Annotated in this window: 62 protein-coding genes and 1 pseudogene (2 of these 63 cut by a window edge); 27 read left to right on the top strand and 36 right to left on the bottom strand. The window is 43.2% G+C overall.

All coding sequences use genetic code 11. The annotated features are described in order from the left end of the window. On the bottom strand, nt 1-389 hold the 5' portion of the coding sequence (locus H0S56_RS06750) for a nitroreductase family protein (protein ID WP_195725986.1). Its footprint begins 277 nt before the window's first position; the window shows 389 of its 666 coding nt (coding positions 1-389); its start codon is at nt 387-389; the stop codon falls past the left edge of the window. 177 nt (nt 390-566) lie between these two features. Next, complete coding sequence (ftsY, locus tag H0S56_RS06745; RefSeq protein WP_085064684.1) at nt 567-1,670, bottom strand: signal recognition particle-docking protein FtsY; 1,104 nt, start codon at nt 1,668-1,670, stop codon at nt 567-569. 178 nt (nt 1,671-1,848) lie between these two features. Here ftsY and H0S56_RS06740 point away from each other — a divergent pair, with 178 nt between their 5' ends. Together H0S56_RS06740 and H0S56_RS06735 are read left to right on the top strand one after the other, a co-directional pair. Beyond that, nucleotides 1,849-3,255, top strand: coding sequence for a M16 family metallopeptidase (locus H0S56_RS06740; RefSeq protein WP_195725985.1), 1,407 nt, complete (start codon nt 1,849-1,851; stop codon nt 3,253-3,255). Beyond that, complete coding sequence (locus H0S56_RS06735; RefSeq protein ID WP_195725984.1) at nt 3,255-4,829, top strand: M16 family metallopeptidase; 1,575 nt, start codon at nt 3,255-3,257, stop codon at nt 4,827-4,829. The genes H0S56_RS06740 and H0S56_RS06735 overlap by 1 nt, the downstream gene beginning before the upstream one ends. Here the strand turns inward: H0S56_RS06735 and H0S56_RS06730 are convergent. Both H0S56_RS06730 and H0S56_RS06725 read right to left on the bottom strand, forming a co-directional pair. Then, complete coding sequence (locus H0S56_RS06730; RefSeq protein WP_004278682.1) at nt 4,753-5,076, bottom strand: hypothetical protein; 324 nt, start codon at nt 5,074-5,076, stop codon at nt 4,753-4,755. The genes H0S56_RS06735 and H0S56_RS06730 overlap by 77 nt on opposite strands. Nucleotides 5,077-5,174: 98 nt before the next feature. Beyond that, complete coding sequence (locus H0S56_RS06725; RefSeq protein ID WP_004278683.1) at nt 5,175-5,534, bottom strand: hypothetical protein; 360 nt, start codon at nt 5,532-5,534, stop codon at nt 5,175-5,177. 224 nt (nt 5,535-5,758) lie between these two features. On the opposite strand from H0S56_RS06725, the gene H0S56_RS06720 reads away from it, so the two are divergent. From H0S56_RS06720 to H0S56_RS06710, 3 genes are all read left to right on the top strand, one after another. Further along, nucleotides 5,759-5,992 (top strand): SEL1-like repeat protein, encoded by a 234-nt coding sequence (locus tag H0S56_RS06720; RefSeq protein WP_004278686.1) that lies wholly within the window; start codon nt 5,759-5,761, stop codon nt 5,990-5,992. A 151-nt stretch (nt 5,993-6,143) separates the two neighbouring features. Continuing rightward, a complete protein-coding gene (locus H0S56_RS06715; RefSeq protein WP_004278687.1) occupies nt 6,144-6,524 on the top strand; it encodes a DUF2750 domain-containing protein in 381 nt (126 codons plus the stop codon). Nucleotides 6,525-6,628: 104 nt separating this feature from the next. Continuing rightward, complete coding sequence (locus tag H0S56_RS06710; protein ID WP_004278688.1) at nt 6,629-7,060, top strand: CBS domain-containing protein; 432 nt, start codon at nt 6,629-6,631, stop codon at nt 7,058-7,060. A 128-nt stretch (nt 7,061-7,188) separates the two neighbouring features. On the opposite strand, the gene trpB is transcribed toward H0S56_RS06710, so the two are convergent. From trpB to H0S56_RS06665, 9 genes are all read right to left on the bottom strand, one after another. Beyond that, on the bottom strand, nt 7,189-8,397 hold the full coding sequence (gene trpB, locus H0S56_RS06705; RefSeq protein WP_004278689.1) for a tryptophan synthase subunit beta: 1,209 nt from the start codon (nt 8,395-8,397) through the stop codon (nt 7,189-7,191). Between the two features lie 107 nt (nt 8,398-8,504). After that, nucleotides 8,505-9,692 (bottom strand): vWA domain-containing protein, encoded by a 1,188-nt coding sequence (locus H0S56_RS06700; protein WP_195725983.1) that lies wholly within the window; start codon nt 9,690-9,692, stop codon nt 8,505-8,507. Between the two features lie 13 nt (nt 9,693-9,705). Next, on the bottom strand, nt 9,706-10,557 hold the full coding sequence (locus tag H0S56_RS06695; RefSeq protein WP_195725982.1) for an AAA family ATPase: 852 nt from the start codon (nt 10,555-10,557) through the stop codon (nt 9,706-9,708). Nucleotides 10,558-10,577: 20 nt separating this feature from the next. Further along, nucleotides 10,578-10,961, bottom strand: coding sequence for a hypothetical protein (locus H0S56_RS06690; protein WP_195725981.1), 384 nt, complete (start codon nt 10,959-10,961; stop codon nt 10,578-10,580). A 21-nt stretch (nt 10,962-10,982) separates the two neighbouring features. Continuing rightward, on the bottom strand, nt 10,983-11,288 hold the full coding sequence (locus tag H0S56_RS06685; RefSeq protein WP_004278695.1) for a YcgL domain-containing protein: 306 nt from the start codon (nt 11,286-11,288) through the stop codon (nt 10,983-10,985). Between the two features lie 130 nt (nt 11,289-11,418). After that, complete coding sequence (locus H0S56_RS06680; protein ID WP_004278697.1) at nt 11,419-12,561, bottom strand: ribonuclease D; 1,143 nt, start codon at nt 12,559-12,561, stop codon at nt 11,419-11,421. A gap of 178 nt (nt 12,562-12,739) precedes the next feature. Continuing rightward, entirely contained in the window at nt 12,740-13,336 is a 597-nt protein-coding gene (gene recR, locus H0S56_RS06675) for a recombination mediator RecR (protein WP_005100074.1), read from the bottom strand. A 13-nt stretch (nt 13,337-13,349) separates the two neighbouring features. After that, a complete protein-coding gene (locus H0S56_RS06670; protein WP_004278699.1) occupies nt 13,350-13,679 on the bottom strand; it encodes a YbaB/EbfC family nucleoid-associated protein in 330 nt (109 codons plus the stop codon). Between the two features lie 28 nt (nt 13,680-13,707). Continuing rightward, nucleotides 13,708-14,895 (bottom strand): O-succinylhomoserine sulfhydrylase, encoded by a 1,188-nt coding sequence (locus H0S56_RS06665; protein ID WP_195725980.1) that lies wholly within the window; start codon nt 14,893-14,895, stop codon nt 13,708-13,710. A 142-nt stretch (nt 14,896-15,037) separates the two neighbouring features. Between H0S56_RS06665 and H0S56_RS06660 the strand changes: the two genes are divergently transcribed. The 10 genes from H0S56_RS06660 (at nt 15,038) to H0S56_RS06615 (ending at nt 23,055) form a co-directional block, all read left to right on the top strand. Further along, nucleotides 15,038-16,135: an alpha/beta fold hydrolase gene (locus tag H0S56_RS06660; RefSeq protein ID WP_195725979.1), complete on the top strand. Its 1,098-nt coding sequence runs from the start codon at nt 15,038-15,040 to the stop codon at nt 16,133-16,135. Nucleotides 16,136-16,195: 60 nt separating this feature from the next. Then, a complete protein-coding gene (locus H0S56_RS06655) occupies nt 16,196-17,068 on the top strand; it encodes an NAD(P)-dependent oxidoreductase (protein ID WP_195725978.1) in 873 nt (290 codons plus the stop codon). An 86-nt stretch (nt 17,069-17,154) separates the two neighbouring features. Beyond that, nucleotides 17,155-17,424, top strand: a complete 270-nt coding sequence (locus H0S56_RS06650; RefSeq protein ID WP_195725977.1) for a YARHG domain-containing protein — start codon at nt 17,155-17,157, stop codon at nt 17,422-17,424. Nucleotides 17,425-17,455: 31 nt separating this feature from the next. Then, nucleotides 17,456-17,869 carry an HIT family protein gene (locus tag H0S56_RS06645; RefSeq protein ID WP_195725976.1) on the top strand — a complete coding sequence of 138 codons (414 nt, stop codon included), beginning with the start codon at nt 17,456-17,458 and terminating at the stop codon, nt 17,867-17,869. 344 nt (nt 17,870-18,213) lie between these two features. Beyond that, nucleotides 18,214-19,266: a porin gene (locus tag H0S56_RS06640; RefSeq protein WP_184413070.1), complete on the top strand. Its 1,053-nt coding sequence runs from the start codon at nt 18,214-18,216 to the stop codon at nt 19,264-19,266. Between the two features lie 436 nt (nt 19,267-19,702). Continuing rightward, nucleotides 19,703-19,894: a cytochrome oxidase putative small subunit CydP gene (cydP, locus tag H0S56_RS06635; RefSeq protein WP_004645265.1), complete on the top strand. Its 192-nt coding sequence runs from the start codon at nt 19,703-19,705 to the stop codon at nt 19,892-19,894. After that, nucleotides 19,894-21,480, top strand: a complete 1,587-nt coding sequence (locus tag H0S56_RS06630; protein WP_195725975.1) for a cytochrome ubiquinol oxidase subunit I — start codon at nt 19,894-19,896, stop codon at nt 21,478-21,480. The genes cydP and H0S56_RS06630 overlap by 1 nt, the downstream gene beginning before the upstream one ends. After that, nucleotides 21,477-22,622, top strand: coding sequence for a cytochrome d ubiquinol oxidase subunit II (gene cydB / locus H0S56_RS06625; protein ID WP_148334885.1), 1,146 nt, complete (start codon nt 21,477-21,479; stop codon nt 22,620-22,622). Before H0S56_RS06630 ends, cydB begins: the two co-directional genes overlap by 4 nt. 25 nt (nt 22,623-22,647) lie before the next feature. After that, nucleotides 22,648-22,749, top strand: coding sequence for a cytochrome bd-I oxidase subunit CydX (gene cydX, locus H0S56_RS06620; protein WP_004278713.1), 102 nt, complete (start codon nt 22,648-22,650; stop codon nt 22,747-22,749). Nucleotides 22,750-22,752: 3 nt separating this feature from the next. Continuing rightward, nucleotides 22,753-23,055: a cyd operon YbgE family protein gene (locus tag H0S56_RS06615; RefSeq protein ID WP_004278714.1), complete on the top strand. Its 303-nt coding sequence runs from the start codon at nt 22,753-22,755 to the stop codon at nt 23,053-23,055. A gap of 152 nt (nt 23,056-23,207) precedes the next feature. Here the strand turns inward: H0S56_RS06615 and rodA are convergent, their stop codons facing one another. Continuing rightward, the gene (gene rodA / locus H0S56_RS06610) at nt 23,208-24,347 is read right to left on the bottom strand and encodes a rod shape-determining protein RodA (protein ID WP_004645269.1); all 1,140 of its coding nucleotides are present in this window, start codon (nt 24,345-24,347) and stop codon (nt 23,208-23,210) included. Nucleotides 24,348-24,517: 170 nt separating this feature from the next. On the opposite strand from rodA, the pseudogene H0S56_RS06605 reads away from it, so the two are divergent. Continuing rightward, nucleotides 24,518-25,283 (top strand): annotated as a pseudogene (locus H0S56_RS06605) (IS5-like element ISAba31 family transposase). A 36-nt stretch (nt 25,284-25,319) separates the two neighbouring features. Here the strand turns inward: H0S56_RS06605 and ispD are convergent. Genes ispD through H0S56_RS06580 form a run of 5 tightly spaced genes read right to left on the bottom strand, consistent with a single transcriptional unit; the run spans nt 25,320 to nt 30,281 of the window. Then, a complete protein-coding gene (gene ispD, locus H0S56_RS06600) occupies nt 25,320-26,033 on the bottom strand; it encodes a 2-C-methyl-D-erythritol 4-phosphate cytidylyltransferase (protein ID WP_195725974.1) in 714 nt (237 codons plus the stop codon). After that, complete coding sequence (locus tag H0S56_RS06595; protein WP_004645271.1) at nt 26,002-26,394, bottom strand: septum formation initiator family protein; 393 nt, start codon at nt 26,392-26,394, stop codon at nt 26,002-26,004. Before H0S56_RS06595 ends, ispD begins: the two co-directional genes overlap by 32 nt. Nucleotides 26,395-26,401: 7 nt before the next feature. After that, the gene (gene eno, locus H0S56_RS06590; protein WP_004278719.1) at nt 26,402-27,691 is read right to left on the bottom strand and encodes a phosphopyruvate hydratase; all 1,290 of its coding nucleotides are present in this window, start codon (nt 27,689-27,691) and stop codon (nt 26,402-26,404) included. A gap of 59 nt (nt 27,692-27,750) precedes the next feature. Then, nucleotides 27,751-28,608, bottom strand: coding sequence for a 3-deoxy-8-phosphooctulonate synthase (kdsA, locus tag H0S56_RS06585; RefSeq protein ID WP_004278721.1), 858 nt, complete (start codon nt 28,606-28,608; stop codon nt 27,751-27,753). A gap of 32 nt (nt 28,609-28,640) precedes the next feature. Continuing rightward, nucleotides 28,641-30,281: a CTP synthase gene (locus H0S56_RS06580; RefSeq protein ID WP_195725973.1), complete on the bottom strand. Its 1,641-nt coding sequence runs from the start codon at nt 30,279-30,281 to the stop codon at nt 28,641-28,643. A 228-nt stretch (nt 30,282-30,509) separates the two neighbouring features. Here H0S56_RS06580 and H0S56_RS06575 point away from each other — a divergent pair, with 228 nt between their 5' ends. After that, on the top strand, nt 30,510-30,929 hold the full coding sequence (locus H0S56_RS06575) for a hypothetical protein (RefSeq protein WP_227554938.1): 420 nt from the start codon (nt 30,510-30,512) through the stop codon (nt 30,927-30,929). A 56-nt stretch (nt 30,930-30,985) separates the two neighbouring features. On the opposite strand, the gene H0S56_RS06570 is transcribed toward H0S56_RS06575, so the two are convergent. The 3 genes from H0S56_RS06570 to H0S56_RS06560 form a co-directional block, all read right to left on the bottom strand. Continuing rightward, nucleotides 30,986-32,098 (bottom strand): YheT family hydrolase, encoded by a 1,113-nt coding sequence (locus tag H0S56_RS06570; RefSeq protein WP_195725971.1) that lies wholly within the window; start codon nt 32,096-32,098, stop codon nt 30,986-30,988. Between the two features lie 70 nt (nt 32,099-32,168). Next, entirely contained in the window at nt 32,169-32,579 is a 411-nt protein-coding gene (locus H0S56_RS06565) for a nuclear transport factor 2 family protein (RefSeq protein WP_195725970.1), read from the bottom strand. 186 nt (nt 32,580-32,765) lie between these two features. Next, nucleotides 32,766-34,790, bottom strand: a complete 2,025-nt coding sequence (locus tag H0S56_RS06560; protein WP_195725969.1) for an NADPH-dependent 2,4-dienoyl-CoA reductase — start codon at nt 34,788-34,790, stop codon at nt 32,766-32,768. A gap of 166 nt (nt 34,791-34,956) precedes the next feature. Here H0S56_RS06560 and H0S56_RS06555 point away from each other — a divergent pair, with 166 nt between their 5' ends. The 4 genes from H0S56_RS06555 to H0S56_RS06540 all read left to right on the top strand — a co-directional run bounded on the left by H0S56_RS06555 (nt 34,957) and on the right by H0S56_RS06540 (nt 38,160). Further along, complete coding sequence (locus H0S56_RS06555) at nt 34,957-35,499, top strand: PadR family transcriptional regulator (RefSeq protein ID WP_195725968.1); 543 nt, start codon at nt 34,957-34,959, stop codon at nt 35,497-35,499. A gap of 20 nt (nt 35,500-35,519) precedes the next feature. Further along, nucleotides 35,520-36,452 carry an alpha/beta fold hydrolase gene (locus H0S56_RS06550; RefSeq protein WP_085064890.1) on the top strand — a complete coding sequence of 311 codons (933 nt, stop codon included), beginning with the start codon at nt 35,520-35,522 and terminating at the stop codon, nt 36,450-36,452. Nucleotides 36,453-36,471: 19 nt separating this feature from the next. Then, entirely contained in the window at nt 36,472-37,176 is a 705-nt protein-coding gene (locus H0S56_RS06545) for an SIR2 family NAD-dependent protein deacylase (protein ID WP_195725967.1), read from the top strand. Between the two features lie 84 nt (nt 37,177-37,260). Further along, nucleotides 37,261-38,160 (top strand): LysR substrate-binding domain-containing protein, encoded by a 900-nt coding sequence (locus H0S56_RS06540; protein ID WP_195725966.1) that lies wholly within the window; start codon nt 37,261-37,263, stop codon nt 38,158-38,160. 249 nt (nt 38,161-38,409) lie between these two features. On the opposite strand, the gene map is transcribed toward H0S56_RS06540, so the two are convergent. After that, nucleotides 38,410-39,204 carry a type I methionyl aminopeptidase gene (map, locus tag H0S56_RS06535; protein WP_004645281.1) on the bottom strand — a complete coding sequence of 265 codons (795 nt, stop codon included), beginning with the start codon at nt 39,202-39,204 and terminating at the stop codon, nt 38,410-38,412. A gap of 350 nt (nt 39,205-39,554) precedes the next feature. Between map and brnQ the strand changes: the two genes are divergently transcribed. Beyond that, the gene (brnQ, locus tag H0S56_RS06530) at nt 39,555-40,841 is read left to right on the top strand and encodes a branched-chain amino acid transport system II carrier protein (RefSeq protein WP_148334894.1); all 1,287 of its coding nucleotides are present in this window, start codon (nt 39,555-39,557) and stop codon (nt 40,839-40,841) included. A gap of 586 nt (nt 40,842-41,427) precedes the next feature. Further along, nucleotides 41,428-41,646 carry a hypothetical protein gene (locus H0S56_RS06525; protein WP_004645284.1) on the top strand — a complete coding sequence of 73 codons (219 nt, stop codon included), beginning with the start codon at nt 41,428-41,430 and terminating at the stop codon, nt 41,644-41,646. A 113-nt stretch (nt 41,647-41,759) separates the two neighbouring features. On the opposite strand, the gene H0S56_RS06520 is transcribed toward H0S56_RS06525, so the two are convergent. Next, nucleotides 41,760-42,218, bottom strand: a complete 459-nt coding sequence (locus tag H0S56_RS06520) for a hypothetical protein (RefSeq protein ID WP_195725965.1) — start codon at nt 42,216-42,218, stop codon at nt 41,760-41,762. 118 nt (nt 42,219-42,336) lie between these two features. Between H0S56_RS06520 and H0S56_RS06515 the strand changes: the two genes are divergently transcribed. The 4 genes from H0S56_RS06515 to H0S56_RS06500 all read left to right on the top strand — a co-directional run bounded on the left by H0S56_RS06515 (nt 42,337) and on the right by H0S56_RS06500 (nt 46,084). Continuing rightward, entirely contained in the window at nt 42,337-43,200 is an 864-nt protein-coding gene (locus tag H0S56_RS06515) for an alpha/beta hydrolase family protein (protein ID WP_195725964.1), read from the top strand. A gap of 369 nt (nt 43,201-43,569) precedes the next feature. Beyond that, complete coding sequence (locus H0S56_RS06510; protein ID WP_195725963.1) at nt 43,570-43,986, top strand: right-handed parallel beta-helix repeat-containing protein; 417 nt, start codon at nt 43,570-43,572, stop codon at nt 43,984-43,986. Between the two features lie 248 nt (nt 43,987-44,234). Then, on the top strand, nt 44,235-44,792 hold the full coding sequence (locus H0S56_RS06505; protein WP_044112759.1) for a LexA family protein: 558 nt from the start codon (nt 44,235-44,237) through the stop codon (nt 44,790-44,792). Continuing rightward, nucleotides 44,789-46,084 carry a Y-family DNA polymerase gene (locus H0S56_RS06500; protein ID WP_195725962.1) on the top strand — a complete coding sequence of 432 codons (1,296 nt, stop codon included), beginning with the start codon at nt 44,789-44,791 and terminating at the stop codon, nt 46,082-46,084. Before H0S56_RS06505 ends, H0S56_RS06500 begins: the two co-directional genes overlap by 4 nt. Before the next feature lie 53 nt (nt 46,085-46,137). Here the strand turns inward: H0S56_RS06500 and H0S56_RS06495 are convergent, their stop codons facing one another. The 12 genes in view from H0S56_RS06495 to H0S56_RS06440 are tightly spaced (at most 54 nt apart) and all read right to left on the bottom strand, a layout consistent with a single transcriptional unit that may run on beyond the window. Beyond that, nucleotides 46,138-46,713, bottom strand: a complete 576-nt coding sequence (locus H0S56_RS06495; protein WP_184413084.1) for a lysozyme — start codon at nt 46,711-46,713, stop codon at nt 46,138-46,140. Next, nucleotides 46,713-46,931, bottom strand: a complete 219-nt coding sequence (locus H0S56_RS06490; protein ID WP_195725961.1) for a hypothetical protein — start codon at nt 46,929-46,931, stop codon at nt 46,713-46,715. The genes H0S56_RS06495 and H0S56_RS06490 overlap by 1 nt, the downstream gene beginning before the upstream one ends. After that, entirely contained in the window at nt 46,928-47,485 is a 558-nt protein-coding gene (locus tag H0S56_RS06485) for a coiled-coil domain-containing protein (protein WP_195725960.1), read from the bottom strand. The genes H0S56_RS06490 and H0S56_RS06485 overlap by 4 nt, the downstream gene beginning before the upstream one ends. 42 nt (nt 47,486-47,527) lie before the next feature. Further along, nucleotides 47,528-48,070, bottom strand: coding sequence for a DUF4376 domain-containing protein (locus H0S56_RS06480; protein ID WP_195725959.1), 543 nt, complete (start codon nt 48,068-48,070; stop codon nt 47,528-47,530). Beyond that, a complete protein-coding gene (locus tag H0S56_RS06475; RefSeq protein WP_195725958.1) occupies nt 48,067-51,879 on the bottom strand; it encodes a host specificity protein J in 3,813 nt (1,270 codons plus the stop codon). The genes H0S56_RS06480 and H0S56_RS06475 overlap by 4 nt, the downstream gene beginning before the upstream one ends. 54 nt (nt 51,880-51,933) lie before the next feature. Continuing rightward, complete coding sequence (locus H0S56_RS06470; RefSeq protein ID WP_195725957.1) at nt 51,934-52,521, bottom strand: tail assembly protein; 588 nt, start codon at nt 52,519-52,521, stop codon at nt 51,934-51,936. Then, on the bottom strand, nt 52,505-53,254 hold the full coding sequence (locus tag H0S56_RS06465; RefSeq protein ID WP_195725956.1) for a C40 family peptidase: 750 nt from the start codon (nt 53,252-53,254) through the stop codon (nt 52,505-52,507). Before H0S56_RS06465 ends, H0S56_RS06470 begins: the two co-directional genes overlap by 17 nt. Further along, nucleotides 53,254-53,943, bottom strand: coding sequence for a phage minor tail protein L (locus H0S56_RS06460; protein ID WP_195725955.1), 690 nt, complete (start codon nt 53,941-53,943; stop codon nt 53,254-53,256). The genes H0S56_RS06465 and H0S56_RS06460 overlap by 1 nt, the downstream gene beginning before the upstream one ends. Further along, nucleotides 53,927-54,817 (bottom strand): phage tail fiber protein, encoded by an 891-nt coding sequence (locus H0S56_RS06455; protein ID WP_195725954.1) that lies wholly within the window; start codon nt 54,815-54,817, stop codon nt 53,927-53,929. Before H0S56_RS06455 ends, H0S56_RS06460 begins: the two co-directional genes overlap by 17 nt. 52 nt (nt 54,818-54,869) lie before the next feature. After that, nucleotides 54,870-55,211, bottom strand: coding sequence for a phage tail protein (locus H0S56_RS06450; protein WP_195725953.1), 342 nt, complete (start codon nt 55,209-55,211; stop codon nt 54,870-54,872). 53 nt (nt 55,212-55,264) lie between these two features. Then, nucleotides 55,265-55,474 (bottom strand): hypothetical protein, encoded by a 210-nt coding sequence (locus H0S56_RS06445; protein ID WP_195725952.1) that lies wholly within the window; start codon nt 55,472-55,474, stop codon nt 55,265-55,267. Between the two features lie 2 nt (nt 55,475-55,476). Next, nucleotides 55,477-57,300, bottom strand: partial view of a phage tail tape measure protein gene (locus H0S56_RS06440; protein ID WP_195725951.1) — the 3' portion only. It continues 987 nt past the right edge of the window; the window shows 1,824 of its 2,811 coding nt (coding positions 988-2,811); its start codon lies off the right edge, out of view — the gene reads right to left on this strand; the stop codon is at nt 55,477-55,479.

The following is a 57,300-nucleotide window of genomic DNA, read 5'->3' as shown; positions in this document are numbered from 1 at the left end:
TCATAAAATAAAACCGTGCCATAGGCAGCAGCACATTGATTCAACTTGATTTCAATCCCTTCGTAAATATGTGCCGGCATATGCTGACGCTGTACCTGTTTCACAATTTCCCAGAATCGATAATGAGAGTCTGCAAATAACACCACAATGCGCGTAGTTTGAGAATCATAAGCCGAAGGACAACTCCGCACTGCTTCCTGAATGATTTCGCTAAGATAAGCCTGACTAGAATGTACCCGCTTACCGAGTTGATCGATACTACGGCGCTTTTTCAATTGATCGACAAAAGTCAGTTCTAAATCATCATTCAGTTTGTTTTTTCTTGAAAATTTAAAATCTTTGGTGAGATCACTTGTTAATACCTGACCAATTTTATTTAGCAATGCCATTTTCTACCCCACAAAAAACAAGCCAAATCAGCTTAGAAAATCCCCTACAATTATAAGGCCTTTATCAAGATGGGCAGATTTAGTGGTGGTTTTACTGTCGGTTTTTACAACACTCAAACCAGCCAAAAACAACAAACTCCGCACTTAGCGGAGTTTATGTGAAGCATTGCACATTATTTATTTTTCAGTTTCAAATAATGCAGCAACAAAAGATTTGGCAGAGAATGGACGCAGGTCATCAATTTTTTCACCCACACCAATAAAGCGAATCGGCACATGAGTACGACTGGCGATATTAAACAGTACCCCACCTTTGGCAGTACCATCAAGTTTGGTAATAGTTAAGCCCGTCAAGCCTACCGCCTCATCAAACATCTCGACCTGATTAATAGCATTCTGACCAGTACCGGCATCGACCACCAACATCACTTCATGAGGTGCAGTGGCATCAATTTTCTGCATTACACGTTTTACTTTAGTCAATTCCTGCATCAAATGACCTTTGTTATGCAAACGGCCCGCTGTGTCTGCAATCAATACATCCACACCTTTGGCACGCGCACTTTCAAAAGCATCGAAAATCACTGAAGCTGAGTCAGCACCATGACCCTGAGCAACAACCGCAATATTATTACGCTCACCCCAGATCTGGAGCTGTTCAGTTGCAGCCGCACGGAAAGTATCACCTGCTGCCAACATGACGGTCTTGCCTTCACCTTGCAAACGTTTTGCCAGCTTGCCAATGGTAGTCGTTTTACCGACACCATTTACACCAACCACCAGAATCACATAAGGCGATTTGTTTGGATCAATGTGCAGCGGTTTTACCCGTGGTGCTAATAAAGCCACCAGTTCTTCCTGAAGCGCTTTATAGAGTGAATGCGAGTAGATCAAATCACCACGTGCCGTACGTTCAGTCAGGTTAGCGATAATGGTCTTGGTTGCTTCCACGCCAATATCTGCCACCAGAAGCTGCTCTTCGACTTCTTCTAATAATTCATCATCAATTTCTTTACCACCGATCAGGATATTCACCATCCCATCGGCAAGGTTTTTACGGGTTTTGGTTAAACCCACTTTCATACGGCTAAAGAAGCCACCTTTCGCAGCAGAATCTTCATTTTCAGTTTCTGTGGTAACAGGTGCAGAAACTACAGCTGTTTCGCTTGGCGTTTCTACGATAGGCACATTGACCGCAGGTAAGCTCGGTAATGTGACATCATCATCTCCGATATCAGCATCAATCAAAAATTTGTTTTGCCCATTAGATTGCTGTTGCATGCCGAATCCTTGAAAAGCATTGCGTTAAAAACCCAGATTCTACCATAACTTGCCTGCTTTGCAGCTAGCAATGGAAATGCTGGACAAACATACCAAAAAGCTACAGCTCTCGGTTGCTTTCAAGCACACATTTATTAAAAATAACGCTAAATACAAATGCCTATTTTTGGGAGATCTAGTGTCCGCCACCTTTTTGACTGTCTCCTCTTTTTCCAGAATGATTAAACAAACACTTTATCCACTTGGTGCCTTATTGCTGGGATTAAGTATTAATCAGGCCCAAGCCCAGACTCGCAGTGAATTATCACGCACCACTTTTGAAACCACGTTAAGTAATGGATTAAAAGTCATTATTCGGGAAGACCATCGTGCGCCCATGGTGATGACCCAGATCTGGTACAAAGTCGGCAGCAGTGATGAATCTGGCAATATTCTGGGGGTCTCGCATGCACTTGAACACATGATGTTCAAAGGTACGCATAAAGTTCCAAATGACGAATTTACCCGTCTGAGCCGGATTTATGGCGGTAGCATCAACGCCGCCACCTTTACCAATTACACCAATTATTATCAGCTCTATCCTAAGGCCTATTTCCCTATGGCGCTGGAACTTGAATCTGACCGCATGAGCAATTTATTATTGCGGCAGCAGGACTTCGAGCCAGAAATTAAAGTCGTCATGGAAGAACGGCGCCAGCGTACCGATGACAATCCGCGGGCGCAAGCATTTGAACGGTTTAAATGGGTCAGTTATCCGACCAGTCATTATCGCCAGCCGGTGATTGGACACATGAAAACTCTGAATAATATTCAGTTGAATGATGTCAAAAAATGGTACCGGGATTGGTACAGTCCGAATAATGCCATTCTGGTGATTGTGGGGAATGTAGAATCTGAAGCTGCTTTGGCTCAGGTACAAAAATATTTTGCTGACATTCCCGCACGTCCAACACCGGCGCGCAATGACGTACTGGAGTTTGAGCGTTTGGGTTATCGCCATATGGAGATCAATAGCAATGTTCAGGTGCCCAATCTGTACATGACCTGGAATGTAAAATCCCTTGGCACTGCCAAAAACCCCCAAGATGCTTATGCCTTGACCATTATTCGCAGTCTTTTGGACAGTGGCATTTCTTCGCGCCTGCAAGACCGATTGGTACGTGATCGTAAAATTCTGACCTCTGTCAGCGTTTCTTATGATCCCTATAATCGCGGCGACAGCCTGTTTGGTATTTCTGCCTTACCTGCGCCGGGCATCTCTTTGCAAGAAGCACAACAAGCAATTCAGGATGAAGTGGATTTACTTAAAACTACAGCGATGACCCAACAGGAAGTGGATCGTATCAGTACCCGCTTTATTTCCAATTTGATCTATAGCCAGGATGATATTGCCGGACAAGCCAAAATGATTGGAAATCTAGAGGTCAATGGCTTGAGTTATCGCCTGATGGATGAATTACCGAAACACTTTGAAAGTGTCAGCGTTCAGGATATCCAGCGTGTCGCAAACGCCTATTTTGTACGTGAAAATCTCAGCACGCTTTATCTCTCTCCTGAACAAAACACCCAGCAACGGGGATTATAATGCTTCAACTTCGTTCATTTTTGCTTATTTCAATTTTAAGTCTTAGCTCGGCTACCCATGCAGAAAACTATCTGGATCCCCAGCCTAACCAAAATGATAATCCGAGTCAGTTACAGTCTATCCCTTTGCTGCAAAGCTTAAAAAATATTAATCAGCAACGGGATTTTCAGGCGCCTTATATTCATGACCTGAACAATCGCTATAAGGTACGTACACTGTTCGTTGAAACGCAGGATCTTCCCATGGTAGATATCCAGCTGACCTTTAATGCCGGTTCGGCTCGTGATCAGGAAATTACCAAAGGTCTATATGGCCTATCCAATATGGCAGCCAAGTTGATGCGTGAAGGAACCGACAAATATAGCGCCAATCAGGTGGCGGAAGTTTTTGACCAAACCGGAGCACAATTCAGCGTACAAGCCTATCGGGACATGTTTGTGGTCCGTCTGCGTACGCTTTCAGACCCGGAAAAACTGGAACCCGCATTGGGCATGCTGATGGAGGTTCTCAAGAATGCATCATTTAAACCATCCAGCATTAATCTGGCTTTAAGCAATACCCAAGTGGGACAAAAACAGCTGCAGGAAAATCCAAGCCGACTCATGGATATCCGTTTTTATCGTGCCCTATATGGTCAACACCCTTATGCAGAACCAATCACTGGTACCCAAGGCAGTACCAAGAAAATTAACGCAGAATTATTGAAAAAATTTCGTGATCAGTTTTTGGTGGCGCAAAATATGAATATTTCCATTACTGGAAAACTCAGCCCGAAACAGGCACTGGAACTGTCTGAACGCATTGCCGGTAATTTACCCCAAGGGCAAAAAGCAGTGCGATTGCCACAACCTGAAACTCAATCTGGTTTTGAAGTGGTACATCTACCCTATAACTCGTCTCAGGCGCATGTCACCTTTGGGCATTTAGGCCCAACTCGCTTTACTGAAGATAAACTGGCTTTAGAGGTCGCCAATCGCATGTTTGGCGGTAGCGGATTTAATGCGGTATTGATGCAGGAACTGCGGGTGAAACGTGGTTTTACTTATGGCGCTTATAGTTCGTTGAGCTTTAGTCAGGCACCGGGCGTATTCAGCTTTAAGTATTCCACGCGTCAGGATCAACTGCTAGATAGCATTCAGGTCGCACATCAAGCATTTATCAACTTTGTCAGTCAACCTATTGATACTCAGCGTCTGGAAGAAACCAAAGCAGGCATGTTACGTGCTTTTCCTAATAATTACAGCAGTAATGCCACCATTAATGCCCAGCTAGGCAATATAGGTTTTTATAGTGAGCAAACTGATTATTTATCCAGTTATCCAGAACGCCTGGCTAAAATCACAGCGGCAGATGTACAAAATGCAGTGCGCAAGCATTTTCATCCTGATCGCTTAACCCTGGTCGTTGTCAATAAAGAACTGGATCAAAATGCTTTGAAAATGCGTTTGGAACAGAATTTAATGGATGCCAATTATTACTTACCAACAAATCCTATGCCTAAGGCATCTCCACAGAGACCGGCGGAAGCTGACGTGCCCGAAGCGATTCCTGCTGATAAGCCTGCATCAATTTAAGGTACTGCCCACGACGGATATGCTGCTGCTCTAACAAGGCGAGTGCCATATCTTGGGTTCGGGGAAGGTTTTGCTGTTTAGACAGTTGTTGAATCTGGGTGACTTGGGAAAGGCTAAGCGGACGATATAAAGCAAATGCGGCTAAAAGTAGAATGACCGCAATAATAAAAATAACCACACTGTTATAAATCTGTTCCAGTTTGATTCTGCTGAAAAATTGGCTTAGTTTTTCTGTATCTATAGACATACACTACCTCAGGTTAGAGGTAGTGTATGGTCGCAGTTACATAAGTTCAAGTCAGCGCACTGAATATTCACAAGAGCTGAATCCTGCTATTTTGGGCATTAATTCATTATTCTAGTAATAATTGTTGAATACAGCACCAATGCAACAACAAGCAATACCAGTGCAATTGCAAATTTACTTAAACCGGCTTCTGCTTCAGGCGGATGTAAGCGATCCTCATCTGCAATGCGGACCAGCTCACCATTATAGAGTTTATAAAACTGCTCACGCTGGTTTTCGTCCAGCGCCCGGGTAAAGTCGTAGACTTCTTTACGTTGTGCCAGCCCATAATCGCCTAGATGGGTATATTTACTGAATATAGCTTGATCGAGTTTTTTACGATGCAAATCGGCAAGTTCCATAATTTGACCTGCAGTCGGAGGCATATCAAATTTCACACCATCTAAAGTTCTTGTCATCATGGCCTTCTCCTTATTGTTTGCTATCAATTTACAATGTAGCTTAATAATATTTATAGTTGTGTATAGTTTAATCAGTTAAACTATAACTGAAGTAAACAAATAAAATCGAATAGTTGACTTTTCCATTATTTTGTAATATTAGTTTAACAATACTAATTTATATTTGTATTTAGACTAAATAGTCTATCCTGTAATCATAATTAAAATTAAGGAGTTTTTATATGATACAACAACTCTCTCAACACGATCTGGAACATCTGTACGCAGATGCCGTGAATACCATTCAATCGCAAATGAACTTTGCTGATGCGGTAAAACAGCTTGAAGAAGCCGCTCGTGCAGGCCATGGTAAAGCAGCGCTCTTTTTAGCAGAACTTTATTATCAAGGTTTCCGTGTAGAACGAGATTCACTCAAAGCCCAGTACTGGCAAAACATGGCCACCATGCAAGCATAAAGAAACGTCACCTAGGTGGCGTTTTTTTCAGCCCTTTTTTCAATAAATAGCAATCAATACATATTTTCTTACGAATCCTTGCAAAGCTGAAACAGTAATTTCATATAAAGTTCCTAGAATAGAGCCTGAACTCCAATAGCACTTTATTCTAATGAAACCACGAAAAATTATTCAAATTGATCCGATCTGCAAAAACTTTCTGTTAAAGATCACGATGCTTAAATCTTTGATGAATTGTGGCGAGCTATGGGGCGCATATCACCAAGGCTGGGCGATGATGCGTGACCAGGAAGACTGTATCTTCCCATTCTGGCTCAATCCGCTGGATGCTAAAAATTATGCCCAGCAGCATTGGCCGGATTACATCCCGCGTAAAATCAATTCTGAAGATTTTGAAAATGCATTATTGCCGACCCTGTCGCGACTGAATGTTACGCCAGCCCTGTTCAACACCAATGGAACCAAACTCAAACTGACTGCTGCACAGATGCGTCATCTGTTTTTTTCGCAACAAAGACTGCACATTGCTTAAATAACATGCTATTTATAAAGACTAAAACCTAAACACTTAGAGATGTTCAGGTTGAATACATACTCTAGGATTAATAATAAATTAACCAATAAGGATGATTAAGCATGACCAATGTGGCACAGGTGCTCAGTGAAAAAATGCATCAAGCTATTTATACCATCCGTCCAGATTCTACCGTTTTAGAGGCCATCACCTTGATGGCAGATAAAGGAATCGGGGCGCTTGTGGTAACCCATGAAGACAACGTGGTGGGGATTTTGTCAGAGCGAGATTACACGCGTAAGATCGCGCTGATGCAAAGAACCTCATTCGACACCACTGTTAATGAGATCATGACCTCTAAAGTGATTACCGTAAATACAGCTACTAGCGTAGAAGACTGTTTATCTCTGATGACTGAACGCCACCTACGCCACTTACCTGTGGTCGAACATGAAAAACTGATCGGTTTGATTTCAATTGGGGATTTGGTCAAAGCGGCCATGGATGACCAACGCAAATTAATTGAACAGTTACAGCAATATATCTCAGGTTAAAATATCATCTAGCTTTCTCTAAGGCATTTGAAGATCACTTAAATGATACAAGATAAAGTTTTATATCTGATGCATAAAAAATCCCGGTACGTGTACCGGGATTTTTTATATGAACATTTTGAATAAAATCAGTTGAGACCTAATTTTTCTGCGACATAATCTGAGTCTTTATCACCACGACCTGATAAGTTCACCACAATCTTGGTATCTTTTGGCAATTTACCCGCTTCACGAATGGCCCAAGCTACTGCATGTGAACTTTCCAGTGCAGGCACAATGCCTTCAACGCGTGAAAGGGTCATAAATGCATCCAGACATTCCTGATCAGTTGCTGTAGTGTACTCTACCCGTCCCAGATCTTTTAACAGACTGTGCTGCGGGCCTACTCCTGGATAGTCCAGACCAGAAGCAATTGAATGCACTGGTAAAGGTTCGCCTTGTTCATCTTCTAGCACATAACAGGCCATCCCGTGTAACTGGCTCGGCTTACCCAAAGTTAATGTTGCTGAGTGCTTGTCAGTATCCAGACCATGACCTGCCGGCTCAACGCCTACCAGTTTCACATCTGGTTCATTTAAAAATGCAGTGAATGCGCCAACTGCATTGGAACCCCCACCGACACAGGCAACAACATAGTCAGGATTTGCACCAAAACGCTCATTGGCCTGAACTTTAATCTCATCACCAATAATCGACTGAAAATCACGAACCATCATCGGAAATGGATGCGGTCCAACCACCGAACCGATAGCATAGATGTAATTTTTCGGATCTTTCAAATATTCTTCAAAAGCACTGTCGACTGCATCTTTGAGTGTGGCTGTACCGCGAGTCACAGAAATCAGCTTGGCACCCAGAATTTTCATCTTGACGACGTTTGGATGCTCTTTTTCGATATCCACCTGCCCCATATGAATTTCACACGGAATACCCACCAAGGCACATGCAGTTGCCAAAGCAACACCATGCTGGCCGGCACCAGTTTCTGCGATGACTTTGGTCTTGCCCATATATTTGGCCAGTAGTGCTTCACCTAGGCAATGATTAATCTTGTGCGCGCCAGTATGGTTCAGATCTTCACGTTTCAAATAAATCTGGGCTCCACCGAGCTGTTCAGAAAGACGTTTGGCATGAAATAGTGGACTTGGACGACCGACATAATGAGCAAATAGGTCTTTCAATTCATTCTGAAATTCTTCAGTCTGACGAATTTCCTGATAGGCCACATTAATATCATCCATGGCCTGTTTCAGATCGGGTGGAATAAACTGACCGCCATATTGACCAAAAAAACCCTCTTCATTTGGTAACGCAATACCATTAATTTGATGAGCCATAATGATGCCTGAAATTTTAAATAAGAGATAATGAGTGACTTTATACTAGAATAATTTGTTTGAAATCACTAATAACTCTAACTAAAGTCACTTATAGATAAATGGAATTAACGCGCCAGATATTTGGTCATGTCTTCAATGCCTTTCAGCGTCATTGGAAACATATGATTTTCAAATATCTGCTGGATCAGACCAATGGTATGGGTGTAATGCCAGTATTTTTCTTCTTCCGGATTCAGCCAAGCAGTTTTATCAAAATGCTGACGCAGACGCTGTAACCAGACCTGTCCAGCTTCATCATTCATATATTCAACCGAACCACCGACAGAATTCAGCTCATACGGCGCCATACTGGCATCTCCGACCACAATCACGCGGTAATCACGGCCATAGGTATTGAACAAATCCCAGGTATTGATGCGTGAACTGGAACGACGGATATTGTCTTTCCAGACATAGTCATAGAGACAGTTATGGAAATAGAAATATTCCAGGGTCTTGAATTCGGTTTTCGCCGCACTGAACAGCTTTTCACACTGGGCAATATGCGCATCCATCGAACCACCGACATCGAACAGCATTAAAACTTTAATACGGTTACGACGCTCGGGCACCAGTTGCACATCCAGAATACCCTGCTTGGCCGTTTCACGAATCGTACCATCAATATCGAGTTCTTCGGCTGCACCCTGACGGGCAAATTTTCGTAGACGGCGCAATGCCATCTGCATCTGGCGGCTACCCAAAATCTGCTCATCATCCAGATTACGGTATTGACGCTGCTCCCAGACTTTCACTGCAGAACGCTTACGCCCTGGCCCGCCAATACGCACGCCTTCAGGATGATCACCATAAGCACCAAAGGGCGAAGTACCACCAGTACCAATCATCTTGTTACCGCCCTGATGTTTTTTATGCTGTTCGCGCAGACGCTCTTCCAGCATTTTCATCAGTTCTTCTAGCGATCCGGCTTTTTTCAGATCTTCGCGCTGCTCCGGGGTCAGATGCTTCTCGAGTAATTCGAGATCGAACCAGTCTTTGGGCAGCTTATGCACCTGATTTAGCAGTTCATCCAGATCAAAGGTCGCGATACCATCAAAATAATCTTTCATGGCGCGATCGAACTTGTCGAAATAGCGCTCGTCCTTGACCATTACGGTTTTGGCCAGCTGATAGAACTCGTCCTGATCGGCAAACACCAGACCTGCAGAAACTGCCTGATTCAGGTCAATCAATTCGCGAGTCGATACCGGTACACCATATTTGCGTAAGGTATAAAACAGTCGCACAAACATGCGTGTTTCTCCCTTAGCGACGTGACATAAATGCTAGACGTTCAAGCAACTGCACATCTTGCTCGTTTTTGATTAATGCGCCGTACAATGGCGGAATTGCTTTGGATTTGTCGGTATTGCGCAGAATATCTTCCGGCATGTCATCGGCCATCAGCAGGCTGAGCCAGTCAATCAATTCAGAGGTTGAAGGTGGTTTTTTCAAACCCGGAATCTGGCGTAATTTAAAGAATACTTGCAGCGCTTCATTGACCAATGTGGTCGAGATATTGGCAAAATGCACATCGATGATTTCACGCATGGTGGCTTCATCCGGGAATTCGATGTAATGGAAGAAGCAACGACGCAGGAAAGCATCTGGCAATTCTTTTTCATTATTTGAGGTAATGATCACGATTGGGCGCTGAGTTGCCGTAATGGTCTCGCCAGTCTCGTACACATAGAACGACATTTTATCGAGTTCATGCAGCAAGTCATTTGGAAACTCGATGTCTGCCTTATCAATTTCATCAATCAACAGGACACAGCGCTCTTCACTGGTAAACGCTTCCCATAATTTACCCGGCTTGATGTAGTTCTTGATGTCATAGACACGGTCATCACCCAACTGACTATCGCGCAAGCGGGATACGGCATCGTATTCATACAAACCTTGTTGTGCTTTGGTAGTGGACTTGATGTGCCAGGTGATCAGCTTCAAACCCAGACTTTCTGCGACTTGCTCGGCCAGCAAAGTCTTACCTGTACCCGGCTCACCTTTGACCAGCAACGGTTTTTGCAAACTGCGTGCAGCTTTCACCGCAAGTTTTAAACTGTCAGTCGCAATGTACTGAGCGGTACCTGAAAATTGTTGAATATCAGCAGACATGATTGAACCTTATTTTTTACTTACAGCGGTGAACTTTTCTCGTGAACACGAATATTGCTTTTGTTCGACACATAGGTCGACCAGCAATAGCCAACCACAGATCCAATCCCAATGACAAATAAAATAAGTGACGCATTAATCCAAACCAGGGACTGCTCTTTGGTCAGCACCCCAAATAACAGACCAAAGATCGCGGGTGCAATGGATGCATTCGACCCCTCAGATACCGTCGGTGTTAGCAGAATGGCAAAGGCCACAATCCACAAAAAACCGCCCATGGGTTTAGGCAGACGCTTGGTCACGCCATACCAGCACCATAAAGCAATCAGGCTGCCGAGCAGATAAACTGCAACGGCAATGCTCTGTTCAGGAATTGAGTCTAATACAGCCACATAACCATTCATTTCACAACTCCTGAATCAACATTAAGCACCGCGTAAACCTTCTGGTGCCACAGCATTTGGATCAATCAAGCCTTCTGGCGGCATTTGCAGGAAGAAACCGCGAGTTTCAATAGAATCCATGACATGCAAGACATTGGCACGTGCCAGTTTACGTGATTCGCTTAATTCAAGATGCATGACAAAAGTCGCACGTCCAAATGCTGCCTGTACTGCTTCAGTCAATACGCTTAAAGGTTCGAATGTTTCAGCTTCGCTTTCATTCGCAGGACGCGCCACATACAGATACATTTCACTTTTTTTGCTGGATTTGTAGATAGACACTTGCATATTTCAAACGACTTTTCTGGAAAAACAACCGCAAGGATACATCAAAAAAAAGACAGAAACATTAGCCACGTCTCATGCATCAGTCGTGATTTTGTATAATTGCTTTTTCTTTAACCAATCCTGCAACCAATCACTCGCTGACTTTCATCTGGGTAGACAGATAAGATTCATCCTGATGCAATACCTGAATCAGTGGCTGAGTTAATAACTCATAGCGCCAGCCAAGTAGATAATCCGGCAGATCCTGCTCGTCCTTATGAAAGACTACATGCTGATACAAGGCATTCAGCCATTTCTTACGCATCAGGACTTCTTTAGGAATTGAGGTTTCATTGACGACATTCTGAATAATTGAATCAATTTTTTCGCCGATATCTTTGGAAGAATGGCGAATTGGACGTGCCAGACGTAAAGGCCAATTTGCCGGCTCCGGCAGGAATTTCAGTAAATCTAAAATGGTTTTACCATGCTCACGAACCACATTCGAACGAATGTCTTTCACATGACTCAGCTGGAAATTATTGCGCGGGAATTTTTCCACCAGATCAATCATGCTGGCATTTTTTAAAATGAAACTGCGTGGCTGATTCAGTGCCTTGGCAATCTGATCGCGCCAGACCATCAGTTGCTGCAATTGCATCAACTGACGGCGTGAATGCCGGTAATTGCCGACATCCTGATACAATAAGGCAGTTGGGGTATCTTCGCCAATTTCCTGAGTCAGAAAACGACAATCTTGCAAGGCAAAATCCAGCAGATCTTTCGAATCCAGATCCTGTTTAATTTTCTCTGACAGTTGCACCAGATAATGCACATCATTGGCAGCATACAGCAACTGTTCGGAACTGAGTGGACGCGCCAACCAGTCAGAACGGGTCTGGTCTTTTTCGATATCGACTTCCAGCATCTGCTTCAGCGCATTTTGATAGCTGACTTGCAGACCATGCCCCAAAAATGACATGCCGACCTGGGTATCAAACACATTACTCAGGGATTTCTTCTGGGTATAGTGATAGATCAGGTCGATATCTTCACTACAGGCATGAAAAATATTCTGCTGTGCGTTAAAAATTTTATTAAGGAACTCAGTCAGATCTAGCGTGGTTCCATCCAACAAATAGACCTTGTTGTCTACGTTAATCTGAAAAACACCCAGCTTAGGCCATAAGGTATCAACCTTGATAAACTCGGTATCCAGTCCATAAACTGAATTCTGATCCATCAGCTTCAGTACATGAGTTAAGTCGTTTTGATGTTGAATAAATTGAAACATAGAACTGAGTCTAAGATTAGATTCTCGATAGATCCATATTAACTGATCTATAGAATTTTTGTATAAAAAATAACGTCAATTCTGCCCTATTTCCTAAAAAATAGCGCTTACTTATCAGGATTTATATTCTAATTAATATCTTTTTTATATTAAAACTAACAAGATATTTAAGCTTAGCTTACTTCATGCGCATCCGGTTATGTACTGCCTGACTCAAGGTATGACTGTCGACATATTCCAGCTCACCACCTTGTGGTACGCCCTGGGCAATTCGGGTCATCTGGATCGGCAAATGCTTACTGGCCTCAACCAGATAATGCGCCGTAGCCTGACCTTCTACCGTGGCATTGGTTGCCAGAATCACTTCTTTCACCTGACCATTGGCCAAACGATGCAATAAGTACGGAATACCGATTTCTTCGGGACCAATACCATCCAGTGGCGATAAATGTCCGCCCAATACATGATATTTACCTCTGAAACTACCACTTTGCTCAATCGCCATGACATCTGCAGGTGATTCCACTACACAGAGCAGTTCATCATCACGATCCAGAGAGCTGCAAATATTGCAGACTTCGTCTTCGGTCAGAGAATGACAGACTGAACATTCATGAATGTGATTGGTTGCCTCAGTCAGCGCATGTGCCAGACCAATAGCACCCTCACGATTTTTCATGATCATATGCAATGCCATACGTTGAGCCGATTTTGGCCCAACGCTTGGCAAAATGCGTAATGCTTGAACGAGTTGATCAAAACGATCACTAAACATTGCGCATTCTTCCTTAGAACATACCTGCAAGACCAGGCGGTAAACCCATGCCTGAGTTCGCTGCTTTCATTCTTTCGTCAGATACCACTTCTGCCTGACGTGCTGCATCATTCATTGCCGCTGCAATCAGGTCTTCGATCATATCTGGATCATCCTGAAGTAATTCAGGATTGATTTCGATACGCTTCACCACGTTACGGCAAGTCATGGTCACTTTCACCAGACCGCCACCCGCCTCGGCATGCACTTCAGTCTGCGCAAGCTCTTCTTTGGCTTTTTTTACGTTGTTTTCAACTTCTTTCTGCATGCGCTGAGCTTGCTGCATCAACATGTTAATGTTCATAAATATCTCCGAACATGAATTTATAAAATTAAATCAGGCCTAAACCGCGACGAATATCCTGGATAATATCACCAATCTCTTCCAAGCCAACAGATACGCGAATCAAACCTTCGCGAATACCAGCAGCTTCTTTGGCTTCAGGCGACAATTTACCGTGTGTCGTGGTTGCAGGATGGGTAATGGTCGATTTCACATCGCCCAGATTACCGGTAATCGAGATAAACTGGGTATTGTCAATGACAGTCCATGCTTCCTCACGGCCACCTTTCACTTCAAAAGACACAATACCGCCAAAACCGCTCTGCTGTTTTGCTGCCAGTTCATGACCGACATGCTCAGGCAGGCCCGCATAATATACTTTTTCCACTTTTGGATGCTGATTCAAAAATTCAGCCAGTTGCTGTGCACTTGCTGAATGTTCACGCATACGCAAACGTAGTGTTTCCAAGCCTTTTAGGAACACCCAAGCATTGAATGGACTCATTGACGGGCCGGTAGTACGCACATAACCGAAGATTTCTTCTAGTAACTTGTGATTACCTACGACAGCACCACCCAAGGCGCGGCCCTGACCATCCAGATATTTAGTCGCAGAATACACTACCAAGTCTGCACCAAATTTGAGTGGTTGTTGTAACACAGGTGTACAGAAGCTGTTATCAATCGCCAGTAAAGCATTATTGGCATGCGCAATATCGGCGAGTCCCTGTATATTAGCTACTTCTGCTAAAGGATTAGATGGCGATTCAACAAAGAGAATTTTTGTTTCAGGCTTGATGGCATTTTTCCATGCATCAAGATCAGTCAAATCGACGAAATCAACGCTGACGCCAAATTTTGCGACATATTTTTCAAACATGGAAACCGTAGAACCGAAGACTGCACGTGAACAAATCACATGGTCGCCCGCTTTTAAAAAAGCCATCATCACTGCCATAATAGCTGCCATACCCGAACTGGTGGCGACGGCGCGCTCTGCACCTTCAAGTGCAGCCAGACGCTTTTCAAACATGGCAACGGTCGGATTGGTAAAGCGAGAATAGATATTGCCCGGTTCCTGGCCTGAGAATTTGGCTGCGGCTTCTGCAGCATTTTCATAAACAAAGGACGATGTTAGAAAAATTGGTTCGCCATGCTCACCTTCAAAAGTGCGGGTATGGCCGGTACGAATGGCTAAAGTTTCTAATTGGTAAGAAATATCGTCTTGCTGGCTCATCGCTTTACCTCAGCCCTCGGGCTGCCTTTTGTAAAAATTTGCCAACATTTTGAGCGCCTAAGCTATTTCAGGTCAAGGCATAATAAGCGATTATTGCTTAGACTTCGATCAATCCTCCCGCGGATACGGATATTTTATTTACATGATTCAGTTAAAACAAAACTTTCAGCGCCAGCAAAAAAAATTGAAACACCTCAGTACCCGGGTGTTTAATGCCTCCTCACTGATCCTGTCGCAAAAAACCCCTTTTGAATATATTGCCGGCACCGAGTTTTGCAAGATTCGCTATTACGCTTCACCCGAAAAAAAATATAAGGAACCGCTAGTTTTCATCGCACCCTTGGCCATTAATATGGATATCTATGATCTGTATCCTTATCGCTCTCTGGTCAAGCATTTTCAGCATAGCGGTTTTGATGTCTATCTGGTGGAATGGAAACGCTTTAACTTTAAGCACCGCCACCTGAATTTTTTATCTTTTATCGATGCAGCCATTCCTCAATCCATTGAAACCATTTGCAAGCATTCAGGCAGTCAGTTTATTTCCCTGCACGGCTGGAGTATGGCGGGCGTGTTTGTCACGCTCTATACTGCCCTGCATTCACCTGAACATGTCAAGAATCTGATCGTAGTCGGCAGTCCTATCGACAGTTATGCGTCAGGACGTGTCGGCAAACTTTTTTCTACGACCAATAAACTGATTTCTAAAAATAAGAATTTGCAACAGGCCATTCATCAAGGATTGATCCCGAAGCAATATATTCATACGCCGGGTATTGTAAATGCCTTGGGCTTTAAATTACTTGATCCGATTGGCTGGCTAAAAAGCCAGAAGCAGTTTTTGCTGAATCTGGATCATGTCGAAGATGTCTATGAACATGCCACCATGGGGAATTTCCTGAATAAGATGATTGATTATCCGGGCGGGATTAATCAGGACATGGTACTGCATTTATGGCTGCAAAATCCTTTAAAGCAGGGTTCTATCACTTTGGATGGTCGTATTGTTGATCTTAAAAATATCAGTTGTTCCCTCTTGGTAGGGGCAGGTCAAACCGACCAGATTGTCACAGAACAGTCAGCTAAGCCTTTGATGGAATTGACAAGTAGCCAGGATAAGACGTTTACTCTTATACCGGGTGGTCATCTTGGACTAATGTCAAACCAGAAAACGGCAAATACATTCTGGCCAAAAATGACGACCTGGTTGGTGCAGCGCTCTACACGGCTTGATGCTTAAAGCAGATTTCTCGCACCAGAAAAATATTAAATAGATTTAAACATATTCAGAGGGTACAGCATGATTCAGTCAGTGGCATTTATCAGCCTAGGTGCAATGGGTTTTCGTATGGCAGCACATTTACCCAAGCAGTTTGATACAGTCTATGTCTGGAACCGTAGCTTTAACAAGGCAGAGCAACATGCTGCTGAATATGGCACCCAAGCCGTTACACTGGAACAGGCCGTTCAGGCAGATGTGATTTTTTCCTGCCTGCCCACCAGCGCTGACGTTGAACGACTTCTGGAAAATTTACCGCTTAAATCCGGTTCAGTCTGGGTCGACTGCACCAGTGGTGTACCAGATTCTGCCCAAAAACTGGCAGCACAACTGGCTGAACATGGAGTAATCTTTCTGGATGCACCGGTCAGCGGCCAGACCATTGGCGCTGAAAATGGCACTTTAACCGTGATGGTGGGCGGTAATGTAGAGGGCTATGAAAAAGCCCTTCCTGCGATGCAGGCTTTTGGCAAGCTGATCAAGCATGTGGGTGAATCTGGCGCGGGTTTTGCAGTGAAGGCCGTAAATAATATGTTAATGGCTGTAAACCTGTGTGCTGTCGCAGAAGGCTTTACTACACTGAAAGCGCATGGGGTAAACCTGCATGAAGCACTGGATTGTATTAATGCTTCCAGCGGTAAAAGTATGGTGACTGAAACCGTATTGCCACAGCGTATTTTAAACCGCAGTTTTCCTGTAACCTTTGCCCTGCCACTCTTGGCCAAGGATACAGGCATTGCAATCGACCTTGCGCGTGAAGCCAAACTTTCTGCGCCTGTGCTCTCGTTGACCCAGAATCTGATTCAGGCGGCCAGCGATCTGTCGGATAAAAACAGTGATTTTTCCAGCGCTGTGAAAATGTATGAATCATGGAGTAATATTACCATCGAGTAATATCTCGCCATTGAATAATGATAACGAAACCTCATATTGTGACTAGTAGGCAGGCACATATAGTGGATAACCCAGAGGAAACTCTCATGAAGAAATTTTCTGTTGTAGCATTGATTGGCTTTGCAACTTTGTTCGGGGCTTCAACATCGGTTCTTGCATCTGAACAAGAGTGCAAAAAATTAAAAAATGATCATGACGTGATTTATGCGTCTAAAGGTTTCTGTTTCAAAGATCCTGAAGCAAAAGCCAAGTTTGGTAATGACAATTGCTATACAACCAAACCAAAATTCTCGGAAAAAGAGCAACAACGTCTTGACGCGATCAAAGATCGTCAGAAAGAATTGAACTGTAAATAATTCAGTTTAATGACGCTCAAGGAATGTACTTATGACTTATGATGATCAGAATATTTTTGCACGAATTCTACGCGGTGAACTTCCTGCGATAAAAGTGTATGAAGATGACCAGGTTCTTGCACTTATGGACATCATGCCTCAGGCAGAAGGTCATACTCTGGTAGTTCCGAAAACTCCGGCAATCACTTTGCTGGATCTGCCACCTGAAGCTGCAGCCTATACGATTCAGATCGTACAGAAAGTTGCAAAAGCCATTGAAAAAGGTTTAGGTGTGGACGGTATCGTGCTGATGCAATTATCAGGGGCCGCAGCGGGTCAGACCGTACCACACGTACATTTCCATCTGGTTCCTACCTCTTTGCACAATCTGGGCAAACATGCAGCACAAATGGGCGACCAGGAAAAAATTAAAGCGCTGGCTGAGAAAATTAAAGCTGCCCTTTAAGCTATTCTTAATACCTAAAAATGGAGCCTCGGCTCCATTTTTTATGTCTAATGTATTTCACTCTTGATTAAGCCAATAAAATATCAGTAAAAGTCACCTAGCCTATTTTTAAGTTTTGCAGCAAACACCGAGCTTAGCTGTATTTGCATCAATCCTGCTTACCCCACTCATAATCCTATAAAAAATAAGACAATGATTGTCTTTAATATTTCTGAAATATTTCCTTAATCATATTGACTTATTTGTAATGAATACTTGGCACCAATAGAGCAGTAGATGTTTCAAAACAATACTGAAACTTGTTTTTAAGACGATGAATAAAAAAGTCTTTATTGGAGCAACACATGAAAAAAACGTTATCTGCATTAGCAATCGGGGCAACAATTTTAACACCAGTGATGGCAGCTGCTGCTGATGTTAAAGTGTATGGTCGTGCACACGTTTCTTTAGATTATCTGGATGATGGCCAGGATTATAACGAAGTAGGTCTTTCTTCAAACTCTTCACGCCTAGGCTTTAAAGCTGAACAAAAACTAGAAAATGGTATGACTGTATTTGGTCAAATCGAACAGGAAATTAACTTTGCAAGTGGTTCTGCAAATGATGATGTTGAATTTGCAACTCGCGATACTTTTGTTGGTTTAAAAGGTGATTTTGGTCAAGCGCGTATCGGCCGTTTTGACAGCCCATTCAAAGTAGCACGTGGCCCGGTCAACTTCTTTGGTGATATGGTTGGTGATGTTCGTAACGTTACGCGTGTAGGCAACCTGCGTTTTGATGAACGTAATGCCAATACCATTGAATATAAATCACCAAAATTTGGTGGCGGTTTCAACGTATTAGGTGCGATGTCACTACATGAAACAAATAGCCCGGATGCCACTAAAGATGGCGCTAAAGACAAAGATAAAGCATACGACCTCGCTTTAACCTATAAAGAAGGTAAAGTTGATTTCGCTGCTGCCTATGAACACTATGAAGAAGAAGCTGCCCGTGGTGAGCGCGATGGTTTCCGTATTGCTGGTGCTTACAAAATCACACCTGAATTCAACCTGGGCGGTTTATACCAATTCCTTCAACACGATAATTCTGAAGCAAACCCAGATGCACAAGTATTTGGTGTAGCCGGTGAATATAAATTTGCACCAAAAACCTCATTCCGTGGTGAAGTATTCCACCGCGATGTCGATGCCGATGATGCGAATGCAACTTTACTGGCAATCGGACTTGAGCACCGTTTAGATCCAACAGTCCGCATTTATGGCAACATAGCAACTGTATTAAATGATGAAAACTCAAACCTTACCCCTTGGGCACAAGGTCGTACCAATACTGTAGGTGGCGTACGCGGTGAAGACAGTCTAGGACTTTCACTAGGCATGCGTTACGACTTCTAAGTCCAGTCTCCCTCACAAAGCTTAAAAAGAACATGCCTCCAGCATGTTCTTTTTTTGGTGTGTTTTTTATCAATATAAATATAGTGAGAAAGATTGTGACACTGATATTCAACCCTCATAAAACCAACCAGTTTAGTTTGATTAATTTTATTCTTTATTTTAAAACCAAGCATTTTAATCAGATTAAAAAATATTAATCCAATTAAAATGATCTACATTAAAATATATAAATATAAGCATTTTAGTCGGATTTAAAAACCGATAGAATTACATAAAATAATAAAAAATATTTAGAATAAATTTTAACTCATATAAATATATATTTAATATTTTCAAACATTTATAAATATATATTTATTTAAACTGTATCGTCTATTTATTTTTTAGTTACAATAGATTAATAATATACAACAAGTCATATAACAGGCTTAGTCGAATGAGCTTAGTTCCCAAAAATCTAAACCAGAGAGTGGTTAGAGAAATAACCGCTATTTTAATTATCAAGGTTATTTTACTAATGATAATTAAAAACATCTGGTTTGATGCGCCTACGATTCCTAAAAATTTTGATAACCAAGTCGCCGAGCGTATCGCCGGCAATCCTTCCCAAATCCAGGAGACACGTTGATGATTTCTGAAAGCGTGGTCGATCTCTCGCGGTTCCAGTTCGCCATGACCGCGATGTATCACTTTATTTTTGTTCCACTGACGCTAGGTCTGGCATTTCTGCTTGCCATTATGGAAACCACCTATGTGATTTCCGGCAAAGAAATCTACAAAGACATGACCAAGTTCTGGGGAAAGCTGTTTGGTATTAACTTTGCCTTAGGGGTAACCACGGGCCTGACCATGGAGTTCCAGTTCGGAACCAACTGGGCTTATTACTCGCATTATGTCGGTGATATTTTCGGTGCACCACTGGCGATTGAAGGTTTGATGGCCTTCTTCCTTGAATCGACGTTTATTGGCTTGTTCTTCTTTGGTTGGGATCGTCTTTCCAAAGTGCAACATCTGGCCGTAACCTGGCTGGTAGCTTTAGGCTCGAACATGTCCGCACTCTGGATTCTGGTCGCCAATGGCTGGATGCAAAACCCGGTCGGTTCGGCATTTAACTATGAAACCATGCGTATGGAAATGGTGGACTTTGCTGCACTGATCTTTAACCCGGTCGCTCAGGTTAAATTTGTGCATACAGTATCTGCCGGTTATGTCACAGGTGCCATCTTCGTACTGGCTATTTCAAGTTACTACATGCTGAAAAAACGTGACTTGCCTTTTGCACGCCGTTCTTTTGCCATTGCAGCCATCTTCGGGCTTGCTTCTACACTTTCAGTGATTTTACTGGGTGATGAATCAGGTTATGAGCTAGGTGATGTACAAAAAACCAAACTGGCAGCGATTGAAGCAGAATGGGATACTCACCCTGCACCTGCACCATTTACTTTGTTCGGCATTCCGAATAAGGAAACCATGACTACAGATTATGCAGTGAAAATTCCTTATGTAATGGGTCTGATTGCTACACGTTCTACGACTGAACAAGTTACAGGTATTAAGGACCTGCTGGTTCAGCATGAAGCGCGTATCCGTAATGGTATGGTGGCCTATTCGCAACTGGAAAAATTACGTGCTGGTGATCAGTCTCCAGAACTGAAAACCGCTTTTGAAGAAAGCCAAAAAGACCTCGGTTACGGTCTGCTGCTGAAGAAATACACGCTAAATGTCGTTGATGCCTCTGAAGAGCAAATCAAAGCAGCTGCTAAAGACACTATTCCACACGTACCAAGTCTGTTCTGGGCTTTCCGTGCCATGGTGGCTTCTGGCTTCTTGATGCTACTTCTATTTGCACTGGCAACTTTTGCGGTAGCAAAACGTAATGCTGAAAACAAACCATGGTTATTGAAATTTGCATTATTTGCACTTCCTCTGCCTTGGGTTGCTGCGCAAACTGGCTGGTATGTGGCAGAAGTAGGTCGTCAACCTTGGACCATTGGTGAGGTATTACCGACGCATCTTTCAGCATCAAGCTTAAGTACAGGTGATGTCTGGGGTTCAATCCTTGCATTGGCAGCATTCTATACCGTGTTACTGATTATCGAGATGTATCTGATGATCAAGTTCTCACGTCTTGGCCCAAGCTCACTGCATACCGGTAAATACCATTTTGAAAAGCTTGCAGCTGCAGAGAAGGCAAATGAGGAGACTCACGCATGATCGAATATGAATTATTAAAAATCATTTGGTGGGTGCTGGTCGGCGTATTGCTGATTGGCTTTGCCCTCACCGATGGCTTCGATATGGGCTCCATGGCGATCATGCCATTTGTGGGCAAAAATGATAGCGAGCGCCGTGCAGCGATCAATACCATTGCCCCGCATTGGGACGGTAACCAAGTCTGGTTTATTACTGCCGGCGGTGCTTTGTTCGCTGCCTGGCCAATGGTCTATGCAACCGCCTTCTCTGGCATGTACTGGGCACTGTTGCTGGTACTGTTTGCCCTATTCCTGCGTCCGGTCGGTTTTGACTATCGCTCAAAACTGGAAAATACCAAATGGCGCAATTCATGGGATTGGGGTCTAGCGATTGGTGGTGCAGTTCCTGCATTGGTCTTTGGTGTGGCATTCGGTAACATGTTCCTGGGTGTGCCATTTACTCTAGATGAAACTGTACGTTCTACTTATACTGGCAGCTTCTTTGCCCTCCTGAATCCGTTTGCAATTGTCTGTGGTCTGGTCAGTTTATCGATGCTGTGTGCACATGGTGGTGCATGGTTAATGCTGCGTACTGATGGTGACCTACGCCAACGTTCTGCCAAAGCAACACAAATCATGGGACTAGTGTATTTAGCAACTTTCCTGGCAGCCGGTGCATGGTTGTATTTTGGTGGTATTCAAGGTTATACACTGGTTACACCTTTTGATACCAATGGTGTTGCCAACCCGCTCGCCAAAGAAGTGCTGACCAATGCCAATCCAGGCTGGATGAATAACTACTCGACTTATCCAATCACGATGGCAGCGCCTATTGCCGGCATTTTGGGCGGTTTGATCATTGTACTGGCAGCAGGTAAAAATAAAGCAGGCTTGAGCTTCCTGGGTTCATCTCTGGCAGTTATCGGTGCAATTCTGACTGCTGGTTTCGCCCTATTCCCTTTCCTGATGCCTTCAAGCATTAACCCGGTTGCAAGTCTGACTATGTGGGATGCGGTATCTAGTAAAAATACCTTAACCGTTATGACCGTTGCTGCCTGTATCTTTGTACCACTGATCCTGACCTATACCACTTGGTGTTATTACAAGATGTGGGGCGTGATTACCAACAAACACATTGAAGATAATTCACATAGCCTGTACTAAGGCTATGTCTTAAGGAGAGACAACTATGTGGTATTTTGCTTGGATTCTGGGTGTACTGATGGCGTGTTTTGCCAGTGTGATTGCTGCCATTTATATGGAACAACACCAAGATCTGGATGAGGAATAAAACATGACCGAAGCTGCGCTTGAGAAAACCGTTGTAGACAAGAAACCAAACAAATTTGCGATGATGATTTCCTGCCTCCTGGCTTTTCCTCTCGCGGCAGTGTTATTGGTTCATCCTTCTGCAATGCTGGATGCCAACGGTGAATATAGCCATAGTGCCATGATGTATATCATGATTGGTATTTCTGGAGGCTTTGTCCATGGTGTTGGCTTTATGCCGCGCCACTGGTTCTGGAAATGGTTGTTTAGCCCTTTCCTAGCATGGCCTTTAATGATCTGGGGTTATTACACCTGGTTTCTCAGTTAAAGTATGAAATTAAAAAGCCCTCATTTGAGGGCTTTTTAATTTCATACGAATTCTAAAATATTCTTCTTTTTTCTTCTGGCCAAAACAGGATTTTTAAAACAACTTATTTTAAGTATATAAAAAGCCGGAACCAGTCCGACTTTTAGAATGACTTATCGATGAGTATGAATCGACATCACAATGCCCATCCCGGCCAGCATGGAAATCACTGCCGTTCCACCATAACTCATGAGCGGTAATGGATCTCCAGTTACAGGTAAAATCCCGCTCACCATGCCTGAGTTTAAAAATACAAAGAAGAAGAAAGTCAGTCCCATGGCTCCAGCATATAAACGGCCAAAGTTATGAAAGCTGTTTAAACCAATCATCAAACAGCGAATAATAATGGCAGTGAATAAACTAAACAGTAGGAAAACACCGATAAAACCGAATTCTTCGGCATAAGTCGACATAATAAAGTCAGTATGATGTTCAGGAAGATAACCTAAATGTGATTGCGTACCTTCAGTATAGCCTTTACCCGTGGAACCACCTGAACCAATCGCAATTTTGGACTGGATAATATTCCAGCCTGCACCCAAGGCATCCGACTCCGGATCAAATAGCGTAGTAATACGCTTTTTTTGATACTCTTGTAATACAAACATCCATGCAGCCGGAGCTGCCACGGCTACTGCAGCGGCTGCACCACCAATCAGACGCCACGACATCCCACTTAAAAATAGAACAAAAATACCGGGAATCACCAAGCCAATGTTCAAGTCAGGCTGAAGCGCCACCAAAACAAATGGTACGCCCAATAAAATCAGAGCCCCCACAATATGCAAAAATTTGGGAGGAAACGGCTTACGTGCAAAATACCATGCCATCATCAAAGGCATCGCAAATTTCATCACCTCACTCGGTTGCATGCTTCCTACCCCCGGCAAGGTAATCCAGCGGGTTGCACCCAAGCGTTTTTCACCAATCACAAAGACCAGAAGCAGCATGAAGATCCCGAAGGCATACAGGTATGGACTAATCGCCTGATAGACTTTCGGTGGAATCTGCGCACAGATAAACAGCAGCACAAAACCAATTCCAAAACTGATCGCCTGACGCACCACCATGCCAGAGTCTTCGGATGTCGCGCTATACACCACCATTAAACCCAGGATTGCATTGAGAACTAGAAAGCACAATAACCAGGGATCAAGGTGCAACTTGGTCCATCGAGATGAATCTTGCGGGTTAATACTACGTCCATCACGCAAAGAGTGACGTAAAAACCGATACTGCTGTGAAGGTATCATTGGCCAAAAGGTGAAAAAGAATGATGGCAAAATTATAAGTGAAAGCTATAGCGAATAGATCGCTATAGCCAGATTTATTCTGATTTTATTTAGGGTGTGTTGACACTTTTAGCTTAAAAAAATAGCGAAGTAGTAAAATCAAATCGCCAAACCCAATTTTACTATTCGCTATGCCTCGTACCATGCTGACAGATCAACACTGGCAAAAGTTGAAAGTTATTCTGCGTAATTTATCCATTCACCACAACTCAAATTTACGCAATTTTATTGAAGCTATTCTCTATAGAATTAGAACAGGCTGTCCGTGGCGAGATATTCCTTGTTGTTTTGGTCATTCCAACTCTATTTTCAAACGTTTTAATCGTTGGTCAAGCAGCGGTAAGTTACTTAGATTATTCAAATTACTAGCCTCATGTCCCGATATGGAGTGGATTTTTATTGATGGCTCTCATGTACGTGCTCATCAACATTCTGCCGGCATAGCGAATCAATCTATTTCTAAAAGTGTAGGGGGAAACTCCTCAAAAATACATTTGATTGTTGATGCACATGGCAATCCTATTGATTTCATGATTACCGATGGAACCACACATGATGTTAAAGTTGCACCTGATTTAATATCAACATTAGATTTAAAAGAGACAAAAGTGGTATGTGCAGATAAAGGCTATGATTCAGAACCACTGCGTGAACAGATCAGGAAAACAGGGACTAAAGCGAATATACCAAAGAAAACAAATAGCCAATCGAACAATGATCATATGGACTGGTATTTATATAAAATCAGGCATTTAGTTGAGAATATGTTTTGTAGATTAAAGCAGTTTAGAGGAATAGCTACTCGATATGACAAGCTCAAAAGAAATTATCAAAGTTCTGTTGCTTTAGCCTGTATATTTTTATGGCTACCTTTATAGGGTTAATTATGAACAGTAAATGTCAACAGACCCTAAATATTATTTGAATATATTTTTAAGCCTGAGCCTGTAAAATCAGCTTGGCCAGTTCCAGATCGTCCGGATAGGTAATTTTAATATTATCGGAACGCCCTTGTACTACACTCACCTGTTCGCCGATATGTTCCAGCGCACTGGCTTCATCAGTAATCGTAGCACCATCTTGCAAAGCCTGCCCAATCGCCCGTTTTAATACACCTAGCTTGGCCATTTGTGGGGTTTGTGCCTGCCAGAGCATTGAGCGATCTACTGTTTCCTGAATATCGGAATCAGGCATGACCCGTTTCAAGGTATCTCGCACCGGAATCGCCAGAATCGCAGCCCTATCCTTGGTAATTGCCGTATTGACCAACTGTTGCAGACAATCCTGACTGACACAGGGACGTGCCGCATCATGCACCAGAACCCAGTCATCTTCAGAAGCGATTTGAGATAAATAGTTCAGTGCATTTAACACGGAATTCACCCGCTCGGCACCACCCTGACAAAAATGGGCTTTCTCCAGGCTGGAAAATGGAAGCGTTTTTGCGACATTGTCCTGTTCACCAATCGCCAAGACATAACCCGCCAACGGCAGTTGATTGAGACGAGCCACCGTATGTTCAAGAACAGTTTGCTCTTGAATCATCTGATATTGTTTCAGTTCTGTTTTGGAGAAACGGCTACCGGAACCTGCAGCTGGAAGAATGACCCAAAGTTTAGGGTGTGGTTGGTGCTTCAGCTGACTCATTGGTTCGCAGGTCTACTTTAGAATTAGGATTAAGATAGATCGGTTTATATTGAGTACTGATTGTGCTCATTTGAATAAAAGTTTCGCGTGGCTTAATCAGGCCAAGATCTAAACGCGCATGTTCTTCGATGGCTTCAATACCATTCTTCAAATCATAAACTTCTGCTGCCAGAACGCGATTACGCTCTTTTAGCTCATCATTCAATTCCATTTGTTGTTGGATTTTCTGGGTCAGTTGCTGATGATCATGATAACCACCTTCACCAAACCAGTATAAATATTGAAACCCTGCGATCAAAATGATCGCAAGGCCCAACAGTACTTTACTCGCAGTCGAGTCGAATACATTTAACATTGACATAAGTCGCTTAGTTCAAACCTTTGAACTCAGCTTTACCGCGATATGCAGCATTAGTCAATTCTTCAATACGAAGTAATTGATTATATTTCGCTACACGGTCAGAACGGCAAAGTGAACCCGTCTTGATTTGACCCGCTGCTGTACCTACTGCAAGATCAGCAATCGTTGAATCTTCCGTTTCACCTGAACGGTGTGAAATTACAGTAGAGTAACCATTCTCTTTCGCAAGGTAGATGGCATCTAAAGTTTCAGTCAAGGTACCGATCTGGTTGTATTTGATCAGAATCGAGTTACCCACTTTTTCGTTGATACCACGTTGCAGAATTTTCGGGTTCGTTACGAACAAGTCGTCACCAACCAACTGGATCTTGTCGCCAAGAATAGAAGTCAGGTAAGACCAGCCTTCCCAGTCAGATTCGTCCAGACCATCTTCGATCGAGATAATTGGGTACTGGTTTACAAGACCTGCCAAATAGTCAGAGAACTGGTTGCTTGTGAACGCTTTGTTGCCTTCGCCAGCAAGAATGTACTGACCATTTTTGTAGAATTCTGAAGATGCACAGTCAAGCGCAAGCATGATGTCAGAACCTGCTTTGTAGCCAGTTTGACCAATTGCTTCAAGAATAACTGTGATTGCTTCTTCGTTTGAACGTAAGTTCGGCGCAAAACCACCTTCATCACCTACCGCAGTGTTTAAACCTTTTTTGTTTAAAACTGATTTAAGTGAATGGAAGATTTCAGCACCGGCACGTAGCGCTTCAGAGAATGAAGTGAAGCCTACTGGCTCAATCATAAATTCTTGAATATCGACGTTGTTGTCTGCATGTGAACCACCATTGATGATGTTCATCATTGGTACAGGCATGGTTAGAATCGTTTGACCGCGAAGATCTGCGATGTATTGGAAAAGAGGAATTTTCTTTTCTTCAGCAGCAGCGCGAGCAGCAGCCAAAGACACTGCCAAAGTTGCGTTTGCACCTAGTTTTTCTTTGTTTTCAGTACCGTCAAGCGCGATCATCGTGTTATCGATGTCTTTTTGTTCGAATACTGATTTACCGACCAAAGCGTCACGGATTAACGTATTTACGTTATTTACCGCAGTTTTAACGCCTTTACCTAAGTAACGCGCTTTATCGCCATCACGAAGTTCTAAAGCTTCACGAGAACCAGTTGAAGCACCAGATGGTGCACATGCACGGCCAACTACGCCAGATGCTAAGATTACGTCTGCTTCGATGGTAGGGTTACCACGAGAGTCCAAAATTTCACGTGCACGAATGTCAACGATTTGGCTCATGAACTATTCCTCAGTTGATTAATATGAGCTGCCTATACGGCAGCGCAAGAGTGATAAACTCAGTGTGTATCTAACTTTTCGAAACCTTTAACCAAGGTATCCAATTCTTTTAGCTGTGCCAGGAAAGGCTCAAGCTGAGACATGCGCAGCGCACATGGACCATCACACTTGGCTTTTTCCGGATCTGGATGTGCTTCCAGGAATAAACCTGCAAGACCCGTTGCCATACCTGCACGCGCAAGCGTTGTAATTTGCGCACGACGACCACCGGCAGAATCTGCACGGCCGCCTGGGGTTTGTAAGGCATGGGTCACATCAAAGAACACCGGGACATTCATCTCTTTCATGATGTCGAAGCCCAGCATGTCTACAACCAGATTGTTATAGCCAAATGCCGAACCGCGTTCACAAATGATCAGCTTGTCATTTCCAGCTTCCAGACACTTATGCAGAATATGACGCATTTCATGTGGAGCAAGGAACTGTGCTTTTTTGATGTTGATGATGGCATCGGTTTTTGCCATGGCTTCAACAAGATCCGTCTGACGGCTTAAGAAAGCTGGCAATTGAATAATGTCTGCCACTTCTGCAACAGGAGCCGCTTGGTACGGCTCATGCACATCGGTGATGATCGGCACATTAAAGTGTTTTTTAATGTCAGCTAACCACTCGAGACCTTTTTCCAGGCCAGGGCCACGGAAAGAGTTCAGGCTTGAACGGTTGGCTTTATCAAAGCTGGCTTTGAACACATAAGGAATGCCCAAACGTGTGCAGATATCGACATAAGTCTCTGCGATTTCAAAAGCCAGGTCTTTAGATTCAAGTACATTCATTCCGCCGAATAATACAAATGGCAAATGATTTGCCATTTGTATATCGCCCAAACGTACAATTTCTTGTGGTTTTAATTGCGACATTTAAACTTCCCTAGTTGTGTCCTACACACCGATTATTTGGTTTTTTGGTACTGCTTTTTCGCAGCATCAATGAAACCTGCAAACAACGGGTGACCATCACGTGGCGAGCTGGTAAATTCCGGGTGGAATTGTACTGCAATAAACCAAGAATGTGCAGGAATTTCAACAGTTTCTACCAGATGCTGTACCGGAGAATAACCCGAAATCTTCATGCCTTTTTCTTCCAGCACTGGGATATAACGGTTGTTCATCTCGTAACGGTGACGGTGACGCTCGATGATTTCTTCAGAACCATAAACTTCTGCAGTTTTAGTCCCTGCAACCAGTTCAGATTTTTGCGCGCCAAGACGCATCGTACCACCCAGATCAGAATCAGCAGAACGTTGCTGAACTTCACCACGCTCATCTAACCATTCAGTAATTAAACCAATTAATGGAGATTTGGTTGAACGGTTAAATTCAGTCGAAGTCGCGTCTGCAATACCAGCAACATTACGTGCGTATTCGATCACAGCCAACTGCATACCCAAGCAAATACCGAGGAACGGCACACCGTTCTCACGTGCGAATTGAATCGCCTTCATTTTGCCTTCAGTACCGCGCTCACCGAAACCACCAGGAACCAGAATCGCATCAGCATCTTTCAATACTTCTGCTACATCTTGGCTTTCAAGCTCTTCAGCGTTTACGTAGTCAATCTGAACTTTCACACGGTTTTGAATACCCGCATGCAGAAGTGCTTCGTTGACAGACTTGTATGCATCTGGAAGTTCAACGTATTTACCAACCATTGCAACACGTACGGTGTATTCAGGGTTCAGTAGTGCTTCTACAACGTTATCCCAATCTGTTAAGTCAGCTTCAGGAAGATCGTTATAACCAAAACGTTCACAGATTAAATCATCAACATTTTGTTCGTAGAATGTACGTGGAATCTGGTAGATCGAACGTGCGTCTTTACATACCACAACGGCACGTGCTTCAACGTTGGTAAATAATGCAATCTTACGCGTCGTATCTGCATCTACATCGTATTCTGTACGGCAGATGAGAATGTCTGGCTGAATACCAATCGACAGGAGTTCTTTAACAGAATGCTGTGTTGGTTTGGTTTTTAATTCTGCTGCAGACTTAATGTATGGGAGTAACGTTAAGTGCATTAACATGGTACGTTTATGACCAAGTTCAACCATTAACTGACGTACAGATTCCATGAATGGGAGAGATTCAATGTCACCTACAGTACCGCCGATCTCTACGATCGCAACGTCATAACCTTCGCCTGCACGAAGTACACGCTCTTTGATATTGTCAGTAATGTGTGGAATAACTTGCACAGTACCACCCAGGTAGTCACCACGGCGTTCTTTGTTCAGAACATCCTGATAAACACGGCCTGATGTGAAGTTATTCAGTTTGGTCATTTTCGCACGACGCAAGAAACGTTCGTAGTAACCCAAGTCTAAGTCTGTTTCAGCACCATCTTCTGTAACAAAAACTTCACCATGCTGGAATGGGCTCATTGTCCCTGGATCGACATTAATGTATGGATCCATTTTTACCATGGTCACTTTTAAACCACGAGCTTCTAAAAGTGCAGCAACAGAAGCAGCTGAAATACCTTTACCTAGTGATGAAACTACACCACCAGTAACGAAAATAAAATGGGTCATTGGGTTTCTCGTACAATCGAGCCTAAATCGGCCTGCAATGTTGCGCAATTTTACTTTACCTTGTACCTAGAAAGCAAAGTCAATCCGCATCAATTCAAAGAACAATAAACAATTGACTATTCTAACAGCAATTCCTATAAAAAATTACAGTAAGTTCATATGATTTCTATCTTGCATTTTGCTGCTATAATAGTGTATCCCCTCCACACTTTTATGTTTGATGCAATGATGATGAAGAAACTTTTAATCTCCACCCTAATCCTGACTGGCCTGACATTAACTGCGTGTGTAAAAAAAGAAGCACCACAAGAAGAAGAGCAAGTAGAAGTTACTCCAGCATCTGAAATCTCGACTCCAGAACCAACTCAATTTGAACCGCTTGAACCTGTAGAGCCAGCGGCAATTGAAGAGGAAGTAGCGCCAACGGTTGAAATTCAACGTGAGCAAACTGAAAATACCACGACTGAAATCCGTCGTGAAATCAAAAAGCCAGAAACCACTGAGCCGGCACCAATGCCTGAAACTAACGAAGCACCTGCCTCAAAGCCAGCCGAGACTACACCTAAAACCAATCCAAACCCAGAAAACAAGTCTGAGGATGATGCGGTTGCTGACGCGATTGCCGCAGCGATGCCAGCACTTGACTGATTACAGGATCATTCATCAAAAAACCCAGCATCTGCTGGGTTTTTTATTGGAACTTTTTAAGCAGATACTGTTGCCGGTGCACGAGATAAGTGAATCAAATAGTCTGCCATTAGTCGGGTAGCCCAAGATTCGGTTTGCATCAAGCCCTGATAAAAGCCGCAATGACTGCCTTTTTTAGTGGTAATCACCATAATATTGGACATCGCCCGAATTTTTTCTTTATAGGGTTCTAAATTCCGAATGTGGCAAACCGGATCATCCTCCGCATTTAAAATCATCAGTGGGATTTTGACACTTTCAAACACATAAATCGGATTGGTTGCCTGGGTATAACTTGCATAATCCGCAAATCCGGCCAGTTCAAAATAGAGTTTTTCAAATTCGGACAGATCTTTAACTTCTAATAACTGCTTCCAGCTTGGGCAGACCTGCCAGGTTTCCTGATAAGGATGAATAAAGCGCTTAATCAGTTTTTTGGCCATGACTTTACTGTAAAACGGATGCACATTGGCAAAACCGGTTTCAGTGTTATAGCCAGGGCATAAAGCAAAAGCTGCTTTGAGTGGGGTTTTTTCACCTTCTTCACCCAGATAACGCACCAACAATCCTGTCCCCGCAGAAGAGCCGACTCCATAGAGATCGGACTGAGGAAATCTGTCCTGTATATACAAGAGCTGTTCACGCAAATCCTGAGTTGAACCAAACAGGTTCATTTTAGGCACAGGCATGGGTAAGTCTGCATGACCACGGCGTAAACACAATGCCACACGCCAACCGGTATGTTTATGCAGATCACGAACCAGTTCACGCATCGATTCAGGAGAACCGGTTATCGTATGCAATAAAACAATGGTAGGTGTATTTGAAGGAAGATCCAGTCCATACCAGGCAATACCGGTAATGCCGCCATCTGACATTTTAAGCTGTTCAAGCGCATCATATTTCAGCTTAATGGTACGTTTTTTAATTAAATCGAAATACAGAATATGTGCGTGTGCATTGGCTAACCAAGGTGTAGGACGATATTTTTGTTGCAGCTGTGGTAAGCGTTCAATGAGTCCTGAAAATACACCATTCGGATTGTAATACAGGGTCGGCTCGTCTGCTCCGCTGAAACGATCCAGATATTCACTGGAAAGCTGACCCAATTTTTTAAGCAACATTTTCATCTGTCATCCCCCTCTAGTTGTACTAGCTGTGATTTACAAATTTCATGCCGACTTGAATCAATAGTTCGAATTAAGTTTTAGCTTGGAATGATTGCATCCGCTGGCCCATCTGTACAGCCAAGGCTTCAAGTCCGGACTTAGGTCGGATCATGACTTCAAAATCAATCATCTGACCCTCTTCATTAAACTGAATCATGTCAACTCCCTTTAGTTTTTTATCGCCCACATTGGCAGAAAACTCAAGTACGACATTGTTACCATCTTCACTTATAAATTCACGGTGATAAGTGAAGTTTTCAAAGACTTGAATGACATTGGTCAAAATAAAAAATACCACCTGTTTTCCAGGATAAGGCTGAAACGCCACGGGTGAACGAAATACCACTTCTTCAGCAAGCAGCTCATTCAAGATCGACATATCACGGGTTTCTAGCATCTCATGCCAGCGTGCAATGGATTTTTTTGTATTTTCGATGGTCATTTTGGATTCCTTCTTTTTTTGATATTTTTTAATAAAAGCTTAAATACTTCTTTCTTTTAATTGACAGAATTACCCCTTTTATTAAAGGTGAGAAGTACTGCTTCGCAAGGGGGGATTCTTTCTTACAAATCCTCTCCCTAACCCTCTCCTTTAATAAAGGAGAGGGGGAAAAGCAGATTTTAATTTTCAGATCACCGCCGCCAATTCAGCACCCTGACGGATGGCACGTTTGGCGTCCAATTCGCCCGCTTCTTTCGCTCCACCAATCAGATGCACATTTTTGCCCGCCGCTTTTAGCTCATCAAACATGGCGGTATAAGACTCCTGACCAGCGCAAATAATCACATGATCGACTTCCAGCACTGTAGGTTTGTCATTCACGACGATATGTAAGCCCTGATCATCAATTTTTTCATAATTGGCGCCCGCAATCATTTTTACGTCACGGTGTTTTAAACCGGTACGATGAATCCAGCCTGTGGTTTTACCCAGACTCGCGCCGACTGAAGCGGCTTTACGTTGCAATAAATAAATTTCACGTTGCGGTTTTTCTACATTTGCGGCTTTTAAGCCACCGACATTTTCATAGTCAGTATCAATACCCCATTCATCATAGAATTTTTCCGGATTGATACTGCCACTTTCCCCTTCATGGCTCAGGAATTCGGCTGTATCAAAACCAATACCGCCTGCACCAATAATGGCAACTCGCTGCCCCACTGGCTTACGCTCTTTCAGAACATCCAGATAAGACAGTACTTTTGCATGAGCAATGCCCGGAATCTCAAGCTGACGCGGTGTCACGCCTGTTGCCACCACAATGTCATCAAAGTTTGACTGAGCCAGTTCTTCCAGACTCGCCTTATGGTTCAGCTGCAATTTAATACGTGGCTGTAATTCAATCTGGCGTTTGAAATAACGCAAGGTTTCATAAAACTCTTCCTTGCCTGGAATGGTCTTGGCAATATTAAACTGCCCACCAATCTGAGCAGCGGCTTCAAATACCGTCACCTGATGACCGCGATTTGCCGCATATACAGCAAAACTTAAACCTGCAGGACCTGCACCAATCACGGCAATATTTTTTGCCACATTGGTTTCTTTAAAAATGAGCTCTGTTTCATAGCAGGCACGTGGATTGACCAGACAGGTGGCAATTTTCATTGAGAAAATATGATCCAGACAGGCCTGATTACAACCGATACAGGTATTGATCTCATCGCTACGACCCTGCTCCGCTTTCAGAACAAACTCCGAATCAGCCAGCATTGGGCGAGCCATAGAAATCATATCAGCATCACCAGATGCCAATACATATTCAGCCATTTCCGGAGTATTGATACGATTTGAAGTGATTAAAGGAATCTTCACCTGACCTTTCAGTTTACGGGTGACCCAAGTGAAGGCTGCACGTGGCACTTTGGTGGCAATGGTCGGAATACGCGCTTCATGCCAGCCAATGCCAGTATTGATAATGGTCGCACCAGCTTTTTCAATTTCTTTGGCCAACTGGATGACTTCTTCCAGAGTTGAACCGCCTTCGACCAGATCCAGCATAGACAAGCGATAAATAATGATAAAGTTCTCACCGACCATTTCACGGGTACGGCGTACGATTTCAATCGGGAAACGGATACGGTTTGCATAGCTTCCGCCCCACTCATCATCACGATGGTTGGTACGTGCTGCAATAAACTCGTTAATCAGATAGCCTTCCGAGCCCATGATTTCTACACCGTCATAACCGGCATATTGAGCCAGCTTGGCACAATTGGCAAAATCATCAATGGTTTGTTGTACTTCAGCCGAAGTTAAAGCATGCGGTTTGACTGGATTGATCGGTGCCTGAATTGGGGATGGCGCGACATTTTCAGCCTGATAAGAATAGCGTCCGGTATGCAAAATCTGCATGGCAATTTTCCCGCCCGCCTCATGTACGGCCTGGGTAATTACCTTATGCTTTTCAGCTTCTTCAAGAGTGTCAAGTTTGGAACCACCATGAAACGTCACCCCATCATCATTTGGAGAAATCCCGCCGGTGACGATTAAAGCGACTCCACCTTTGGCACGCTCTGCATAGAAAGCTGCCATCCGATCATATCCGCCGGGTGCTTCTTCAAGACCAACGTGCATGGAACCCATTAATACGCGGTTTTTAAGTGTGGTAAAACCCAAGTTCAATGGGGCAAGTAAATTCGGATATTTAGACATTTCAACTCCTGAGCATGCGTTTAGGCTGGCTATTGTTTTAGCAACTGGCAGTTTGATCCCTCAATCTTTCCAGTTTAATGCAACTTGTTGCACTAATTTATATGCCAGAATTGATTTTTATGCAACATGTTGCATAATAATCCCGAGTCACTTTTTTGAGACGTTTATGTCTTTAGCGCATGTTTTATTGACCAGCCTGATTGAAAAACCCAGCACCGGAATCGAACTGGCCCGCCGCTTTGACCGTTCCATGGGCTTCTTCTGGAATGCAACTCATCAGCAGATTTATCGCGAGCTGAATGCCATGCTACAAAAAGGCTGGATTTCCACGCTAGAAGAGGAAGATTCCAATAGCCGCAAAAAGACTTATCAAGTGGAACGTCTGGGCCGGGAAGAACTGGCCAACTGGATGCTACAACAAAGCCCACCGGCACAACTGCGCGAAGAACTAATGGTACGTCTGCGTGCCGAAGCCCAACTTGGTGGCAATAACACCTTGGCAGAACTGGAACGCCATCTGGAACTGCATAAAGAAAAACTGAAAACCTATCAGCAGATTTTTGCCAAAGACTTTGCTCAAGCGGACAAAACTGACCGTACCTTATATATTCATAAAATGATTCTGCAACTGGGAATTGATCAGGAACTGGGTTGGATTTCCTGGCTGGAACAGGTTATTCCGCGACTCAAACAATTTGATGCAAAATAACTGTAAATACGGAGACACACATGCCCTTTTATCGCATGCCCGATGGTGAACAGCTATTTGTACGCGAATACGGTCAGGGACAGTCGGTACTGGTACTCTCGGGACTTGGCATGCTGAGCTGGCAATGGAAAGCTTTTCTCTATCCGCATCAGAAAAATTTCCGTTTCATTATTCCGGAATGGCGCGGCTTTGGGGCTTCCAGTCGCTGTAAAATTCCGCAAGATCTCGATGCAATTTCCAGTCACTGGCTGGATATTCAATCAGTAATTCAACAGCTCAATTTAGATAAATTCATTGTGATTGCTTACTCTATGGGCGCGACGACAACCATGCATGGGCTGCACTATGGGGACTTTGCCAAACACATAACAGCTTATTTGCACATTGATCAGACTCCCAAAATACCAGTCGATGATGCTTGGGCTTTTGGTCTTTTTGGCCCACGTCATCAGGAATTTATCGACATTCTGCAGCAGCTCTCTGCCCTACTTGCACAATATCAGCAAGTTGAATTGATTCGCGATCTTGACGTTTCTGTCCGTAAACAAATTGCCGCCCTATGGCTAAAGTTTATTCAGCTACAAAATGAACAAAAATATAGTCTGAAGGCTTTCGAATTCATCCTAAATCAACCACGACTGCAAAGTCTGTTATTGCCTTCCAGCCGGGTGGATTATATGGCGTGGTATATAAACAATTATTTATATCATCGTGAGGATTATCGTAAGGCACTAGCCCAGCTCAGCTGCCCAGTGACTTTCTTTAGTGGCGTACAATCCAAGTTGTATCCTTTTGAAGGTCAGCGCCTGATTGCAGAAAGCCTGCCTAATGCCAAACAAATAATTTTCAGAAAATCCGGCCATACACCTTTACTGACTGAACCCTTAAAATTTACCCGAGAACTTGGCATCTTCTTAAAAGAAAATTCACAATCTAGCACTTCAGCTGCCTAAAGATTCAGGAGATAGAACAATGAAAAAGCTGGTGGTCTTTTCCGGTGCAGGCATGAGCGCCGAAAGTGGCATTAATACTTTTCGCGACAGTGATGGACTTTGGGAACAGTATCGTATAGAAGAAGTGGCTACACTTGAGGCTTGGGCTAAAAATCCGCAACTGGTACAACGCTTTTATAACGCCCGCCGTAAAAATATTCTAGAAGCACAGCCAAATGCTGCCCACCAAGTGATTGCGGATCTTGAAGATAACTTTGATGTGCATGTAATCACCCAAAATATTGATGACTTACATGAACGTGCCGGCAGCTCCAAGGTGATCCATTTACATGGCAATATTCGTCTGGCCAAAAGCTCAGGCCCCGACGCACAAAGCACGACCGAGTTTTATCCAATTGAAGGTTCTGAATTAGATTTAAATCAACACTTTTGCAAGGCAGGATATCCGCTGCGTCCTCATGTGGTCTGGTTTGGCGAAGCCGTGCCCGCATATGAAGAAGCTCAAGACTGTGTACAGGATGCCGATATTTTTGTGGTCATTGGTACCAGCCTGCAGGTTTATCCGGTTGCCGGATTAATTCATGAGATTCCTGCAAGCTGTCAGGCCTATTACATCGACCCGAAAGCCGAGCAGCAGCATTTGCCTGGGCAGTTTTACAAAATCCCCCAAAACGCGACCGATGGCATGCAAACACTGCTAGGCTTACTGAAATCCGGGAATTAAATCTTTATGCGCTGCATTCTCTGATTGACAGTATGCAACAATCAATTTTTAATCAGCTTATCGTTGCAAGAATGGAATTAAACCATGCTGTCTGATCTGGATGACTTTTACTGTTTCGCGCAGGTAGTGGAACATGGCGGCTTTAGTGCGGCCGAACGCGCAACCGATATTCCCAAATCCAAACTCAGCCGCCGGGTGTTTAATCTGGAAGAGCGTCTGGGTGTACGTCTGATTCAGCGCAGTTCGCGTCATTTTGCCGTGACCCATATCGGCATGAATATTTATCGGCATGCACAGGTGATGCTGAGTGCTGCACAGGCAGCGCATGATTTGGTGGATCATCTGAGTACCGAACCGCGTGGAACCATTAAAGTCAGTCTGCCAGTCTCTATTGCCCAGAATGAACTGGCAAAAATTCTGCCAAATTTCCTGAAAAAATATCCCGAAATTAAAGTCCAGATGATGATCACCAATCGACGGGTCGATATTATCAATGAAGGCTTTGATCTGGCCTTACGTGTCCGTTCCAGCCTGGATGATGACCCAAATCTGGTGATCCGCCAGTTTGAAAAAATTGAGCAGCATTTATTCGCCAGTCAGGGTTATTTAAATGAAATTGGTGAACTAAAAAACCCAGAGCAACTGGCTGAACATAAAATCCTGAGTATGGCCGAAGACCATACCGAACAGTTTCTAACCTTACAAAATGAACAGCAGGAACAAAAAAAAATTCGTGTCAGTCCAACGGTTATGGGTTCTGACTTAAATATGCTGGCACAACTGGCCGCGTCAGGCTCAGGCGTCACTTTGTTGCCAGATAACGTGGTCGAGCAGTACGTGGCAAGTGGTGAACTGGTTCGAGTGCTTCCTGACTGGAAAGCACCGCATGGTATTTTCCATGTGGTTTATCCTTCACGTCGCGGCTTATTACCTGCAGTAAGGGTCTTTATTGATTATCTGGTCGCTGAATTAAATCGGCGCTAAATGAAGTACTTTTGAGAAAAACTAGACAAAAAAATAGCTCATTCTTGGGGAAAAATGAGCTAGAGAAACTTTCACTACAGCATAGTGAGCGAAAAAAAGGGAACCTATGTATCTGACTCTTAGTTTAATCAGATATAAAATCCTAAACCACTGTTTAATGTAGTGTTTTGTATATTTTCGTCAGCAAGAACGAGTGAGTTGTAATTTATGTAAGTGGATTATCTGAATAAAGATCATTCAATCAATATTTTAAATTTCCGGATACTCACCTGTGCCTTCAGGCCAAGGCGACAAGACTTCAAACCCGGTTTCGGTGACATAGACCATATGTTCCCATTGCGCCGACCAGGATTTATCCGTGGTGACTACAGTCCAGCCATCTTTCAGCTCTTTGACGCGGGCTTTTCCCATATTCACCATCGGCTCAATGGTAAACACCATGCCTGGAACCAGTTTAATGCCCTGACCTGGCTGACCGTAATGCAGAATGTTTGGCTGCTCGTGATAGACCTTACCGATGCCGTGACCGCAATATTCGCGCACGATGGAATAGCCTTCACGCTGTGCGACCGTTTGAATCGCATAGCCGATATCACCTAGAGTCGCGCCCGGCTTCACCGCATGAATCCCGGCCACCATGGCTTCATAGGTGGTATTGACCAGTCGCTTGGCTTCTGGAGAAGGAGTTCCAACATAGTACATCCGGCTTGTATCACCAAAATAACCGTCTTTAATAATGGCAACATCAATATTGATAATATCGCCATCCTGCAGAACGACTTTCGATGATGGAATGCCGTGACAAACCACTTCATTCGGTGAAATACAGGTGGTTTTGGTATAGCCATAATAGCCAATATTGGCGGGCGTCACTTTTAAGGTATTTACAATAAAATCATGACAGAGATCATCCAGATATTCAGTCGTGACACCTGGCTTGACATGCTCCCCGATCATCGCTAAAACTTCTGCAGCCAAACGCCCAGATATCCGCAGTTTTTCAACATCTTGCTCAGTTTTAAGACTAATCGCTGGAGCGCGCATATACCTATCCTCACTATGAATCCCTGAATTATAATCCCTTTTTTGCGAAATATGTCGCAGTTGTTGAGTTTCAGTACAGCAATTTTCCTTGAAATAGGACTTTTCACTGCTGCTTATTTGTACAAACAATAACTGACATATTTTGATAGCAAGTGCAGATATTTATTGAGCTTATAAGGAAAAATATATTTTTCAGCGATTTATCAAACATATATTTCTACCAAGATTTGAATGACTGGTTATATGATTCGCAAACTCACTAGAATCAAGGCTTCCAGCCTTAAAATAAACTCCAAAAAATTGGACATATACACTAAAATCGCTTTCTTTTGTTCTATTGATCTCCCTTTATGACAAGTCTGCGTACCCGGGATATTGTCGCCCTAGGTTTTATGACCTTTGCACTGTTTATTGGTGCGGGCAACATTATCTTCCCACCGATTGTGGCTCAACAAGCCGGTGAACACGTATGGCTCGCTGCTTTAGGTTTCCTTATTACAGCAGTCGGCTTACCCGTGATCACCATTATTGCGTTGTCTCGCGTTGAAGGCTCCATTCAGGCACTAAGCTCGCCTCTTGGCAAAGCAGCCAGTATTTTGCTGACTGTAATCTGTTACTTAGCTGTTGGCCCTTTATTTGCGACGCCACGTACCGCAACCGTTTCTTATGAAATCGGTTTTTCATCTTACTTTGGCAATGAATCTGGCAGTCTGCTCATTTACAGCATCATCTATTTTGCTGTGGTGACCATCGTGTCCTTATATCCCAATAAGATTCTGGATACCGTCGGCTATTTCCTGTCGCCACTTAAAATTATTTCTTTGATCATTTTGGGTGTAGCAGCCGTGATGATTCCTGCCAGCAATCCGCCTGCAGCGATCGATAATTACGTTACCAGTCCAGTGACTGAAGGCTTCGTAAATGGTTATTTAACCATGGATACTTTGGGCGCTTTAGTTTTCGGTATTGTGATTGTCAAAGCCATTACTTCACGTGGTGTAACCGATAAAAAACTGATTACCAAATATGCAGTGAATGCCGGCATTATTTCTGGTATTGGTTTAACTCTGGTGTATTTAAGTCTGTTTAAACTTGGACTAGGTAGCCATGAGATTGCACCAAATGCAGCCAATGGTGCCATTATCCTGCATGCATATGTACAACATGCTTTTGGCGATATGGGTGCTTACTTCCTGTCCGGCATGATTTTTATTGCCTGTATGGTCACTGCAATTGGTCTGACCTGTGCCTGCGCTGAGTATTTTTCCAGCTTGACCAAAATTCCGTACAAGATCTTTGTATTTATTCTGGTGGGCTTCTCACTGGTGATTTCAAATCTGGGTTTAACCAAACTGATCGCTGTTTCGGTTCCAGTATTAAGTGCGATTTATCCGCCTGCCATTAGCGTCATTATGCTGAGCTTCTGTGCAAACTTCTTCAAGAAACCATCTCATGTGATTGCGCCAGTGACCCTGGTGGCCTTGATCTTTGGTATTTTTGATGGATTAAAAGTCGCTGGTTTTGAATTGCCTGCATTACTGCAAAATTTACCTCTATCAGATCAGAATCTGGCCTGGTTTATCCCGTCCATGATTGTATTGCTGATTACAGCTGTGATTGACCGTATTAGAAACTAAAACTTCTAGGATGTCTGAAAAATCGTATTTTTACCCAAAATCCGGTTTGAGCGTGATCAATAATTGTCAGGTTTTACCCAAACGGACATTTATTGTTTCTTAATAATGACATCAAATCACCGCTGTAAATCTTGATACTAAGATTTTCTATAAAATATGATGTATAGAATTGCACTTTAATTATTTTATTTTTTATATAAATATAAACAAAACTTTAATTTCCTGATTTTAGATACCTATTGTTGCCAACTTAAACCAAGTCCCCCTCCGAGTCATACGCAGGCTTACAAAGTATTGATTAACACTACATATCTTTGGCGTAGAATTTGCATTTTCTATCTGGTCGCATTAATCAAATAATGACTACATCTTATTTCCAAAATTAGCTGGAGGTGAAATCTGAAAATATAATTCTTGCCTAATCAAGTGATTATGTAGTTATACGACTAAAGATGACCATTTTGACTGTAAAAGCCTGCCACAGCAGTTGCAAAGGTCCAAATTAAACAGTACAACTATATATTCAATTCTGACTGATTAAATCTGCTTTAATCTTCAATAATATGAATAAATGGGAGGGATGGAGATGTTATCATTACATTTCAACAAGCAAGTCTTCATTGACGCTCTTAAAGCCAACAACACCAATCTGGTGACATTTATATGCACCACTTTTGCACTCATGCTGACTTTAACCGTCCATTGCTTAATTCAAGGTAATTTAAAACTTGAATACTTTGGCTATGCACTGATTGTCTCAGCTGCATTTTTCCTATGGGCTGCCATAGACCAGAAATACCGATAATCAAATTTTAAATTAGCCCAGATGGATGATTTGGCCAGTCATCCATCTGGTGAAAAAAGTGTTTTAACTTTCAAACATTCCAGCATCCTTTCAGAATAACTATAAAAAGAAGATTAGAATAATCCCGCAAATGCTCCATAGACCAAAATCCCTGTCCCGCCCAATTCTGCGACAATTAAACCTAGCATGGCGAAAGTCATTAAACTTCCTGGCAAATGAAATTTACCCAGTTGATGCGGCTGTTTAAACTGATTCGTCGTATCTTGCAGGAAACCATGCAACATATAAGCGGCAATCGAGAAGCTGAAAAATATTATATTAATGAGTACGCAAATCAGATTCACCATACTCGGCAATACTGAACAATAGGCCAATACTGCCAGAATTAAGGTCGCAGGTGCATAAAGCAGGCTGCTACGATGGGCAATATCGACATAATAATGTGCACGTGACTGAGGCGATTGACGAATCTGCCAATATTTCCAAACGCCGGTGAACATCCCGATCCACAAGAAGATTCCACTAAAAATAATGCCGATTTTAACGGCCAGCTCAAGTTCCATTAGCTGCATAAGATCATTCCATGTTTATTATTTGACTGACTTTAAAGTCATGTTTTCCCCGAGCTACCCTGCTAAAAATCTATACAGTAAAAGCTTCATCAGGATTCTAAAAAATATAGTGTAACGTATGTCTGAATTTGAAACATTGACTCTCCAGTGCCAAGATGGCTATCGCTTAAGTGCACGTTTTTATGCAGCAATTTCTGAAACTGACAAACTTCCAGTATTAGTCTGTCCAGCAACGGGCATTACCAAACAGTTTTATCATCAGTTTTGTGTGTGGTTACAAGCTCAAGGCTATGCCGTTATGGTCTTTGATTTTCGCGGGATTGGTGATTCACTACATGGCCATTTGAAAAATTCAAAAGCCAGTATTGTGCAATGGGGGCAACTGGATATACCGGCCGCGATTGATGCTTTATCAACGCGTACCAATGCAGAAAAAGTGATCCTACTTGGACATAGTGCCGGTGGTCAGCTTTTAGGTATTGTGCCAAATTATGATAAAGTCGCAAAAGTGGTGGCTGTCTCTGGCTCTACCGGACATGTAAAAGGACTGAAAGGCAAAACCAAATTACTTGCGCCCGTTATGTTTAATGTCATTTTCCCACTGGCTCGCATCGCCAAAGGTTATGGCCCGACTCAAGCGATTGGCATGGGTGAAAACCTGCCTAAAGATGTGGCTCGCGAATGGGCGCAGTTCTGTAGTAAACCGGGTTATGTAATCAACGCGATTGGTAAAAATATTGCACCATCCCATGATTATCATGCTCAAATCACCTGCCCGATTACCTCGATTTGGTCATCGGATGATGAAATTGCCACGGAAGCCAACGTAAAAGATTTACTGCGTTTATACCCAAACGCAAAAACCCAGATAATTGAACTTAAACCTAAAAGTTATGCGTATAAAGCCATTGGTCATATGCTGATGTTTAAGAAATCACATCAGAATTTATGGCCGGTGATTGAACAGCAATTGACTGTTTAAATCAGATTTAGATGGTTATTTAAAGGCTGCTGTGTTCTAATACTCTCAGTTTGAGATGAGCCTCTTACAGTATATGGGCTTGACCTATATACGACTAGCCCCTAACCATGGGGCTTTTTATTGTCTGAAAACAAATACTTATAAATAACTGGCGAAAAACTGGCGTAATATTAAAGTTATCCACAAGCAATAACTACTTGTTAGGGCTGATTATATCATCCATTTTAAAATAAAAAGAGTGAGAGTTAAAAATGAAAACATGGGCCTACTTTTACATAGAGCACGCGATAAAGAATGGAGAGGTTTTTAGGAAGGAATCTGGGTGGGGTTTGGGTTATATTAATAGATCTTATTAATGAGGCGAAAATTATGACTATTGAATTTATAAACTGCGATTTCTCCAACAATGGTATTGATGGTGTGAGTTTAGGGAAAAATTCCAAAGCGCGATTTATTAACACTACAACCAATGATAATGGTCGTAATGGGGTAACTTTTGATCAGAGCAGCGATGTTGTTTTCTATGATCATACCGCTCAAGGAAATAAAGCTTTTGGTGTTCAGGAGGTTGATGGCTCCTTAATTAATCAACTGGGATTGCCTAATGATACTAATATTGAAGAGCTTAAAAGTTTGCTTTTGGATGTGAAAAAAGCAGATGGGGCGCAGAAAGAAGCAATTGTTAGGACCAGCTTTCTTTCCGACTTTCTGGCAAATACCGCAAATGGCAGCACTATAATTACCAATCTAGTCCAGATTGCAGACAAGATGCCACAAATTTTTTAAGCTTTTTTGTCAAAGGGCCTTCACACATATCCCCACATTCACATTCGTCGTAATTGAATGAGCTGTGCAGCTCTGGCTAAGAGTCTTTACCAAGTCAATTAGTACTGTAACCGTTCATCCGAAATATCATAATTTTGCGTCACTCTATGACGCATCTTTGAATTTAAAAGATTTATTTTATTTGTTTGATTTTTATCGAGTCTTTACAATCTTGATTATTGTTACAAAAATCAAGGAGTCGTAAAGTTATGAACAGTACTCATGGGGGTTTTCGAGCCGGGGCAGGTCGAAAAAAGTCTGAAGAGACTAAAGTTATTCGAGTGCCTGAATCTAAAATTCTTGATATTAAAGAATACCTAGAATCTCTTAAAAAAGAAAATGAAATTAGTGATATCCGTCAGTTTGATCCTGTCACAAAAATAGAAATACCCTTGGCAACCGAACGCGTTCAAGCTGGATTCCCCTCGCCCGCTCAAGATTATATTGATAAAAAAATCGATCTGAATGAGTACCTCATTAATAATGCGAATGCTACTTTTATTGTTCGTGCGGATTCTCTTTCTATGCTAAATGCAGGAATTGATATTAATGACGCCTTGGTTGTAGATCGCAGTATTCAGGCTAGGCATAGAGATATTGTGATTGCCAGTATCGATAATGAATTGACAGTGAAACGGCTAATTATTGATGCGAAAGGTTGCTGGTTGAAAGCTGAGAATGAGGGTTATCCAGATATTCATCCCCAAGAAGGGCAGCAATTTGAAATCTGGGGTGTAGTCACAAATGTAATCAAGAAATTCAGATGAGCTATAACAATGAAATATACGCGCTCATTGATGTAAATAATTGCTATGTAAGCTGTGAGCGCCTATTTAATCCTAAACTTAAAGATGTGCCGGTCATTGTTCTTTCAAATAACGACGGCTGTGCAGTTGCACGTTCCCAAGAAGCAAAAGATCTTGGTATTAAGATGGGTGTCCCCCTATTCCAGGTTAGGGATATTGTCGAAAAACATAATGTACAGGTACTTTCGAGTAACTATGCTTTGTATGCTGAAATGTCTCAACGTTTCCATTCGATTCTGGCTGATTACGTGGCGCCAGGTGAGCAGGAAGTTTATTCGATTGATGAGTGCTTTTTAAGGCTTACTGCCTATTCTGAAAATTATGACCTGGTTGAATATGCGCAAAATATGCGACAGCGGATCTTGCAGTGGATCGGATTACCGGTTTGTGTCGGTATTGGTCGATCAAAGACCGAAGCAAAGCTTGCCAATCATATGGCTAAAAAAGCAAAACGCTTCAATGGTGTTTGTGATCTGGTTTCTATGGATACTAAACATCGTGATTATTTTTCTAGTCTGATTGATGTCTCCGAAGTTTGGGGAGTGGGTCGTCAGCATAGTAAAAAACTAAAAAGCTTAGGTGTTAATACTGTTCTTGATTTAGCTAGGTCTAATTCACATCAAATGGGAAAACTATTTTCTGTGGTGATGCAGAGAACTGTAATGGAGCTACAAGGGATTTCATGTATCGAACTTGAGCAGGCTGCGCCAACCAAGAAGCAAATCATTTCATCACGCTCATTTGGCGCTCGGGTAATAGATATCCAATCATTATCTGAGGCAATGAGTGATTACCTACAGAATGCTGTTAAGCGGTTAAGAGGAGATGAATCTCTTTGTGGTTGTGTGATTGCTTTTGCCCAGTCCAATCCTTTTGACAAGAGCAGGCCTTTCTATAACAAGTCGATCAATATCGGATTTGCTGAGCCGACTGATTGTGCTGCCGTCATGAACCGGGCTGTAATGAAGCGAATGAATGAGCTGTTTCAAGAAGGAATCGAGTTTAAGAAATGCGGTGTAATTTTGACTGCAATTGAGCCAAAATCGATATACATATATGACCTTCTATCTGATAGTACTCAAATAGAGAAGAATGAGAAACTTCAATCTGCCCTTGAACAGGTTAAGGTGAGATTTGGAGATAAGAAAATAGCAATTGGTCCATGCAAAATGCATGGTCGAGCATGGGCAATGGCCAGACAAAATCTGACTCAGAACTATTTTAGTTGGGAAGGGATTCTGAGGATTAATTAATAACCAGTCACTTATTTTAATGATAAACAAAGCCCTCATTTGAGGGCATTTATCTATTTTAAGAATAAAGTCCTTTCTGCAGCCCGGCGGTTCACCAGACCTTGCATGCGCTTGCCACCAGCATTGACCCAAACATTAAATTGATTGGCAGCAGCTTTATAATTTCCTTCATTTAGTTGCCTAACCAAAGTGGAATTTTTGAATGCAGTTGATCCAATGTTGTAGGCCAGTGAAACTAAAGCATCGAACTGATTCTGATTGAGTGGAACTTTGACCGTATTATTTACAGTCTGCTCAAATGATTTCAGATCGTTCTGCATATAAGCTTTGGCTTGATCCAGTGTGCAGGTATCCCCTTTTTTGACACGAATACCATTTGGGTATTTTGTGGTGCCGAAACCAATAGTCCATACACCTACGCCATCATCATAGGCTTTCAGTCGCAGACCTTCAAAATTGCAGATCAAATCGACTCCACTTGGACTCACATGCATTTCATCTGTGGCGATACCCAACACATCGTTCAGGTCATCATAAGCAGTTGCAATCAGCTTATCTGCAGCATCAACCTGCTTTTGGGTGAGTTTGCCACCACTGATCTTTCGTAAGAAATCAAATATGTGTTTCATTATGGGCTACCCTTAACTTTAGGCTGTGCAATCTTACGGCCAATGTACGCCAATGCAGGCAATACAACTGAAAGCAAAATAGCATGGTATTCAGTCGGAATGAGCTGTGTATTAATGCCCTCTTGAATTAAAACAGGAAGCACACCCAATAAAAAAGCTCCGATAATTGGGAGCTTTACAGATAAATATTTCCAGACATTTTCGGGGATTAATTTCATTTTTCCTCTCTCATATTTCGTTCATAAAGTTTGTTGCGGATTTCTTCAACTGTTCTTAAAAGTTGGTCAGATTGTTTTTCAAGGACTTGGATGGACTGGCTATTTGCCATTGTCTGAGTGTTTACCGTGTCTGTCTTGGATGTTTGAGTATTCCAGGCAACCACAAATAAGCCAGCCAAGAAAATGCCACCAAAGCGCACAAGACTTGTGGTGTTATCAATCTTGGTTTTGCTCTCATGGAGTACCCTGATCTGCATATCCATTTCTTTGAACTTCGGATCAATCTCATTTCGGACTTGTTTAATCTCACTTTTAAAGTTTGACTTGGCCCGATCCAGATCGTCTTGCAGATTATCTCGGGTTTGACTTAAATCATTCCGAGTTTGCTGATGCTCTTTATTGAGTTGCTCGAGCTGCATATTCATACGGTCGAGCTTTTGGGGCATTTCAGCTAACTTATCCATGCTTTTGGATATGTCATTAATCTTGTCTGAGATGGCAAGAAGCTGCCCTGCTGTTGCTACTGGTGGATCAGATGAGTAGTCATTTGACATGCCGCCCCCTAAATTTTGGTAATAAAAAAGCACCCGAAGGTGCTATAAATTAACTGCTTCGACTTGCTCTTTGGTTTCAGCTTCAAAGATTAGTTGTCTTGCAACGCGCCCTCTCTCGTGAACGCTTGCGATATGGGCTTGTAATGCTGCATAGAGTTGCTGTAGTTGTGATGCTGTCAGATTAACAGTCGTGTTGTCTCTCAATGTCCAGACTTGATCTAGCCCAGCCGCAGCCGCGCCCATAATTCGACCCTGAGAAACTTGATCTGAATCATAAATACCGCCATCAAACTCAAAGCCGCCAAACTCCAGTCGGTCGCGCATGGCTTTAATCTCGGCCCATTTCTGAGCTTTGATTTCATCTAGGGTGCGGGGGTCAATCCAATCCTTTAGATCGTAATTAAATATGTGGTATGGGGATGGCTGAGCGGGCATTGCTACCCAGCCATCCTGATAATACATATTTGGTTCAGGAGGGTCTTCAACCGCCATGTAACCTTCAGGAGTGTTTAGTTCTACTACTTCAATACTACCCTGCACACTAAAGGAAAATTCTCCTGTTCTTATACTTACTATGGCTGTCATTTTTTAATCTCCAAGGCGGATACGGTCATTTGCTCAATAGATAAGGTTCCAGCAAATGGTGTTACGGTAATGCTGTTAGAAATACTGCCAATATAACCAAAACTAATTTTGCCCGTATAGACCGCATTCCCTGTCATTGGTGCGTCATCAAGTGCCATCAAGGATACGTTTCCAATAAACCCTACGGTTGATCCTGAAAATGTTGTTGGGGACATGGATGTTCTGCCAATTAAGGTGCCTCCCCTATAGAGTGAGATAAACATGCGAATATCTTTTAATACAGACTCTGGCTGGTTGCCGGGACCAATACCCACGTATGTTCCACCCCACACGCCTCTGTCGATACTTGTGCTTAGGCTTAAATCTATTCGGCACTTCCCCCCTGCCCTTGGTACGGTAATATTAAATAACGCAGGCGTGGCGGCCTCCCATACTGTAATAGCCCCTTGCAGATTGGTTGGAAATTGCCATGCTCCTGTATTTGGGTCGCGCCAGCCCTGAGCCCCAGCGTAGTCATTCATAGCGTTCCTAACAGCGTCTGTGCTAATTATTAACGTGTTGTACCTAACTCCCACAGGAACCGTAACAGCATTGTCTTTAATCTTCAGTGTATCGACCTGTAGATCGCCAATCTTCGCAGTAGTCACCGCCAAATCATCGATTTTTGCAGTCTTAACTGCCAAATCTTCAATATGCGAAGTTTTGACAGACTCATAATCCATCATTGCTGATTTTAGATAGGCAGAGACTGGAAACACTGTGCCTGTCACTGGATCGGTGAATGGCGTATTGCGGAAAATGAATGGGTAGTAACCAGTGCTATTCCCTGAACCAATCGCAAATGAATCAAAGTTCAGAATGAAATTGGATTCCTTGCCATCGTTAGCACCGCCCCAACCAGCGACCTTGCCGTTTACGTCAAGCTTGATGTACTTCTGGGCATACAAGCCATTGACTGATTGTGCGACCTCTTGAACCGTAGCTGTATTGCCATTCGTCTGGGTTTGAACTTGAGAAACACGCTCAGCAATAACTTGATCACCAAGAATCTGCGCAGAATACAGATCCCACGCAGTGGCCTCGGTTAATGTGCTATCGACCGTCCACAAACCATCGGCAGTTAATGGATTTACTCGAGCGTAAACACCGTTAACTTTCTCAGATAAAATACCCTGTTCATCAATGATATTTTCCTGGCTTTCCAAAATGCCGCTGACCTGATTTTCAACCTCAACTACAGCCTGTTCAGCATCGGAAATACGCTGATCATACTGGTCAATATCTGCAATTTTAGTTGCTAAATCCTGCGCCAGTTGCGTTTCACTGATTTTTCCCGACAAAATATCCAGAACAGCGGAGGCATCTGCTGATGTAGTTGCGCTAACCCAATTCGACCACGGGCCGATATTCCCGATTCGATCAATCAAGCGACCACGGAAAAAGCGGGTTAAGTTTGGCTGCATGCCCTGAATATCATGCGTCGTGGTCGGATATGCAAATAAGCCAAGCTGCGCAGCATTGGCACCGTTGGCTGTGCTAGAAATCTCAATTTCCGTATATGCAGTATCAAGCGCACCAACCGCAGGGAAAGACCAGTTCAGGCGATAACCGAACAGAATGCCGGTGGCTGATAGATTTGCCAAAGCAGGCGGCAAGCCTTGTTTTCCGGTCAGCGCAGTCAGAATTGAATATGTTGGCAGTGAAGCAATATCAAAGGCTGAAATTGCAGTCACACGCGCTTCATAATTACCCGCATAAATGCCTGGCACTTCAGCTGAGTTATTTCCGGTAATCGGCAACTTAATCCAGGTGCCATCATCCTTGCGCCATTCTGCCTGGTACTTGGTTGCGCCTTGCGCCTGTGGCCATGAGATAATCATGGTTTCCACTGCAAGGCCTTGCTGCACCATAGTTTCAGATGTGATTGATACGGACTCGACAGGCGCTTGAACAGTTGGATTAATGATTGAAATTGGACGCTCATCAATGAAAGCGCCAAAATCGATGGCATCGTATTTGGCTGATTCATACTGCAGCGCAGTGATTGAAAATTGATGCTTGTCATCCTGAGTAATACTCATGACGCGAAACTTCATAGTCTTCAAATCTTGCGCATCAACTGCCCAGACATTTTCCGCTGCAACGCTATCAAACGCCACTGTGACTGTGACATTTCGCCCAATTTTTGATGACACGATTCGAGCTTGCGCTTTACCATTCTCACCATTTACTACCAGCCTATCTCCGGCACGGCACACGACATCATCACGATCCAGAGTAATGACTTTGCGATCAGCACTGACAGCAAAAATACGACCACCATTGGCACGACCAGCGAAAAGCTCATCTGCAATCTCAATCACACGGCCCGGCTGCGGAATATAACCATCCAAACCAACTTTAAAAGATACGGTGCGAGTTTCTAGCTGCTCGGATTTTAAAGCCCAAAGACCTGCACGCTGTGCCTGCCCCTCACTCGTACAACCCCAAGCATCAATTTCAGCAATACGCACACCGAGCTTTGCAATAGCTGCTTCATCACGCACATAGACATATTCAGTCTTGTAGTGATTTGCAGGATTATCCCAAGCCACTTTTGCAACGGTGTGACGGTCACGCGCACGAGTGCCTGAATACTCAAACAGACCATCAATGACGTTGGCGCGAGTGTAAGTGAAATAGGTATCTTGCGGAATATCGGCATCACAGACAATAGAGTTTCCGTCCCAATAACTGATCGCACGAAATACGCCTGCCAGTTTGCTCAAAATGGTATAAGCATCTTCGGTTGATTGTAGATACACGTTACACGTAAAACGTGGCTCCTGACCGCCTTTGCCATCATCCACCATTTGGTCGCAATACTGTGCAAGGCGATATAAAGACCATTTATCCAACATTGCAGACGTTAATCGATCACCCAAGGCATAGCGTTTTGCGGTGCAGATATCGTAATAAATCCATGCCGGGTTATTGGTATAGGCGCGTTTAAATGTGCCATCCCACATGCCCGCATAAGTGCGTGCAACAGGATCATAATTTGATGGAACCTGAAGCTTAATCCCCTTTAGATCAACTGCGACTTTTGCCACATTGGAAAAGGTTTCAGCGTCATATTGCAGGCCAAGCAAAGCGGTATTCGGATAACTGAGCTTTAGATCAATCACTTCAGTCAATGCATCAACATACATTTTGTCGCTGATATATTCTGAAGTTGAGTTTGGCGTAATACGACGTACACGAACTGTCCAGCCAGTATCAGATTTTGGTAAATCAATACGGTGTGAGCGTTCATAGTTTGCAGAGGTTTTATCGGCAATCTGGGTGTTTAAAACTTCAGTCCATGTGCCGCCATCAGTTTGCAGATCAATCGCATACTGAATGACGATGCCTTTTACATCACCATTTTCAGCATTCTGCTCGCGTAGCGGCCCCCACTTGAAGCGCAAGCGGATTGCGTCAAGATCGGTATTGGTGACTGAGCGCACCCAAGGCGTATCAGATTTTAATTCAACATTGATTGCAGTTTCAGAGGAGATGTCTGGAAAGCCTTCAATATGAGTTTGGTCATTGGTGCCATGACGAAAATCAGCCTGAACATCTTCAAAGTTCCAGCCACCAGTCGGATTTTGCAGCGGTGTTTCTTCTAAATAAACAGACTGTAAACCATTCGCCAAGCCTTCGACTTCACCTTCAGATAAGCCATACAAAATTTTAATATAGGTTTTAGATTGTGCTGAATCTGGCGCAATCACTGCTTTTCTTGCCTTGCCTTCACCTGCCTTTGCGCCTTTAATTACTGCATTCATACTTATCCTCAGACAATAAAAAAGGCGCTCTATGCGCCTGTATATTCCTATTATTTACATTAGATCTTCAGGGTATTGTCCGGCGCTTGCAATAAAGCCACCAACCTCACGCTGACCGTAAAGCACTGGCACTGGATTCCCTTGTGCAACCGTGGTGACTGCACCACCAAAGCCTTTATTGGCCTTGTTTCCGTCTTGGTTTTGGTCTTGATTCTCAATCTTAGGCATCAGCATCATTGCAATACCACCGACCATCATACCGACACCAGCACCAATTAATGCAGCACCTGCTGCTCCACCAACACCGGTCCAGCCCGTTGTGACCCCAACAACAATACCAACCACTACTAGCACAGCACCGAGAATTGTCTGAACTGCACCACCTGCACCTTTCACTTTCGGCACAACCTTGATGACTTTTGCACTGGTACTCATGTCGAGTTCGGTTTCAGAAATATTTTGCTTATCCTGAAAAATAGCAAACTCTAAACCCTGTTCATGCGCATGCAGCATGAAATGCTCAAAGCCCGGCACCTGAACTGATAAAGCTCGCATGGCTTCACGAGTATTTTCTACATCGAGCCGAAATTCTTTACCGAACTTTTTAGCTAGAATGCCGTACAACTTAATTGTTTTGAGCATATCGAACCACCTTTGCAACTCGTTCCTGCCATTGCTGACCAAAGATTTCACGAACAGATTTACGGCCATACGGGTGATGCAAAATAAGTGCTGACCCAATGCAAGGCTCGGTTTGCTCAGATTTCAGCATGCCGTTATCACCCAGCCAGATCAAAGCATGATTGATATGCTCGGTACGACCAACCCGGCATAACAGCACATCGCCATATTCAGGCTGATCCACCTCAATAAAGCCTTCCTTTTGGAAATTATCCAGATAGAGAGATGGACTGTCTTTGGACTCCCACCATAAATCATCGCGATCATAATCTGAAATATAAACACCTAATTCACGTGCATAAAAATCACGAACGATGGCAAAGCAGTCTTGAATGCCGTGAATGTAGTTGCGACCGACTAAAGGCGCTTTATATCCGCATGGCTCATAGACCTGAAATTCAATATCAGGATAAGCACAGATGACCCATGGCTTTTCATGCAATTCAATCTGGATTAAATCGATCTCAGAGGCGCGAGCGGATGCATTTGGATGTGAATGCACATAAGCCTGTATCTGACCAACATCTTCCACGCTGGCTAGATCCTCAGGATGAATCTCAAATTGATCTTGATGTGAGGAAATATTACGGCATGGCACATAATAGTCATCAATAATCACCCCGCAGCATTCAAGCGGGAAGCATTCTTCTGCATGTGCAAGAATGCCTGCTTTCAACATTTCGGTTAGTTTCATCACATTAAACTCGATGCTGGAAAACCACCAAAGCGGATTTCATTGTTGCGAATACGGCATGAAGACAGTCGGCCAGAGCAGCGATCCAGTGCAGGGTTGTCCGTTGGCTCATCCTTATCAGTGAACATGGCTGCACCTGTGTACTGGCATTCTTCACCGCGATAATTTCCCATCGCGCACCAATGACAGTAATTAGAAATCTGCCGCACTGGTATTTTCAGACCTTCAAAATCAATTGGGTTTGATAACTCAAATGTTACTGCCCGAGCATTCTCGGAAGTCTTTTGTTCGATATACCAAAGCTGCTCTTTTGCTTCGTTTGAAGCTGTTGGGTTGCCTGCACTAAAGTTTTCAGCGTCCAGATATTTAGCCAGCGTGGTAATGACTTTGAGCTTTGCACCTGCAAAGTCACCAAACTGTAAACAATAGGCTGATACGGCACCCTGAATACCGCCAATATTGTTCGCCATGCTTAAAGTGGGTGCTGATGCTTTACCATCGGATCGCATTTCTAAACCCGATACTTCTAAAGCCATCGGCTCGAAAGTCTGACCCTGCCAAATGATATTTTCTGCCTGCTGATGCCCATGAAAGCGCAGAATACCCGCACCTAACGCGCTGGCATCTAATTCAAACAAGGTAATCAGACCATCAACATACAGCTTCTGAAAATCACTGTTCAGAGTCATCTTTCAATGCCTCCGCTACAGCTTGAGCCAAGTTAGTTGGTTGAAAATCTGCAAGTGTTTTTGAGATTTCAATTTCAGTTTGGGGTAATGCTTTTAAACGAATATCAATCCAACGACCAGATGGAATATCACGAGGTTTTTCAAGGTTTGGAACAATATCGCCTGTTTCTTCATCAAACTTTTTAGCAAAGGTTTTAACTTCAATGGTGTTGTCTTCTAACTGCTGATATTGAACCGCAACCAGAACATTACCATTGGCATCCTTTGGCATTTCGATATACCAACCATCATCGGAAAAACCTTCTGTATTTTTAAGTAGGTAATGACCAATATCTATTTTTTCAAATGTAGGTTCTTGTTCAAGCGCTTCCTTATTTGCGGCAATTCTATCGGCAAATAGTTGAACAACTGGTGAAGCTTTTTTAATGAATCCGTTGCTATCTACGGTTGTATTTAGTGTTGTTCTTACCGTGCAGCGAGAAGAGAAATCAGACGACGCATCTACCCAGCCATACATATTTATGCTTCCGTCTAAGGCACCCAGGTTTAATGCTACATTTGTATCGCCTGTTTTTATATATAAAATCGGCGTATACAGGTTCATTAGGTTTCCAGTGTTCGTACGAATGATTTGTGTTTTACCCAATGTTGCTGCTTTTAGATCATCTAGATTATTGATTGAGCCTACTGTTGGACCTGAGCCCCCCAACCCAAACGCACCCACCTCCATCACATTTCCAGCCTGATCGCCCACCATCCGACTTGCTGCATGTTGTTGATTGGAGAAGTTCTGATTTATTTTGGTGAAGGCTGCATAAGCTGGGTCACCACCGCCCGCACCCGGTGTACCAATTACAATATTTTGAATCGCCATAATTTACGCCCACAAAAAAAGCCCTCGATTGAGGGCATAAAGTTGATTGAAGTTAAGGTTTAAAGTCTTGTGTGAAGGTGGTGGAGATGGACCACATACCACCACCCAAGCTGACTGGCATATAATCCCCTGCGACCACTCGAACTTCACCATCTAGCGGTGAATCCCAAAGGAATGAATCAGCACCCTTATGTGCATCAAAAAAGGCTTTGATCTCTTGTATCAAAGCCTTCTTGCCAGTCCTTTTGTATGCCCATGTGCCTGACCGGTTGTTAATCCCTACACTCGTTCGCTGTGTATATCCATCGCCAAAACTGGACTGAAGGACTTTAAAGCTTGAAGTTTGGGAGTTTCCATCTAAGTCATTGCACCAAGTGAATTTTTGATTGCTCATGAATTTTTTCCAATAAAAAACCACCTTGAGGTGGCTTTCTGTTTTATGGGATTTTAATCATCCAGATTGCTTGTTATGACGCTAAATACACCACTAATAATCGCTGATGCTTCTTGCGCATCAGGCCCTAACCCCTTTCGTAATTTAAATTCCGATTCAGCCATATGCTCCTTAAACCCTTGCTCATCAATTACACCCTGCTGAATTAGGTGCTGAACAACCGATCTAACTGCATAAACAATTACTTCGCTTTCTGGTGACATATCTAACCTCTCGCTAATCTATAAAGCACACCACCCTGACGGCTCTCGCGTCTAGCCCAAGCATCCATCATGTTGTTAAGGCTTTGTGCGATTTCCTTTTGGCCTTGCGTATCCACTTTAGCACCACCATCAGCAAAAGTAATGGATTGTGAAATCTTCACATCCCCACCCGAACCAGAGCCATTACTACCACCCGACCCAATAGCACTCACAGCCCCCATGCCAACTCGATGGGTATCAGCAACCAATCCACCTGCCGAGTAGCCCCGACGAATCGACTTTCGCAAATCCTCGAAGCCTTGTGGGCCGCCTAGAGCTTTAATCTCCTCTTGGGTTAAAACACCTTCGCCTTTGTGGACAATGCCGGCAGGATCGTATTTACCACCGTGGCCGGTGTAGCCACCGTTGGCGAAGCCTGCAATGGTTTGGGCTGCAATCATGCCCACAGAAGCATAACCAGTGGCACGAATCACCCCTGCATACATAAGCTTTTGAGCCATTGTTAGGGCTGATGGGTCATTCATCACGCCAGTAGCGGCCAACTCTGTATTAACAACGCCTTGAGCAATTGCAATCGCCTGCTGTGCTAAAAACATAACTTTGTAGGCAGCACTTGATTCGCCAGCGCTATCTTTAACCGTTTGGGTCATCTCACCCCAAACCGCACCAGACTGAGATAATAATGAGCTGTACATGCTCAAGGTTGCAGAGTGTTGATCCTCAATCAACCTTTTTGCATTATCGCTATATTCAACATCCAGTGCCTTCATATTGGCTATATGAGTAGCTTTCGCTTGCTCTAACAGTGCATATCTCTGTTGAGCCTGCTCAGGTGTGTCATAGTCCCGATTAATGCGGTTCACATTGTTTGTATATGAATCAAATTCACTGCTTTTACTACGAGCTGAGGCAATATTTAAGCTAGCTGTTTTATACTCAAGGCCCTCTCCACCAAACTTGTTGGCTATACCAGATAATAAAATCGCATTTTCAGCATTCGCCATCTGGTCGAGCAGATCGTTTTTATATGAGTCTAATTTCTCCTTTTGAGCAGCTCGGTATGACTCAACATCCCGATCATATGCCTCTTTAGCTTTCCTGAGATAAAGTTCACGATTTGCAGAGTCATTAATAAACCCCTTTTCGATCTCTTCTTTTGATTTGTTGTAATCAATAAGAAGCCTTTCTTCTCGGGTCGCGTACTCTCGTATTACGCTCTCTTTAGCCCTTTCAATTTCAGCTTGCAATCGTTCAGCTTCACGTTTTTTTTGTTCAGCTAATCGCTTGGCTTCATTTAGTGCCTTGTTGGTTTCAGCCTTGTTAGACTTTGGTGCTTTAGCGGTTGGGAAGAGATTTTTGTTTTGCTCTGCACCACCTCCACGCCCTGCCTTTTGAGTCTTATTCCATTCCAATTGAGCTTTTCGATTGTTAATAATGGATTGTGTGAGGGCATCATATTTTCCACTTGTTCCGGTAATAATATTACCCATGGATTTAAAGCCGTTGACACTGTTTTCAATAACCTTGCTTGTTGTGCCTACAGCATTTTGATATGAGCCGCTTACCCCACCCCACAATGCCTTGCCTTTTGCCATAATTCCATCAGCAGTTGCAAAGTTAACCGCAGTCTGCCCAATAATTTTTAGCTGATTTAAAGCACCGCTAATGATGGTGACGAGGTTTTGCAATCCTGTTGCAAGCCCAATGATAATGACACCCACGCCTTTTGCAGCAACACCAACAGCATCCAAAACCCCAGCAAATTGCCCGCCTTTACCAGCACCCTCAAGAAAGTATCCAATTACCTGACTTAAAACAGGCATCAC

Source organism: Acinetobacter lwoffii (genome assembly GCF_015602705.1).
Classification (GTDB): domain Bacteria; phylum Pseudomonadota; class Gammaproteobacteria; order Pseudomonadales; family Moraxellaceae; genus Acinetobacter; species Acinetobacter lwoffii_E.
Note: the sequence above shows the minus strand (reverse complement) of the source record. Positions and strands in the feature narration are given on the sequence as shown.

Bases quoted from the DNA above. Each gene is read 5' to 3' on its own strand.
- H0S56_RS06480 (WP_195725959.1), bottom strand. From the start codon at position 48,070: ATGACAGCCATAGTAAGTATAAGAACAGGAGAATTTTCCTTTAGTGTG.
- H0S56_RS06580 (WP_195725973.1), bottom strand. From the start codon at position 30,281: ATGACCCATTTTATTTTCGTTACTGGTGGTGTAGTTTCATCACTAGGT.
- H0S56_RS06560 (WP_195725969.1), bottom strand. From the start codon at position 34,790: ATGTCTAAATATCCGAATTTACTTGCCCCATTGAACTTGGGTTTTACC.
- H0S56_RS06565 (WP_195725970.1), bottom strand. From the start codon at position 32,579: ATGACCATCGAAAATACAAAAAAATCCATTGCACGCTGGCATGAGATG.
- cydX (WP_004278713.1), top strand. From the start codon at position 22,648: ATGTGGTATTTTGCTTGGATTCTGGGTGTACTGATGGCGTGTTTTGCC.
- H0S56_RS06630 (WP_195725975.1), top strand. From the start codon at position 19,894: ATGATTTCTGAAAGCGTGGTCGATCTCTCGCGGTTCCAGTTCGCCATG.
- H0S56_RS06545 (WP_195725967.1), top strand. From the start codon at position 36,472: ATGAAAAAGCTGGTGGTCTTTTCCGGTGCAGGCATGAGCGCCGAAAGT.
- H0S56_RS06660 (WP_195725979.1), top strand. From the start codon at position 15,038: ATGATTCAGTTAAAACAAAACTTTCAGCGCCAGCAAAAAAAATTGAAA.
- H0S56_RS06725 (WP_004278683.1), bottom strand. From the start codon at position 5,534: ATGACAAGAACTTTAGATGGTGTGAAATTTGATATGCCTCCGACTGCA.
- H0S56_RS06655 (WP_195725978.1), top strand. From the start codon at position 16,196: ATGATTCAGTCAGTGGCATTTATCAGCCTAGGTGCAATGGGTTTTCGT.
- rodA (WP_004645269.1), bottom strand. From the start codon at position 24,347: ATGATACCTTCACAGCAGTATCGGTTTTTACGTCACTCTTTGCGTGAT.
- ftsY (WP_085064684.1), bottom strand. From the start codon at position 1,670: ATGCAACAGCAATCTAATGGGCAAAACAAATTTTTGATTGATGCTGAT.
- cydB (WP_148334885.1), top strand. From the start codon at position 21,477: ATGATCGAATATGAATTATTAAAAATCATTTGGTGGGTGCTGGTCGGC.
- H0S56_RS06515 (WP_195725964.1), top strand. From the start codon at position 42,337: ATGTCTGAATTTGAAACATTGACTCTCCAGTGCCAAGATGGCTATCGC.
- H0S56_RS06485 (WP_195725960.1), bottom strand. From the start codon at position 47,485: ATGTCAAATGACTACTCATCTGATCCACCAGTAGCAACAGCAGGGCAG.
- H0S56_RS06730 (WP_004278682.1), bottom strand. From the start codon at position 5,076: ATGTCTATAGATACAGAAAAACTAAGCCAATTTTTCAGCAGAATCAAA.
- H0S56_RS06715 (WP_004278687.1), top strand. From the start codon at position 6,144: ATGAAACCACGAAAAATTATTCAAATTGATCCGATCTGCAAAAACTTT.
- brnQ (WP_148334894.1), top strand. From the start codon at position 39,555: ATGACAAGTCTGCGTACCCGGGATATTGTCGCCCTAGGTTTTATGACC.
- H0S56_RS06710 (WP_004278688.1), top strand. From the start codon at position 6,629: ATGACCAATGTGGCACAGGTGCTCAGTGAAAAAATGCATCAAGCTATT.
- H0S56_RS06735 (WP_195725984.1), top strand. From the start codon at position 3,255: ATGCTTCAACTTCGTTCATTTTTGCTTATTTCAATTTTAAGTCTTAGC.
- H0S56_RS06690 (WP_195725981.1), bottom strand. From the start codon at position 10,961: ATGAATGGTTATGTGGCTGTATTAGACTCAATTCCTGAACAGAGCATT.
- recR (WP_005100074.1), bottom strand. From the start codon at position 13,336: ATGTTTAGTGATCGTTTTGATCAACTCGTTCAAGCATTACGCATTTTG.
- H0S56_RS06500 (WP_195725962.1), top strand. From the start codon at position 44,789: ATGAGCTATAACAATGAAATATACGCGCTCATTGATGTAAATAATTGC.
- H0S56_RS06645 (WP_195725976.1), top strand. From the start codon at position 17,456: ATGACTTATGATGATCAGAATATTTTTGCACGAATTCTACGCGGTGAA.
- H0S56_RS06700 (WP_195725983.1), bottom strand. From the start codon at position 9,692: ATGTTTGTGCGACTGTTTTATACCTTACGCAAATATGGTGTACCGGTA.
- H0S56_RS06685 (WP_004278695.1), bottom strand. From the start codon at position 11,288: ATGCAAGTGTCTATCTACAAATCCAGCAAAAAAAGTGAAATGTATCTG.
- H0S56_RS06490 (WP_195725961.1), bottom strand. From the start codon at position 46,931: ATGAAATTAATCCCCGAAAATGTCTGGAAATATTTATCTGTAAAGCTC.
- H0S56_RS06640 (WP_184413070.1), top strand. From the start codon at position 18,214: ATGAAAAAAACGTTATCTGCATTAGCAATCGGGGCAACAATTTTAACA.
- map (WP_004645281.1), bottom strand. From the start codon at position 39,204: ATGCGCGCTCCAGCGATTAGTCTTAAAACTGAGCAAGATGTTGAAAAA.
- H0S56_RS06470 (WP_195725957.1), bottom strand. From the start codon at position 52,521: ATGCTCAAAACAATTAAGTTGTACGGCATTCTAGCTAAAAAGTTCGGT.
- H0S56_RS06650 (WP_195725977.1), top strand. From the start codon at position 17,155: ATGAAGAAATTTTCTGTTGTAGCATTGATTGGCTTTGCAACTTTGTTC.
- H0S56_RS06695 (WP_195725982.1), bottom strand. From the start codon at position 10,557: ATGTCTGCTGATATTCAACAATTTTCAGGTACCGCTCAGTACATTGCG.
- H0S56_RS06615 (WP_004278714.1), top strand. From the start codon at position 22,753: ATGACCGAAGCTGCGCTTGAGAAAACCGTTGTAGACAAGAAACCAAAC.
- H0S56_RS06680 (WP_004278697.1), bottom strand. From the start codon at position 12,561: ATGTTTCAATTTATTCAACATCAAAACGACTTAACTCATGTACTGAAG.
- H0S56_RS06505 (WP_044112759.1), top strand. From the start codon at position 44,235: ATGAACAGTACTCATGGGGGTTTTCGAGCCGGGGCAGGTCGAAAAAAG.
- H0S56_RS06510 (WP_195725963.1), top strand. From the start codon at position 43,570: ATGACTATTGAATTTATAAACTGCGATTTCTCCAACAATGGTATTGAT.
- H0S56_RS06520 (WP_195725965.1), bottom strand. From the start codon at position 42,218: ATGCAGCTAATGGAACTTGAGCTGGCCGTTAAAATCGGCATTATTTTT.
- H0S56_RS06550 (WP_085064890.1), top strand. From the start codon at position 35,520: ATGCCCTTTTATCGCATGCCCGATGGTGAACAGCTATTTGTACGCGAA.
- H0S56_RS06570 (WP_195725971.1), bottom strand. From the start codon at position 32,098: ATGAAAATGTTGCTTAAAAAATTGGGTCAGCTTTCCAGTGAATATCTG.
- H0S56_RS06450 (WP_195725953.1), bottom strand. From the start codon at position 55,211: ATGAGCAATCAAAAATTCACTTGGTGCAATGACTTAGATGGAAACTCC.
- H0S56_RS06455 (WP_195725954.1), bottom strand. From the start codon at position 54,817: ATGGCGATTCAAAATATTGTAATTGGTACACCGGGTGCGGGCGGTGGT.
- H0S56_RS06495 (WP_184413084.1), bottom strand. From the start codon at position 46,713: ATGAAACACATATTTGATTTCTTACGAAAGATCAGTGGTGGCAAACTC.
- H0S56_RS06445 (WP_195725952.1), bottom strand. From the start codon at position 55,474: ATGTCACCAGAAAGCGAAGTAATTGTTTATGCAGTTAGATCGGTTGTT.
- H0S56_RS06555 (WP_195725968.1), top strand. From the start codon at position 34,957: ATGTCTTTAGCGCATGTTTTATTGACCAGCCTGATTGAAAAACCCAGC.
- eno (WP_004278719.1), bottom strand. From the start codon at position 27,691: ATGAGCCAAATCGTTGACATTCGTGCACGTGAAATTTTGGACTCTCGT.
- kdsA (WP_004278721.1), bottom strand. From the start codon at position 28,608: ATGTCGCAATTAAAACCACAAGAAATTGTACGTTTGGGCGATATACAA.
- H0S56_RS06465 (WP_195725956.1), bottom strand. From the start codon at position 53,254: ATGAAACTAACCGAAATGTTGAAAGCAGGCATTCTTGCACATGCAGAA.
- ispD (WP_195725974.1), bottom strand. From the start codon at position 26,033: ATGAGTCAGCTGAAGCACCAACCACACCCTAAACTTTGGGTCATTCTT.
- H0S56_RS06595 (WP_004645271.1), bottom strand. From the start codon at position 26,394: ATGTCAATGTTAAATGTATTCGACTCGACTGCGAGTAAAGTACTGTTG.
- H0S56_RS06460 (WP_195725955.1), bottom strand. From the start codon at position 53,943: ATGACTCTGAACAGTGATTTTCAGAAGCTGTATGTTGATGGTCTGATT.
- H0S56_RS06575 (WP_227554938.1), top strand. From the start codon at position 30,510: ATGATGAAGAAACTTTTAATCTCCACCCTAATCCTGACTGGCCTGACA.
- H0S56_RS06720 (WP_004278686.1), top strand. From the start codon at position 5,759: ATGATACAACAACTCTCTCAACACGATCTGGAACATCTGTACGCAGAT.
- trpB (WP_004278689.1), bottom strand. From the start codon at position 8,397: ATGGCTCATCAAATTAATGGTATTGCGTTACCAAATGAAGAGGGTTTT.
- H0S56_RS06665 (WP_195725980.1), bottom strand. From the start codon at position 14,895: ATGAGCCAGCAAGACGATATTTCTTACCAATTAGAAACTTTAGCCATT.
- H0S56_RS06475 (WP_195725958.1), bottom strand. From the start codon at position 51,879: ATGAATGCAGTAATTAAAGGCGCAAAGGCAGGTGAAGGCAAGGCAAGA.
- H0S56_RS06525 (WP_004645284.1), top strand. From the start codon at position 41,428: ATGTTATCATTACATTTCAACAAGCAAGTCTTCATTGACGCTCTTAAA.
- H0S56_RS06670 (WP_004278699.1), bottom strand. From the start codon at position 13,679: ATGAACATTAACATGTTGATGCAGCAAGCTCAGCGCATGCAGAAAGAA.
- cydP (WP_004645265.1), top strand. From the start codon at position 19,703: ATGAGCTTAGTTCCCAAAAATCTAAACCAGAGAGTGGTTAGAGAAATA.
- H0S56_RS06540 (WP_195725966.1), top strand. From the start codon at position 37,261: ATGCTGTCTGATCTGGATGACTTTTACTGTTTCGCGCAGGTAGTGGAA.